This window comes from Paenibacillus sp. FSL R7-277 (assembly GCF_000517965.1).
Classification (GTDB): domain Bacteria; phylum Bacillota; class Bacilli; order Paenibacillales; family Paenibacillaceae; genus Paenibacillus_AQ; species Paenibacillus_AQ silagei.
The window spans coordinates 1-50,710 of the sequence record NZ_ASPX01000019.1 but is presented as its reverse complement, the minus strand read 5'-3'; the positions used below and the strand labels follow the sequence as shown (position 1 = coordinate 50,710).

Genomic DNA, 50,710 nt, shown 5'->3' with positions numbered 1-50,710 from the left:
TAATTGTATCGAAAAAAAGAGACATTCTTTGTGTCGAATGTCTCTTTCAGTTCTTTATGGACTTTTTCAGTGGCCTCGAAGAGCGCAGGTGTATGTTTACTTGTTATGGCTGCTCCGCATATCTCCACCAGGCGAAGGTTCCGGCGATTCCGACAATCCCGGTATAGGCAATGATGATGATACTGCGTAGCTGCAGCGAACCGGTGCTTTGGAATACCGACGGGATCGTCCATGGGAAATAAGGCGCGAATCCGAAGGAGCTGAGCACATTGGACAGAATGACGATGATCAGGATGAGTCCCAGGGGAGCCAGGTAGCCCTTGGTCACATTAGCCAACAGAATACTTGGCGCAGACACCAAAATGTACAGCAGCGAGGTAATCAGGAACTTAAGGAACAAGCTCCAAATGAAAGTGGCGGACCCGCCTGCAACACCCAGGATAGCTCCTACGGCAAGGCCTACGGCAAACATATAGATGGACAGTAACAAACACCATGCTAAAATGACCAGAAATTTGGCCAATACAATTTTCGCCCGGGAAATGGGCTTGGCCAGTAAATCTTTGATGGTCCGGTCTGAGAATTCCCGTCCGAATACCCATGCCGCCACAAAGGTGTAGCCGATCAGTCCCAGCGGGGCAAGCGTCTCCAGCAATCCGTTTAAATACGCTTCCCAGGTAACACCGCCGGCTTCACTGGATAATACATTTCCGACGCCCATCATGATGGGCCCGAAGCCTAGAACCAGGAACATGATCCAGAACACATTCGAGCGGATAATCTTGCGAAGCTCACAATGTAGCACCGATAGAATATTCATTATTTAATCCCCCTGTTAACCCCGATGGTGCGGAGAAAATAGCCTTCCAGATCCTCTGTAACCACCCGGAGTGACGTTGGCGGCTGATTGCTTTGCACGAGCAGTTCAGCCAGCCGTTCCGGATGATCTGCCGCATGTTCATTGGTGAGTTTAATGGAGCCGTCCGCGGTGTCCACAAAATCATAGCCATGCGCCTCCAGCACCTTCTTTAAGGCAGGCTTGTTCCGGCCGTTCACGACCAGGCTTTTCTCCAAAGACTGCTCCAGCTTATCCATTGCCACTTCCTTCACCAACTGGCCGCCATGAATAATCCCAATCCGTGTGGACACCTTCGAGAGCTCCTCTAACAGATGGCTGGATATAAACACCGTGATGCCGAAATTGTGCGCCAGATTATATAACATATTCCGTATCTCTGCCACGCCAGCGGGATCAAGCCCGTTGATCGGCTCGTCCAGGATCAGAATCTCCGGGTTGTGAATCATCGCTTTGGCCAGTCCCAGACGCTGCTTGTTCCCGAGGGAGAGATGCTTTGCTTTTTTCTTTTTGTGCGGCTCCAGCCCCAGCTTATAGATCACCTGAGATACTGCATCCTTGTCCGGGACTCCTTGCATACGTCTTGCGATCTCCAGATTCTCCGTTACAGTCAGATCCGGATAAAAGGTCGCCTCCTCCAAATACCCGACTTTGCTCCATAATTTAGAGTTTCCGGCGTCGACCTTCTCACCTAACATATAGAGCGAGCCCGAGTTAGGCTTGATCATCGCCAGCAGCATCTTGATCGTCGTTGTCTTCCCGGCGCCGTTCAGTCCCAGGAATCCGAAGATCTCACCCCGGGTGACCTCCAGCGAAAGATTGTTTAATATGGTATAGTCGCCAAACCTTTTGTGCACTCCGTCAATTTGTATCGCGGGCGTGCTGCCGATTCTTTTCTTGGATAGAATACTCATTCTTCCTCCGACCTCCTGCTTGGTTCCAGTGATTGTTGTATCCTGCTACAACGTATTGTCACATCCAAACATGAAGCATCATTAAAGGAAAAATAAACAGATCTGAAGAGAATATAAAAAACTATAAAGGCAGACTGAATCGGATCCCCAGACCGCCATACTCCGAGGAGAAGGCCGTAATCTCGCCTCCATGATGCTCAATAATTGATTTACAGCTGGCCAGCCCCAGCCCGAGTCCGCCCTTCCGGATCTGTCGCGACGGGTCCACCGTGAAGAATTTGAGGAACAGTGAAGACATGTCCTTATCCGGCACACCGATACCATTATCCTCAATCTGAAAATAGGCATGATGCTCCCGCAGATATCCGGTCATATACACCTTAAGCTCAGTCTTACCGCCATATCTCACAGCATTACTGAAGAGATTGCCGAACACCCGGCGAATCATCGGTTCATTAACCGTCAGCCATATGCTGTCCGTGAAGGAATGGCGGCAAGCCAGTTCAATATCAAGTCCCGCCAGCTCATACTCATATTCAAAAGCAATGTCGGCGAACAGCTCTGTCGCTTTTACAGGCTTAGCGGTCATGGATTCAAGCTCCGATTTTTCTTTGGTGAAGCTGGAGAAATCATTGAGGAGCTCCACCATATAGGCGGACTTCCGCTGAATTAATTCATAATACTCCTGCTTCTCAGCTTCGGGTAAGTTCTGGTGTGTAGCCAGCAGTTCAGTGAAGCCGTTAATCGAGGTCAGGGGTGTCTTCAAATCGTGGGCGATGGCGGCAAGCATATCGGTCTGTTCTCTGTGGGCGAGCTGAAGCCGATGCTCCATCTTATTGAAGTGATTATATAGCTCTCCGATCTCGTCCTTACGCTTCAAAGCCAGCGGAGGCAGGGGACGGACCACATTGACTTCCTCCAGCCGGGCATTCAGACGCCGGATGGGCTTCTCAATATAATAATGAATATAGATGATCAGAATGGAAAATATGCAGCCGGCGATGACGAAGATGGGCAGCAGTAATACTACATATGGTGAGTCCAGCAAAGTGGTACGTATTGGGGAATATACGGCAAAGATAAACTTTAAATACAAACCAATCGAGAACATCAGAATCAGCAGCATTAGCAGGAATAGCAGGGGAAGCTTAATTTTCAGTTTCATCCTATTGCTCTCTTTCTATGTATTTATAGCCTATGCCCCAGATGGTTTTAATGAAGTTATGCTCAGGACCCAGTTTCTTGCGGATATTCTTGATATGGACCGTTACGGTATTGATCTCTCCGTATTCGTCTCCCCAGACGTTTTCATAGATCTGCTCACGGCTGAGTACCTGATTGGGGTGACGCATCAGGACAGACAGAATTTGAAATTCCTTCGCGGATAAGTCGAGCTTCCGGCTGTAGAGGAAGGCTTCATACGTTTTGTCATTCAAAATAAGCGGAGCATCGGCTTTGTCTTTGGCAGGACTAAGCTCGCCCCACTCTTTGTGCAGCCTGTCCACTTTGCGGAAATGAGCCTTGATCCTGGAGGCCAGCTCCTGAATACTGAACGGCTTGGTCATGTAATCATCTGCGCCGATTTCCAGACCGACAATTTTATCAATGTCCTGATCCCGTGCGCTTAACAACATAATCGGAACATTATAAGACGACCGAATCGTCCGGCAGACATCCAGTCCGCTCATATCTGGCATGACGACATCGAGAACAATGAAATCAATAGGGTGATCATCCACCGCAGATAGGGCTTCTCTCCCGGAGCTTGCCGTAATTACAGCGAATTGCTCATACCTTAGCGTCTTACTGATGAGCTTCACGATTTCTTCATCATCGTCTACCACTAGTATTGTTTTGGACATATTACTACCTCCCGGGGCACTAACCATTCTGAGGTTAATCATAATTGCTTACCCTTGTTGTTGCAATCCTTGCCAAAATGGTACCATTAGCTGGCGGGCGTATTGCTTTGTCTGCTAAGTATACTGACAGAAAGGGCTGCGAATCATGAATAGGAACATCTTTATTATTGAGGATGACGCTCTGCTTCTGGAAGCGCTTCGAGAAAGCTTAAGCCAGTGGTCCTATGAAGTAAGCAGCCCCAGTGATTTTGCTGGGGTGATGGAAGCCTTTGCTGAGCATCGGCCGCATCTGGTGATTATAGATATCCAGCTTCCCAAATTCGATGGCTTTCATTGGTGCAGGGAGATCCGGGCCGTCTCCAAGGTTCCGATTATTTTTCTGTCCTCCAGAGATCATCCAACGGATATGATCATGGCGATGAACCTAGGGGCGGACGATTACGTCCAGAAGCCTTTTCATATGGATGTCCTGCTTGCCAAGGTTCAGGCGGTACTGCGCCGCACGTATACGTATGAAGAGGTATCCCCGGATATGATGGAGTGGAATCAGGCACTGATTGATGTACACAGCGGCGAAATTTATAAGGATGGGAAGACCATTAGCCTGACGAGAAATGAATTGCTGATTCTGGCGGCGTTAGTCCGGTCTAATCATAAGATCGTCTCCCGTCATGAACTGATGAAGAAGCTGTGGGACGATGATCAATATGTGAATGACAATACGCTCACTGCCAACATCACCAGGTTACGGCAACAGCTTGCTGCTCTCCAATTAGCTGAAGGGATTGTCACCAAAAAAGGTCTTGGCTATATGGCCGTCACGCTGTAGGAGGGAGGAATCCGTTGTTCATCGCTTATCTTATTTATAAAAAAAGCTGGATTGGCTTAATGGGTCTGCTGCTGCTGCTTACCAACGCTCTGATCCAATTCGACGATGGTATCGGTGTGGAGCCTCAATCTCTGCTCTATTTGAATGTTCTGTTCCTGACGGTCTGTGCTGGTTTCCTGATCTGGAGGTACAAGAAGGAAACTGCTTATTATAAGTCTCTGCTTAGCTTGTCTAACGGGGTGGAAGAGGACTGGTTTGTGAATATCCCGGAACCGCGCAGCCGTTATCCAGAGGGGATGATCTATACTCTTCTGCAGAACATTCATAAGCATGATCAGCACAAGCGCCGTGAGTATCAATCTGCCAAGCGGATGGAGCATGATGATCTGTCCTCCTGGGTGCATGAAGTGAAAACGCCGCTTACAGCGATGAAGATCATCATGGATGCCCAGCGTTCGAATGAACTGGCGCAAAGGCTGGACGCGCCATGGCTCCGGATGCACCTGTTAATTGACCGGCAGCTGTATATTTCGCGGTTGGCTAACATAGACTCCGACTTACTCCCGGAGAAGCAGCGGGTGCAGGACCTGATCAGGGAAGAGGTTCGCGAGCTGGCCACCTGGTGTATGGAAAAAAATATATCCATCGATCTGACGGGGGACACAGAGTGTACCGTGTACACGGACAAAAAGTGGTGCGGGTTCGTGATAAGACAGCTGCTAACGAATGCGATTAAATACAGCCGGGCGGATGGAAAGGTAACTATTCATATTGCCCCCGATGAGCTTGATTTCGTCACTGTAACGATTACAGATGAAGGGCCCGGCATTCAGGCGCATGACCTGCCGCGAATATTTGATAGAGGTTTTACCGGAGAGAACGGGAGAGTCCAGCACTCCGCCACGGGCATGGGACTGTATCTTGCCAAGGAAATAAGCAAGAAGCTGCACATCCGGCTGGAAGTTGACTCGGCTATTGGCGAAGGTACATCGGTTCGGATGATATTCTCCAGTGATAATCCATTTGAACGCATTAGACGGTCCTTAGTGTAAAATGGGCATAAATGAAGTAGTCAGGATATATACAACCTGGCTGCTTTTTATTTTAAGCAAGGTGACAAAAATATCACATTAGGCCTCTTTTTATCACCTAAAGCTTGCGACCCGGTGCCGTAGAACCTTTACACTGTGTATAGAACAACTGGATGGGAGGGGCTCAGATGAAGAATCAGACCACACCGAAGACTGTTTTATTGGCTGAAGGCTTGCGTAAATCTTATGGTGCCAAAGGAAATGCCCAGCAGGTGTTACAGGGGATCGACCTGCGGGTGTTGGAGGGGGAGTTCGTGGGAATCATGGGGCCTTCAGGTTCCGGCAAGACCACTCTGCTTAATACCTTAGCTACGATTGACCGTGCCACAGCGGGGCAGATTTTTATACAAGAATACGAGATTTCCAAAATGAAGGATAGCCAGCTTTCCGACATCCGCCGTAAGCACCTGGGTTTTATCTTTCAGGATTACAATCTGCTCGATACCTTAACGGTCAAAGAGAATATCCTGCTGCCGGTGTCGTTAACCCGTATAAGCAATAGTCAGGCCGAGGCGGAGTTTAATGCCATTGCCGGGATTCTGGATATTATGGATTTGGCGGGCAAGTACCCTGCTGAAATCTCAGGCGGCCAAAAACAGCGTACCTCTGCGGCACGGGCGTTAATTCACTCGCCTTCGCTTGTTTTTGCGGATGAGCCTACCGGGGCTCTTGATTCCAAAGCTGCTTCTAACTTGCTGGGGAATCTGCATGAGATTAACCAGACCCGGCAGGTCACCATTGTGATGGTTACGCATGACCCGCTCGCCTCCAGCTATTGCAGCCGTGTCATTTTCCTCAAGGATGGTAAAGTGTTCGCGGAATTGTACAAGGGTGACAAGACGAGGGAAGCCTTCTTCAAGGACATTCTCGATATGCAGGCCGTACTCGGAGGAGGCAGCCAGCAATGACTCTACGGAAATTAGTCATTCGCAGTATGCGCAAGAACCTCAAGATGTACTACCTCTACTTTTTTGCGATGATTTTCAGCATCAGCTTGTATTTTATCTTTTCGACTCTGCAGAATGATCAGACGATTGTAACGATGGTGAAATCCAGTATGGACTTCTCCACAACCTTACAAGTCGCCGGAATATTGCTCATTGTAATCACCATTGTGTTTACCATGTACGCTACGGGCATCTTCATCCGAAGACGCAGTCAAGAGATCGGATTGTATCAGTTAATCGGCTTATCCAAAGCCTGGGTTGCCCGGGTGTTGATCCTGGAGCACGCTATGCTGGGTCTGGGTGCACTGCTGATTGGCATGGGGGTCGGGGCGCTGCTCTCACGGCTCTTCCAGCTGCTATTCATGAACCTGTTAGGGCTTGAAGCGGTGATTGGCTTAACGTTCTCAGGCACGGCTGCCCTCCAGACCCTTGCTGTGTTTACCTGCTTAATTGTGGTTACCTCGGTACAGATCATATGGACGGTATACCGCAGTACGCTGCTGCAATTGTTCCAGGCTAATCATAGGCAGGATTCCCCGGTCAAACGTCCAAGCATCATCTCAGGCATGTTGGGAATAGCCGGATTAGGGTTGATCGGGTGTGGCTATTATCTGTCTACATTAATTGTTACCAACACCGATATACTGATGTTCCTGATGTTGCTCGTGCTCGCAAGTACGATACTGGGAACCTATCTGATTTTCCATACGACCATAAGCTGGATTCTCAATGTATACCGGAACAGGAGGAACGGAAATCTGGGCTTGTACAACAGCCTGTCAGTCGCCCCGTTAATGCACAGAATCAAGGGTCACGCCAATTCCCTAACCTTAATTACCGTGTTGTCTGCGATGACAATTACGATGGTGTCCCTGTCCTATTCCTTATATTATTCCACGCGGAGCGATGTGAGATTGTCGATGCCCTTTGACTTTGCCGTGGAGAATATGCCTGAGGAAGCCGCTAAGATCTCCAGCCGGTTAGAAGAGGAGCAGATTGCATTCGACCGCCATCAAGTCGAGGCCATCCGGTTTCATGGCGTATGGGTGGATCAGGGTTCAACAGCAGATGAGATGGACAGCACGTTTTTGCTATTCTCCGCAGAGCAGATGGCGCAGGCTGGGTTAGATCTGGAGCATCCCCAGGATGGTGAAGGCATCTATTATAGTTCACGGGCGGTGATAGAAGGAAGGGAGATCGTCTCTCCCCAAGAGGTGCTGTATGAATCAAGCGATCAAGCAGACCGCCTGTCCGTCTCCAGGTATAAGCTTGCGAACGTGATGAATTACATTTTCTATGGGGATCAATTGCTGGTCTCGGGTGATACGTTCGAGCGAATGAGAGATAGTATTCAGAAGGAGGAGTACAAAGAATTCCTGACCTACGAGGTCTTTAATGTGCTGGACCCTGAGCAAGCAGGGGCTGCTTCTGACATCTTCCTGTCGAATGTGGACAGTGACCGGTATCTCACGGACTTCCAATCCGCCTATGAGGGATCGCGCCAGACCTTCGGGCTGCTCATTTTTATTGCCGGCTTCCTGGGATTTGTGTTTATATTGTCCACGGGAAGTATCCTGTACTTCAAGCAAATGACCGAGGCTGAACAAGAGAAAGCCCATTACCGCACCCTGCGGCAGCTTGGATTTCAAGTCGGCGACATCATGAAAGGCATCATCCGCAAACAGCTTTTTGTCTATTTAATTCCTCTGGTGATCGGGTTAATTCATGCTGCGTTTGCGCTTAACGTCGGCTCGGTCCTCATCGCCGCAAGTATGCTCACCCCCATCCTCATCAGCATGGCTGCATATATCGTCATCTATCTGATGTTTACCGTGGTGACCATCAGGTATTACAGAAGTATTGTTACTGATGCTATATAGAAAGGAAGAACAGTATCTATTCTACTCAAGCAGCAGCCGAACGGTCACCATTCCCGCTGGCGGCTACACTCTCATGACGGCGGCGTATAATTCCGCGCGTAACCGCCTTTTCAAGCTCAATAATTACGAACAGCGCGGCTCCCATGAGGAGCGGGAAGGACCAGTAGGGCAGGCCGATCGGCACTGTGCCGAACACCCGGTTCATGAACGGCAGATAGGTGATGGACAGCTGGAGTACGACCAGCAGGCCGGATACGACGAAGACCGCCCTATTGTCGAAAAATCCCTTGCGGATTGCCGGTCCCAGCTCGGTGCGGCAGTTGAAGAGATGGAACATTTGCGCCAGGACGATGGTCTGCATGGTCACTGTATTGACGACAGCCTGTTCATATCCATTGCTGAGCATGGACATGTTCATGGACAGGGTTCCCCCTCCGAGCAATACGGATACGAACAGAATGCGGAAGATATAATAGCCGCTGAGCAGGGGGGCCGCCGGATTGCGCGGGGGCCGCTTCATCGCTCCGGGCTCAATCCGCTCAAACGCCAGTGCCAGGGAGACGGTGACCGAGCTGACCATATTGACCCACAGAATCTGGATCGGCGTCAGCGGAATCATCGTGCCCAGCAGGATGCTCGCCATGATCAGGAAGCTTTCTGCACCGTTGGTCGGCAGAATGAACAGGATGGTTTTCTTCAAATTGTCGTACACACGCCGGCCTTCCTTGACGGCCTTGACGATGGTGCTGAAATTATCGTCGGCCAGAACCATTTCCGAGGCGTCCTTGGATACTTCGGTGCCTTTGATGCCCATGGCTACGCCTACATCTGCCCGCTTGAGTGCCGGGGCATCATTCACTCCGTCACCGGTCATGGCACAGATATTGCCGCTGCTCTGAAGCGCTTCGACCAGCTGGAGCTTGTTCTGCGGACTGGTGCGGGCGAAGATGGCATACTTCTGTGCAGCTTCCTTCAACTCTTCCGCAGACAGGTTGTCCAGCTCCCGGCCTTCAATCGAATGCTTCCCATCGCCGATGCCCAGCTGTTCACCGATGGCCATCGCTGTCTCTTTATGGTCGCCTGTAATCATCTTGACCTCGATCCCGGCGTTCTGGCACTCGCGGATCGCATCCACGACTTCATCACGCGGCGGATCGACGATCCCTGCCAGCCCCAGCAGCACCAGTCCTTCCTTCAGATCTTCATGGTCTATCTGATCAGGGGAGGAGTCCTCCGGCAGCTCCTTCATCGCCAGTCCGATGACCCGTTGTCCCTTGCGGGCATGGGCCTGCATCTGGCCGTTCCAGAAATCAGCATCGAACGGAGCCTCGGCTTCGTCGTCCGCCTGCCGGTCCGCCATTTCAAACAGACGGTCCGGCGCACCTTTGACATAAATGACTGAACGTCCCTCGTATTCGCTCAGGACCGCCATGTATTTGTATTCGGAGTCGAACGGGAGCTTGGAGCGCGTCTTCAGTTCAGTAACTTCAGATTGGGCCTTGCCCGCAAGCGTCAGCAGGCAGCCTTCTGTAGGATCGCCTTGAAGCTTCCACTCCCCTTGTTCTTCCGTCAGCACAGAATCGTTGCAGGTCACCCCGCATATCAGCAGATGCTTCAGCGTCCGGTCCTGCTCTGGATCGGCCTCCTTGTCTTCATCCCGTATAATTTCACCTTCAGGCGCGTATCCGGTTCCCGTAACCCCGTATTCATGCATGGACGTTACTACAGAGGTGACGGTCATTTCGTTTTTGGTCAGCGTTCCCGTTTTATCGGAGCAGATGACGGAGACCGCGCCCAGCGTCTCTACGGAAGGCAGATTGCGGACGATGGCTTTTCTCCGTGCCATATTCTGCACACCGATCGCTAATATAATGGACAGAATGGCCGGTAAGCCTTCGGGGATGGCCGCTACAGCCAGTCCGATGACCGACAGCAGCAGCTCTCCGGTCTCATAGTCGCGCAGCCCGTAGCCGAAGCCGAACATCAAGGCGGCGACGGCTACGATAACAACCGACACCATTTTGCCGAAACGGGCGGTCTGTTGCAAAAGCGGGGTGCGGATCTCCTCCACGGAGGCGATGGACTGGTTAATTTTCCCGAGCTCCGTCTTGCCGCCGGTTGCCACCGCTACTCCAATTCCTGTCCCGGAAGCAACGGTTGTGCCCGAGAAAACCATGTTGGTCCGGTCACCAAGCGGACAGTCCTCCTCCAGCGCTTCCGTCTGCTTCTCCACCGAGGTAGATTCGCCGGTCAGCGCCGATTCCTCGACCTTCAGATTACTGCTGCTGAGCAGCCTGAGATCTGCCGGGATTCGGTCGCCTGGATTCAGCAGCACGATATCGCCCGGCACCAGCTCTGCCGCTTCGATGGCCGCCGGGCTGCTGTCCCGCAGTACCTGAGCTTCCGGGGATAGCATATTCTTAATGCCCTCCAGCGCTTGCTCGGCCCGGTGTTCCTGCACGAAACCGATGGCCGCGTTGACGATGGCTACGATAATGATGACAATGGTATCGGTCCAATGGCCGAGCAGGGCCATGATGACGGCTGCGACCAGCAAAATGTAGATCAGCACATCATTGAAATGTTTCACAAATTTAAGGGCCGCCGGCGATTTCTTACCTTCCGGCAGCTCATTCCTTCCATGGCGGTCCAGCCGCGCGGTTGCCTCGCTGCCGCTCAATCCCTGTTCCCTGCTTGTCTCCAATGCTTCCAGCGTACGCTGGCTGTCCATGGCATGCCGCAGCTTGTCCTGCTTCTTCGCCAAGTCAGTCGCCTCCTCTGGTTCAAATCTTCCCATTCATTAAACGGGAACCCGTCCGGGCAAACGCTTTAGAGAGAAGTCGTTGCCAAATGTTCACTAATAGAAATTCAAGTTGATGGATTTTTATAGAAATTTTGAATCAAAGTGATAAAAATCTTTAATATATTTACATTTATTAGGATAGAAGTGTATGATGCAAATGTATTTATTTTACTTTTTATAGAAAAATCTATGAGAATATTCTTTGGGAGGTGATAGGTTTGATCTACGACAATGTGCTGCAATTAATTGGGAACACGCCTATTGTTAAACTGAATTATCTTCCGGACCCGTATGGGGCGCAGGTATTCATCAAGCTGGAGGGGCTTAATCCCGGCGGCAGCATGAAGGACCGCACGGCGCTCTACATTATCAGCCAAGCGGAGGCAGCGGGACAACTGAAGCCCGGCGGCACGATTGTTGAATCCTCCTCCGGGAATCTGGCCATCGGACTGGCGCTTGTGGCACGGCAAAAGGGGTACAAGCTGATCTGTGTGGTCGATCCCAAGATCAGTCTGGTCAATCTCAGTATTATCCAGGCCTATGGTGCGGAGACGGTAATGGTTGATCAGGCTGATGAGTATGGCAACTATCTTAAAGCCCGCCTGGACAAGGTACAGGAGCTCGTCAAGCAACTGGGAGCATTCTGGCCTAATCAGTATAATAACCCGAGTAATCCTGAGGCACACAGACAAACGACCGCGCTTGAAATCTATGAGGCGTTCGGTAATGAGCTTCAGTGGGCAGTGATACCGGCAGGCACCTGCGGTCTCATTACCGGGTGCAGCCTGGGGTTGAAAGAACATATCCCGCACATAAAGATTATGGCTGTTGATGCTACCGGCTCGGTTACCTTCGGGAAGCCGCCGGGTGTCAGACATCAGATTGGCATTGGTTCAGCTATAGTACCGGGCAATGTGCGAAGAGAGCTGTATGACGAGATTACGCATGTCTCGGATGCAGAGGCCTTCTCCACCACCCGCAGGCTGGTTAAGGAAGAAGGGCTGCTGGTCGGCGGCTCCGCAGGTGCAGCGGTGTTCGCGGCCCTGAAGCTTGCCCGCCGCCTGCCTGGCGGGGACAAAGTGCTTGCGATTCTTCCAGATCGCGGAGACCGGTACTACAATACTATTTTTTCGGATGAATGGCTGGAGCAGATTGGAATTGAACTGGGTAAAAGCGCTGTGAAAATATGATCGGGGGTGCTGGAGATTACCGTTTCCTTACGTAATGAGGTGATTGACCGTGCCGTCAGACAGACCCGCAGGCAGCTTGAGAAGCTTGCTGCTATGGCATCTTCCGGTGAGATTAGGCTTCCTTATGTTACGAACAACGGAAGCTATATGCTGGAGGATAAGTGGTCCTCCGGATTCTTCATTGGACTCCTCTACCAGCTCTATCAGTTGACCGGCGATACTCTTTATATTGAGGAAGCTGACCGCTGGATGGGCGGGATTGAGTCTTATAAGAATCAGGGGGATTATCAGGATATTGGCTTCCTGTTCTATTATTCTTATGCGTTCGGGTACGATCTGACCGGTAAGGAAGCATACAGAACGATTGCGCTTGAAGCTGCTGACAGCCTCTTTGATTCGCGTCTCCCGGGCGGTTATCTGGAATGCAATTGGCTGCCCGAGGGGAAGCGCTATGCAGGCGTCGACAGTATGATGAACATCCGGTTGTGGCTATGGGCCTATCGGATAACCGGTGAGGAGCGCTATCGCGCCGCTGCCATCGAATCAGCACAGATTACAAGTGCTGCGCTGATGAGGGAAGACGGCTTCACTTACGAATATATGAGAATGGACTCACTTACGGGAGCCCCGGAGCAGCCCTACAACAAGAACGCCAAATTCAGCTCAGCATCGGTGTGGGCCAGAGGCCACACATGGGCACTCTATGGAGCAGTTCAAATGTATGTGCTGGGTCATGAAGAGGAGTGGAGAACAAAGGTTGAGCGGCTCTCTGCATTCTACTTAGCCCATGTCTGTTCGGATGGTGTTCCGGCCTGGGATCTGATGCTGTCCCATCAGGGGACGGCTATGAGGGATGCTTCGGCTGCTGCGATCGCTTGCTCTGCATTCTACCAGTTTGCCGCAGCCTTAAGCCCTAATGATCCCTTACGCCAGCAGTTCCGGCAAGAAGCAGAGAGGGTGCTCGATGTTCTGATTTCTGTGGAGTATGCGCCCCCGGGTCCGGAGCATGAGGGACTGCTGGTGCATGCCAGCACGCCGCTGCATGTCGTTCAAGCCGCAGGAGAGTCCCAGATCTGGGGCGATTATTTTCTGCTGGAGGCTCTATATTACTCATTGGAGGTCGGTTCTTAATGAATATCAGTGCCGGATCGATAGAATCTAGCGATATTAAAATTGTCATCGAAGAAGGCCACGCTGCAATGCAATGCATGAATATGGTGCCGGAGCTTACGGACCGCCAAGTCTATGAATATGTTGTTCCCATTCTGAAGCAGTATGGCTTGGCGGATCTGTCCCCCCAGATCTGGTTCAATGGAGCCAATGAGTGGGTCATCCGCAGCCGCTGCGAAGCCTTGGCCTACTCTCTGAATCCGGTTAATCAGCGGGAAGGTGTAACAGGATGAGTGTAGCTGCCGAATCCTTAGTCTATTTCTATGTTCCGGGATACAAACCGAATTACATAGAGTACGCTATGACCTTCTATCCTATGAATATTATTCTCTGTCTGGAAGACGGTACGCCGGAGGATAAGAAGCTTGAAGCAAGATACGTGGTCAAGAATGCCCTTCAGGAATTCAGCAGCGACTCGGAGCATACGCTCATTGTCCGCGTGAATAGTGTTCATACCCCTCACTGGGAGCAGGATCTGGAAGAGCTTGTGCCAGAGCGCCCTGCCCGAATCCGGCTGCCCATGGTCCGGACGGCGGAGGATTTACGGCAAGTGGAACGCAAGGTGCAGGAGATTATACACAAGCGCAGCTTGAACTATTCTCCCAGCTATGAAGTCATGATTGAATGCTGTGAGGCTATATTCAATCTCGGAGAGATTCATCAGGCCAGCCGGAATATTTATGCGTTTACCTTTGGAGGAACGGATTATTTCGATGACTGTGTGGCTAAGGGACTTGTGGACCCGGCCCTGGAAGTTCGGAAGGCCAAGCAGAAGCTGGGGGAATACTGCCGCAGTGTGGGCCTTCAATGCTTTGACACCACTTACATGGCTTATCGTGATCTGGAGGGATTCCGCGAGGATTGTCTGCTCTCCAGGGAATACGGCTTCACGGGGCGTTCTGTAATCCATCCGGACCAGGTGGCCGTCGTCCAAGACATATACGGAATTTCAATAGCGTAGGAGGCTGTTATGTTCACAACATACCGATTGGAATTGCCTGAGCCTGTGACTCTGAATAAGCTGCAAATCCCTGTGTTCACCCATATGTTCCTGCAAAATGTATCTGCCCATAAGGTGCAGGTCGACCCGATTCAAGGGAGGCGCATCAGCGTCACCTATCTATCGTCTTATCCCAGGGAGCAGATTGAGCGGGAGGTTGCTATTTTCCTGGAGCGGTTCACCCCGGAGCATGATGAGGCATCCGCATCATCCGCTGAAATACTGGAGCCTGAGCTGAATATGGTGGAGCTGCATGAGCCGCCGCTGGAGAAGCTGTGCTCCTGCTGCACGCCGGGCAATCAGCGGAATATCTCGGATGATCTGCTGGAGCAGAGATGGCTGACTTTATTGAAGAATCAGGAGCTGGCGTACCATCGTCCGATCATCACTCTGCTGGAGTATTTTGACCAGAGTTATGTGGATTATGTCGGCCGGAGAATTGGGGATTGTCAGCAGCGGCAGTATTCGGTCTTGTTGCCTGCTTCGTTCGCCGAGAAGATGAATTACTTCCATAGCGCACCAATGCATTTGCTGCTGGCCACCCATTTAAGCCATGATCAGGAGACAATGAAATCCTTCGCTGCAGATGTATCCGCGAATAACGGGAAGCTGCCGCAGGACTGCGGCCCTTATCTGGAGACGCCTCCCTATATTCTGCAATCTGCCCCCTGCTATAAAGTCTATATGGAAATGGAGGATCAGGTGTTTGAGGACAATACCGCTTTTGTACTCAAAGGCCAGTCCTTCCGCAATGAGGGCAAACGTGTATATCTGCTGGAACGGTTGTTGAATTTCACCATGCGGGAATTCGTATTTCTGGGTACTCCCGAATACGTCACCCGGATGCGTGACTTGACATTAGAGTGGACCGTGGAGTGGATGGAAGCGGTAGGGCTGAAAGGCGAGTGTGCCTTAGCCAATGATCCATTCTTCCTGCCGGGTAAGGTGAAACAGAATTTCAAAGTGCCCAAACATGTCAAATACGAGGTTCGCGCGGATATCCCGTATAAGAACGACACGATTTCGATTGCTTCCTATGACACGCACGGCGATTTTTTTGCAAAGACCTTTAACTTTAGACTGAGGGATAACGCCGAGACATGGTCGGGCTGCATCGGGCTTGGCCTGGAACGGGTAGTATGGAGCTTTCTGCAGCAGTACGGTCTACAGAGTGAAAACTGGCCTGCGGCTATCCCGGAGAGCGTAAAGTGACTGCTTCCGGCCAAGCTGCAGCAGCCTGGATTGCCGAAACGATGGTCTATAGTGTTCTGGCCGAGGCTGTGAGCTGGCCTTCCCCCGGATTGGTATCGGCGGTGAGCAACGGATGTCATGCGGATATGGATATTTACACTTTTCTGAGAAGCGCACTCCGCATTCAACCTTATTACCAGGAAGCTGCGCGCCTGGGCATAGAACAATCCGGGGGCCGAACCGGCAGGGAGGATTTGTTCAGGATGCTCCAGAAGACCGGGCGGCGGGCCGAGGCTGACATGCTAGGAGCTACCGGGGGAGTGAATACCCATAAGGGAACGATCTTCCTGGGACTGATTCTATGCGCGGCTGCCGGAATGACGAGTCAAAGTCCATCCAGTGCAGTAGAACCGCAGGAGATATGCCGCTTGGCTGGAAGGCTGGCTGAGTATCCGCTGCGGGCACAATTGGCGGACATTCTGGAGGAGACGCACAGTGCAAGCACGGGCGGACGCGCCTACAGGGAGTGGGGGATTAGAGGGATACGGGGCGAGGTTATAGACGGATTTCCGTCCATTCTTCAGCAGGGCTTGCCTGCCTTGCGGGAGGCGCTTCAACAAGGAGCAGATTTGCGGACGGCGCTGATCCACTGCTTGCTATCATTGATGGCTGTGGTACAGGATACCACGCTGCTGAACCGCAATTTCGACAGGGCAAGGATTGACTATACTCAGGCGAGTGCATTAGCGGCGTTGGACCGGGGGAGTCTGTTCACCTCTGAAGGCAGAGCCTACATCCGCAACATGGAGGAGGACTTCCGTCTCCGTTCCCTATCTCCCGGCGGATCAGCCGATCTGCTGGCCATGACGCTTGCTTTGCATTTGTGGACTGAGAATCAGGGGGAGGAAAGAGTGTGGCGAACGATTCCGCTGTATCAGCCATCCTTCGTGACCGGGAGCGCCTCCATGAGCTAAGAGAGGCCCGGTATCCGGCAGCAGGCTCACTGATCCAGATTATGATGAATATTCCTGGGCCGGATAAGAGGCTGGCTGTTGCTTATGAACTATTCGAGCTCTGTATGGAGGCTTTACAGGAAGCTCTGGCGGTTGCAGTTTATAAGATTCTTGCGCTGGAGCGGATCGGGCTGGCGCTTGGTCCGGTTGCTTATCTTCAGGTATCTGCGGATGCGGCGGCATTGAAGCTATTCTGTCTGTCCTTTGAAGGGGAGCATCCGCTTAGCGCTTATTGGGATATGGATATTTATGATTCATCGGGAAAAGCAATGGGCAGGCATGAGCTGGGGGCTCCTTCACGCCGCTGTTATCTGTGCGGCCAGCCTGCTAAAGTGTGCGGATTCCTGCAGCGTCATTCGCCGGAGGAATTAATCGGACGTATGGCTGCTGATCTGGCGGCAAGGAAGGCAGTCACATGAATCTTTTCCGAAACTTAAAGGTGCCCCGGCCGGTGTTTGCCATTTGTCTGAACACACTGGTTACCCATCTTGGCTTCTACGCTATGACGGCGATATTAACGGTCTATCTGTCTCAGGTCAAAGGACTGCCGCTGTCGGTTACCGCTGTAGTTACCATGATCTTCACGGTGTCTTACCGCAGTGCGAGATTCCTTACCGGACCTCTGCTGGACAACATGGACCCGTTCAAATGCATGTGGTTCGGCTGCCTGCTAACAGGGGTCTCCATCGCATTGGTAGATTTCTGGCAGTCTCCGGTGTTGATTACTATACAGCTTATCATTGCCGGGATCGGCTACTCTGTCCGAGGCTTATCCTCCAAGGCTTCTTTATCCTTCGTGGGGAGTAAGGATGGCAATGCCCTGTTTTATTTTGCGAATTCCAATATGTATACGAACGGTGCAGCCATTGCCGGGCCCTTAATCGGCTCCTTTCTGCTGACTAGCTCCTTGAAAAGCTTCACGTTGACCTTCGTTGGAGGGTTTTATGTGTTAGGTGCCATCCTGCTCAATATCTTCCCGCCCGGGTGTAGTCTGCAGGGCCGGGAACGGAAGCCGGTAAGCTTCTGGAAAGGATATCAGACCGTTCTGCTCGATAAAAGCTTCCGTAAAGTGCTGCTGTTCAATATGATCGGCTGCTTCTTCTTCACCCAATTGTTCAATTCCTTTCCTTATTTAATCGGCACTTATTATAACGCTCCGGAAAGGCTGGGAAGTCTGCTGATGCTGAACGGAATCCTGGTGGTGGCGCTGCAGATTCCGGTCGGGCGCTGGATGAATACCGCGTTGTCAGGCCAGCGTGAGGGATACCGGCTGATGCTGGCGTTTCTGCTATTTAGTGTTTCTTTCTCAATGAATGCGATCATCGGCTCGATCTGGGGCTACTACGTATTCGTCGCGTTGTTCACCCTTGCAGAAATATTATTCATCCCCACGATAGATGCGTATGTCTCTAACGCTGCCCACCCGGATCTGCGTATCACATATTTCAGTGTCATCGGATTGTCCACAGCCCTTGGAGAAGGAATCGGTGTATATACCGGGCTGCAATTCATACATATGTGGAGCATCTACGGAAAGCTGTCCTATTTCTGGTTGTCCCTGGCTCTTCTGTCTGGACTGTCTCTTGTACTATACGTAATGCTAAACCGGTCACCTGTTCATCACAAGGAGGAGGAGAAACTATGGCGGTATTAATTCTGAATCAAAGGAGGCGGGCCTTCGCTCCTTATCTGACCTGGCTGGAGGATCTGGATGAAGAAGTATACCTGTATACTTCGCCGGCATATGGTGAGATAACGGAACCCTTTGCCCTTGTGCAGGTGTTCGACAACTGGGTGAGCAATGACCGGGTAGAGATCGATGCGTTACGATTGTATGAGGAACATCCTTACCGTCTGATCATCGCTCTCGATGAGAGTGATCTGATTCGTGCGGCCCGGCTGCGTGAACGGCTGCACCTGCCTGGTCAACAGCTGGAGAGTGCAGTGGCTTACAGGGATAAGGCGGTGATGAAAAGCTTAGTCAGCCCGCAGGTATCCTGCCCGGCATTTCGCAGACTGGCTTCACCGCTTCACTTGTATGATTTTGTGCTGGAGCACGGCTTGCCGGTTGTGGTTAAACCGGTGGACGGCATGGGCTCCATGAATACGGACATTATACGGACCCGGGAGCAATTGAACGATGTATGGGAACGCGGCCTCGGCAGCGGCTTAATGGTTGAAGCCTACGTAGAGGGAGAAATGTATGAGATCGATGGGCTGATGATGGGCCAGGAGATCCGTTTCGCTTCTGTGGGCAAATATTCCTGCAAGCCGCTGGAGATACTCCAGCAGGATTGCTTCGTGGAATTGCTCAGCCCCGGCTGCGCGGTGTATGAGCGGCTGGTTCATGAAGTTCAGCAGGTCATTGAAGCCTTGCCCTCACCGGGAGTTTCGACCTTTCATTGTGAAATGTTCCATACCCCGGAGGATGAATGGGTATTCTGTGAAATTGCCAGCCGGACCGCAGGCGGGCGGATCAGTGAGTCGATCAGCGCCATGTATGACGTTGATCTGAACCGGGAGTGGGTCCGGGGGCAATGCGGACTGCCGCTGAAGCTGCCGGTGCCAAGGCCGTCACAGGTAGCGGGGGTATATCTAATGCCGAAACGCCCGGGAACGGTAAAGACCATTCCGCAGACGCTGCCCTTTGAATGGGTGAAGGAATACGTGCCCCGCGTCAAAGAAGGCGAACAACTGGACGCGGCTCATTCCAGCGTGGATGCCGTGATGACCGTAATCATCGTAGGCGAGAATTCGGCATCGCTGCAAGTCAGGCTGTCACAGCTGCTGCGGTATCTGGAGCAAGAAGTGCAAATTCTGCCCGCCTATAAGGAGGATACAACCAATGAAGCACCTGTTACTAGTTGAAAGCAATGAGTCTATCGCAGGTATCCAGGCCTGCAAGGAGATGGGGTACACCGTAACGTTGCTGACCCAGAATATTCAGCATTACCTGAAGGGCCAGCCGCTGGAGTCCCACCCGCTCCGGTTGGTAGATTACATTCATGAAGTGGACACCTTTAATGAAGAAGCTGTGGTTGACTTTGTCAAAGCGTACCATCAAGCGAACCCTTTGACCGGAGTGATGTCTTTTGCGGAATTCTACGTGGTTCAGGCAACGGCAGCTGCGCATGCGATTGGTGTGCCGACCATGCAGCCGCTGGCGGCCAAGAATGCCCGGAATAAATATAAATCCAGAGAAATCTGCGTTCAGAGCGGCGTTCCGGTTCCCCGTTCACTGCTCGCAGGCAGTATAGAGGAAGCTTGCCGGCACGCCCATTCCATGGGTTATCCCTGTATCGTTAAGCCGTGTGACGGGGCTATGAGTATCGGGGTGGTCTTTGTCAACAATGAGCTAGAGCTGCGGCAGGCTTACGACAGCTATGTGAACAACCGGAATTTTGGGCGTAATCTCTATGGAAGTACGGATGTGCTCATTGAGGAATATGCAGCCGGACCTCTGGTCAGTGTGGAGATGGTCACTTATCAAGGGCAGGATCACCTGATCGGGATTACGGACCGCCGTCTGGTTGGATTTCCGTATTTTGTAGAGACAGGAGCCAGCTTTCCGGTTCGGTTAAGCCATGAGGCGGAGATCGTGGAGGTGGTCCGCCGGGGACTGCATGCGCTTGGGGTTGACTTTGGCCCCACACATACAGAGGTTGCTCTCACTCCTGAAGGTCCCAAGATTATTGAATTTAATCCGCGGATGGTAGGCGGGCCTGTTCCGGAGATGATTAAATACGCAACCGGCATTGACCTGCCGCGTGAAGTGCTTCGTATGCATATGGGGGAGGCCCCGGAGTTGACGCCGAGCGTCTCACGCGGTGCTGCTTCACGGGAATTCTGTTCGCCGGTTGACGGCAGGCTGATCGAGGTTACGGGGCTTAAGGAATTAGAGGGGCGTGCGGACATTCTGCGATCGCATTTCATTGCTGCCGGGCGCGAGGTGTCCTTTCCGAGATCTAATTTTGACTGGATTGGCCGAGTGATGGTTGGAGGGGACGATGCAGAGCAGGCTGAGCAGAAGTGCAGTGAAATCCAGAATACGATCGGCTTGCACATTGCAGCCAGACCTATAAGCTGAGGAGGCCTTGAGCATGTTATATCTGAATACCACAAACCTGGAGCAGATGAATCTTCCCTGGGCACTGTGCATGGATACGATACGGAGTGCTGTCCAAGTGATGGCAGCGCACGAATTCTCCCAGCCGATTAAACCCTATCTGCTCTTTGATAAAGATCCAAGCAGCCGGATTATTGCCATGCCCGCTTATGTGGGCGGAGAGATCGGGATGGCAGGCATCAAGTGGATCGCCAGTTTTCCCGGTAACCATGGCAGGCAGCTTCCCCGTGCCCACTCGGTGACGATACTGAATGATTCCGGCAGCGGGAAGCCGGTGGCTATCATCAACAGTCCGCTTATCTCCGGGATTCGTACAGCTTCAGTCAGTGGGCTGATGATCCAGGAATACGAGAAGGTACACCCTTTTGCCGGTAAAATGATTGCCGGTATTGTCGGGTTCGGACCGATCGGTCAGCTCCATCTGTCGATGCTGAATCAGCTGCTCGGGGACCGGCTGGAGGAGGTTCGGATCTTTGATCAGAATCCGGATGCTCTGGATCATATCCCGGAAGAGCTTGGGACAAGGGTGCGGCCTGTGGATTCCTGGAAGGAAGCCTACGAAGGGGCTGATCTGTTCATCACCTGTACAATTTCCAGCTCCGGCTATATTGACCGCAAGCCCAAAGAGCAGAGTCTGCTGCTGAACGTGTCTCTGCGCGATTTCACCCCGGCGATCTTAAGCTACACCTCAGCCATTATTGTCGATGACTGGGATGAAGTGTGCCGTGCGAATACGGATATTGAACATATGCATCATCAAAGAGGGCTGCGGAAGGAAGACACGGCGTCCATCGTCGAGGTGGTCTGCGGCAACGCGCTGGCGAAATTCCCGAAGGAGGAAGCGGTCATGTTCAATCCGATGGGAATGGCTGCCTTTGATATTGCCATTGGATCACTATATTATCGTGAAGCGCTGAATCGCGGGTATGGTAAGGAGTTGGAGGAGTAGGAGCAGGGGGCAAAATCAGCATACAAAATAAACGGGCCGGATAAGAGATATCCTCTTGTCCGGCCCGGCTGTGTACTGCCTCATCACAAGGCTATGGATTCTTGCGGTGCTTCTTCTCTTCCGGATCTGGTGCAAGGCCAGGAGCTGACACCTCTGGGTCATTCCCCAGCACGGCGCCTACGACCTCATCCAGCTTATCTGTTTCCGATTGACCGTCCGCCGGACTGGGTTCGCCCTCCGGAATCGGGTGGACGCCTGCGGTGCGTCCGTCGAGCGGTGCTTTTTTATCATCCTTCATCTGTCAGTCTCCCTTCTAAGTGCAGGTTCTGTCTTAGGATGTGTCTGCGGTAACCGTTCTATGTATCGATAACCGCAGCGGAGGCTGATGAACCATACGGCTGGTTAGGATTGGTGGACCACTTCCATACTCTTTTCCAGGGCAGTCTTATAATAGTGGCATTTATGGTCTATAACTTCCATCGTTTTTCTTAATTCCTCCATCTGCGCTTCTACGGAAGCCTTCCGCTCCAGGAACATGTCGTATCGGCGCTGCAGTGTGGAATCTCCTTCGGAGCACCATTCAATGAAATGCTTAATCTCTTTGATGGGCATCCCGGAGGCCTTCAGGCATTCAATAATCCGCAGGGCCTCCATATCGGAGGGCTTGAATACGCGTTTGCCGCTGGGAGTTCTCTCTATAGAAGGGAGCAGGCCCTCTTTGTCATAATAACGCAGGGTATGCGGGGTCATGTTGAAATGCGCTGCCGCTTCGCTTATGGAATAGGTCTTCATCATCGTTCTCCTGTCCTGGATATTTCGGGCTTGACTTAGAGTTAACTTTAAGGAATATCATAGGCTTTGTAAAGCTTAAAGAATGATACTATTCTATTGAAAAGAGGTCTCACTATGATACAAGTTAACGCACGCGCTGCATTCAGCCAGGAAGGCCCGTTCAAGCTGACAACGATCGAACGCCGGGAGCTGCTGCCGCAGGATGTTCTGATCGAGATTAAATACGCCGGTATTTGCCATTCCGATATTCATACCGTCCGCGGGGAGTGGGGACCGGTGAAATATCCGCTGGTTCCGGGGCATGAAATTGCAGGTATTGTCAGCCAGATCGGTTCTGGAGTGACGAAATATGCAGTTGGCGACCGTGTCGGGGTAGGCTGTATGGTCGATTCCTGCGGAGAGTGCAGCAGCTGCCGGCAAGGCGAGGAGCAATATTGCCTGGAGGGGAACACGGGAACCTATGGAGCGACTGACCGCCACGGGCACTATACGCAAGGCGGATATTCCACGCATATCGTTGTCACTGAAGACTTCGTGGTGCGGATTCCCGACAGCCTTCCGCTTGACGCTGCTGCACCGCTGTTGTGTGCCGGAATCACTACTTACTCACCACTGCGCCACTGGGGAGCTGCTCCCGGCAAAAAGGTGGCTGTAGTGGGTCTCGGCGGGCTGGGGCATATGGCAGTAAAAATTGCTCATGCCATGGGGGCTGAGGTTACGGTGTTATCCCAATCCCTGAAGAAGAAGGAAGACGGCCTGCAATTGGGCGCAGATCATTATTATGCCACCACTGATCCGGAGACATTTAAGCAGCTGGCCGGTTCCTTCGACCTGATCATTAATACGGTCAGTGCGCAGGTGAATATCAATGCTTTCCTGTCACTCCTGGCGCTGGACGGGACGTTGGTGAATGTCGGTGCGCCTGCTGATCCTTTGGCTGTTAATGCCTTCTCGCTGATCGGACACCGCCGTTCCTTTGCCGGTTCGATGATCGGGGGAATCCGCGAGACACAGGAGATGCTTGACTTCTGCGCTGAACATCAGATTGCTTCCGAGATTGAAGTGATTTCGGCTGACCAGATTGACGAAGCCTGGGAGCGTGTGCTGGCCTCGGATGTGCGTTACCGGTTTGTGATTGATATCAGCACGATGGGGAAGGCCTAAGTCTTTAGAGGAGCAAGATTCTTAATCTATATTGTTTGAAAAACAGCCTGCAGGAATGGAACTACTCCATTCCCGCAGGCTGTTGGTATTTCTGCCTAGCTTCTCCTACGAGAAGCTATATAATCGCACCCCGTGCGGAGGCACGGTGGTCTGCAGCACGCCGCCGCTAAGCCCAGCAGGCGTCTGGCTCCACAGCTCCGTACCTGCGGCCACGCCGCCGAGGCCGATCTCTTCGAGGCTTAGCTCAACCGGCAGCGGGCTGTTGCTGGTGTTGAAAACGGCAGCATACCGGGTGCCGTCGTCATGAGCTGCGGTCCAAACGATCAGCTCATCGTGGTGAAGGGCTTCCCTGGCGCCATGGCTCTCGCGCTGCATGCGCAGCACCTCGCGGTTGGTGAGCAGCGACAGGGTCCAGTCGTCATTGTCCCGCAGCTCGCCGCCGAAGATCAGCGGCGAACGGAAAATACTCCAGAGCGACATCATCGTCAGCTGCTCGTCCCGGGTGAAGCGGGTCCAGCGGTCATCCCCGCCGCCGTCAACGGAGCGGACGCCGATGTGGCCGAGCGGCAGCATGTCGCAATCCGGCCAGGAGCCGGCCTGCGGGACGCCCTGCCAGCTGCGGCAGCGGCTGAACATGTCCAGCAGCAGCTCCCAGCGGTCCCAGAAGTCATCCGTGATGCGCCACATGTTGGCATGCTCGGTGAAATGCTGTGCGTATTCTACCGGAGCAGGGCCGGGGGAGAGACTTAGCACCATGGGGCGACCGCAGTTCTCGATTGCCCGGGAGATCAGGTCAATCTCCGGCTGATGGGTATCGTACAGTCTGGAGGCGGCGATGTCATCCACCTTGACCAGATCGACGCCCCACTGGGCGTACAGTTCAAAGAGTGAATTATAGTAGGCCTGAGCGCCTTCCTTGGAAGCATCGACACCGTACATATCTGTATTCCATGGACAGATGGAGTTCGTGTGCGCGATCTCGCGGGCAGTTGCCTCCGTCCCCAGAATCGCGGTGCCTGCATGGGCGGCCTGACGCGGAATGCCGCGCATAATATGAATACCGAACTTCAGTCCCAGGCTGTGGACATAGTCAGCCAGCGGCTTGAAGCCCTGACCGCCCGCTGCCGAAGGGAAGCGGTTCTCGGCTGGCATCAGCCGGGAGTATTCATCCATGATTAGAGGGACGAAGGGGCGGTACAGAGAGGACACGGCACCAGGCTCATACCACTGGATATCAACGGTGATATAGCTCCAGCCGTAGTCTTTGAGATGCTCGGCCATATATTCCGCATTGCCGCGGATTTCCGCTTCGGTTACGGCTGCGCCGTAGCAGTCCCAGCTATTCCAGCCCAGCGGGGGGACAGGTGCTGCAAGCTTATGATTCATTGTGTAATCTCCTTATCAGATGGATTATTGCTCCTCATAAATCCATCATAATCAAGGAGAAACCCAATATCTATAGTAATGTTGCAAGTGGAATAGCACTATATTGCGCTTAATCGAAAAAGAGCTGGCGGTAGATCAGGCTCTCGCCCCCGCTGCGGAAATCGCCTGGTGTCAGTCCGGTCAGGCTACGGAAGGCCTTGATAAAGTAGCTTCCGCTGGAATAGCCGATCTGCTGTGCAATAGCTTCAATGCTTAAGCTCGTCCCCCGGAGCAGCTCCATCGCCTTCTCCGTTCGGACCCGGGTCAGATAAGCGCCGGGTGTCAGGCCGGTGCTGGCCGAGAAACGGCGGATGAGATGATATTTGGACAGGGAGACATGCTCCGACAATTGGTCGATGCTGATCATCTGCGGGTAATGCTGCTCGATGAATGCAGCGGCGCGCTTAATATTCTCTGACCATTTGTCCCTGTCGCTCAGCGTAGCTGTCTGCATCCGGGTCAATTCGGTCATGAATTGATAGACACTGGATGAGGCGATCAGCGGATCGGAGATTCTGCCCGCTCCGGCATCCATTACAATCATCCGCGCGAGCCGGACAGGGGCACAATCTGCGGGCAGCCGGGGCACCTCGCCCGCTTCGCGCAGGAATCTGCGCCAGTGGGGCAGGATCAGGCTTGGGCGCAGCAGGAGGAACAGGAACTCCCACGGCTCTGCCGCATCCGCCGGATAGTAATAACGGTGAGGTCCCGGGATTTCCGCCAGCAGAGCCTGTCCGGCCCGGACCCGGTAAGTCCGGTTCTCTGACTCGAACACGCCCTCACCGGAGAGCGTGTACTGGAACAGCAACAGCGGGCCGTCGCTGCGCTCCATCCCGTCCCAGCGGTATGTGGGATCGGAGACGGAATCATAACCGGCTGCGAACAATACGCACAGCTGCAGCTCCTTATCTTCGGCAAAGCGAAAGCCATAGGTCCCTCCGGGGATGTCCATTGAGATCCTCCTTTTCTCAACAAGTACTTAATATCTTAACATATCATTGAAAATATAAAGCGCCTTTGCTACTGTTACGAATAGAAACGAGAGAAGGAAGGTTATGGAATGTCCCAGATGCAAACGTACCAACCGGCAGCTAATCATGTCAGACTCATCGGACGTACCCACTGGATGGGGGAGGTGCTGTGGCTGGCTCTTTCAGGGAGCGGGGTGGAATTCTCATTCTACGGCCGGGCGGCCCGGATCACTCTGCAAGGCGATGATATCGCTGCAACCGGCAACAATCTGGCCCGGATTGGAATCAGTGTTAACGGCCAGCAGGTGATAGACGATCAGGTGGATCAGCTACGCAAAACGTATACAGTGTTCGAAAGCGACACCGAGCAAGAGGTTACTGTAAGAATTACGAAGCTGTCTGAAGCAGCCATGTCAACGGTTGGCATTGCGGAGATTGCGGTGCAGGCTGAGGAAGCGATTAAGCCAACTCCATCTCCGCAGCATACGATCGAATTCATCGGTGATTCCATTACCTGCGGGTATGGTGTGGATGATGAAGAAGCGCTGCATACCTTTTCTACGGCTACAGAAAATGTAACTAAGGCTTATGCCTACCTGAGCGCAGAGCAGCTTGGTGCGGATTACAGTATGGTGTGTTACAGCGGATACGGCATTATTACCGGCTATACAGAAAATGATCAGAAGCTCACCACGCATCTTCTGCCCGATTACTACGAGAAGGTAGGCAAGTCTGAAGGGAGGTTCGGCGGCAGTCTGCTGCCTCAGGAGATAGCTTGGGATTTCAGCAGATTCACGCCGGAGCTGATCGTTATTAATCTGGGGACCAACGACGATTCGTACACGAAGGATGACCCTGCCAAGCAGGCGGATTATGCAGAGAACTATGTCGCTTTTCTACAAATGGTCAGACGGAATAATCCCGATTCGACCATTCTGTGTACGCTCGGGATCATGGGAGACAGGCTGTATCCTATCCTGGAGCAGGCGGTGGACCGCTATGCCCGGGAAACCGGCGACAGCAGAATCTCGGTGATGAAATTCGAGGTGCAGCTAGAGGCGGACGGCCACGCTGTCGATTATCATCCTTCGCAGGTGACGCATCGCAAAGCGGCGGATAGACTGGCGTCAGAGATCAGGAAGCTGATGAAGTGGTGATCTGAGCGGATTAAGGCTGGCGAGTTGGGGAAGCGGGCTGGCTGGCACGGAAAGCAGGCTGGATAGCAGGCTGACTGGCTGGGAGCTGAAATGAAAAGGGAAAATCCCTTTGGATCGGCTGGAAGCGGGCTGGCTGGTGAAGAAATCGAGCGGGTAGTCCAGTAGTCCAGTGGTGATTGCACTATGTGCAATAGAAATTCATAAAACACCTCTAAAAATAGTCCCTATTGTATTTAGTACAGTAGAATACTGGAGAGAGGCCCAATATGGGCAAAATCTCTAAATTCTGCTGTACATAATACAGTAGAAAGGCTAGAAGGGTAGTTTTATAGCTCGATCTAATGTACAAAGTGCAATAGGCACATACGTCTCAGCACTCCAACCTGCCATTCCGTCCCTCATCACCGATGAATTCCCTTCTCACGCACAAACCTCTCCAGCACCCCGAACTCCTCCGTCACCTTGGTGAATGGCAGGGCTGCAAGGACCTGCTCCCGGTACGGGTTACGGGCTCCAGCCGCCAGGCGGGAATCCAGGATGCTGAGTACACCGAGGTCTGTCTCGCTGCGGATCAGGCGCCCGGTACCTTGTCTTAAGCGCAGCAGCATGTCCGGCACGTAGACCTCCATGAGCGGATTCTTCGCCTGCGCAGCCTTGTATTCGTAGACAGGATCAGCCGGAACCGGGAACGGCAGCCGGAAGACGATCAGATGCGACAGATCTGCACCCTCGATATTCACGCCTTCCCAGAACACGCCGGTACTCAGCAGCACGCCTTTGCTCGCCCGGAACTCAGCGATCACCCCGTCCTGCGACGAGCCTTCCCGCTGCATATGCAGCGCCCAGTTCAGCTTCTCCGCACTCAGCTTCTTGTGAATGTACTTCATATCCTCTTTGGCCGAAAAAAGCACCAGCGTCCGCCCGTCCGTTACATTGCACAGCCGCAGCAGCTCCTTATACGCCGCTTCCAGATAAGCTTCCCGGTTATGGTGGTTATAGTAAGGAACGTCTTTGGCAATATACATCATCGTATGGTTGTCGTAATCGAACGGTGAAGCCTGACGCTCCATATACTCCCCTCTGTAGCCCAGCGAACGGGAGAGATAAGCGTATTGTTCCTCCAGCGTACCGCCGGACTGGCTGAGGGTTGCGGAGGTGAGGATGACAGAGGTCTTGCCGCTAAATAGACTGTATTTCAGGAATTGGCTGATCCCCTTGGGGCAGATGCTGACGGTAGCTTCTCCCCGGGGCTGGCTGGCCCAGAGCAGATAGTTGTCCTCCGTCCCGGCCAGCACCTGGAAGAGGACAATCATTCCGTTAACCGCTTCGAAGGTATTATCAATCTCCCGCTCATGCCGGGAGGTCAGCACCGAGAGACTGAGGCGGAACTCCTGCAAAATCTTCACGGCCTGCTGCAGCGGGACTCCCGTAATGGCTGATACTTTAATCCGGTCAGTGTCCTGCTTGGCCGAGTGCAGCAGGTCCGCTTCGATCTGTCTGAACAGCTCTTTGGCACATCGCCGAACGAACTGGCAGGACTTCATCAGGCTGCGGTCCGCCGACTGCTTGAACAGAAGCTGCATGGCATCCTCCAGCACCCGGGAGATCTGCCGGAAGGTGAATTCGAGCGTCTGGGCATCCCTGACCTTGGCTTCCAGATTATGCGCTTCATCTATAATGATCAGAGCAGGCCGCTCGGTGATCAGGCCTTTGGTCCCTTCCTTTTTCTTGATCAGGTCTCGGATCAGCAGGTCCTGGTTCACGATGATGATATCCATCTCGCCTGGGCCGGCGTTGATCTTGGCCCGCATGTCGTAGAAGGCGCAGGTATGCTTGTAGTGGCAGTGCTCGAACTTACAATCTGTCACACACACGTTAGACCATAAGGCATCACTGACTCCGCCCTTCAGATCTGCCCGCTCGTTGATTTCTGCATTCAGGATACGTTCTGCCATTACAGTGAGCGGGGAGCCGGACTCCCCGGACGGGAACAGGTCCGCTGCCCGGTACCGGCAGGCATATTGCCCCATGCCCTTGCCGACTACAGAGCGGACCATGGAGAAGCCGAGCCGGCTGCCGATGAACCGCAGATCCTTATGGATCTGTTCGGAGAGCTGGATGGACGAGGTGGCGATAATGACCGGCTGCCGGGAGAGCTGGTTGATGAGCAAGCCGGGAATCAGGTAGGCGAAGGATTTGCCGATACCGACTCCGGCTTCAATCATGGCATTTCGGCCATGGACATAAGCGTCGGCAATATCCAGCGACATATCCTGCTGGCCGAGCCGTTCGGTGAGACCGAGCCGTTTGAACCGGTCATACATACGGAAGATGGCATTGACCAGGGCAGGCTCGGCGTTTTTGGCCGGCTCCTGCTTCTGTAATTTGTAGAGATCATTTAACCAGCTGATGACGACCGCCCCTTTTCCTTGTCAATGATAGTCTTGTCCTTCATGGATTACGGCAGAGGTTGTTATTATCTTAGATAGCGGGCGAACAGTCAAGGGTAAAGGCGGAATCCGTCTGCTGGCATCCCGGAAGTCCGCTATCTTATAATGTTAATAAAATCATAGTCTGCGTACTGATCATGAAGGGAGAGAGAACATATGAGCGAACGTCTGCCTTGTCAGACCCCGGGCTGCACGGGAAGCATTCTTCCTGCAACCGCACTGAAGACCGGGGGGATCTGTATGCCCTGCCAGCAGCGGAAGCTTGCAGAGGAGAGACAAGCTTATATTGAGCAGAACCGTAAAGAGGTGAACAGGTACGCCGGTATCCATGATCCGGTTGAAATTCTCACCATGATGCACAGCCCGCGTAAGCCTGATCCGCTGATCAAGGAAGTCCCTTACCCCCGGACCGCACAAGAGCTGTATCACGGACTGACGGAGGAAGAGAGAGGGCGGATGGAGAGCTACGCCGTTCATTTATTAGAAGAAGAGGATATAGACCAGGCGGAGACGGTGCTGGTGTCACTCCTCTGCTTCACGGATACACGGCTTGGGCCGGGTCTGGAAATGCTCCTCCACACAGGGAATTATTCGCCCGCGATCCTCTTCAAGGATGCTGACGCGCAGGTCAGGGACAGGCTCATTGCTCAGGTGGAGTCCGATCCGGTTAACCGTAATCTGCTGCTGCTGGCGCTGGCCTGGATTGGCGATGAAGAGGTGGTCAGGCTGTTCGCGGCATGGCGTCAGTCCCCGCCGGAGTGGGCGTCAGCGTTATATATAGCTCCCGAGATGTATGCCCGTGAAGCGGGCTGGGAGCTGGATGCCGGAGGCGGCAAAAAGCAGCTGTATCATCCTGAATGTTACCCCTTCCTGGTAAGCAGGGAAGACACTCTGGAAGCGCCCGGTGCTCCGGCGGCTGTTCAAATGCTCCAGGCAGGAACGCACGCCTGTCCTTGGTGCGGAGGTGCGCTAACCGTTTTATTTGATTACGATTTGAAGCATCCGCAGGTTAGGTTCATGGAGCTTCCCGGCAAGCGACTAAGAATTGCAGCCTGTATGCACTGCAACTGTTATGGCACTGTATATATGAAGGCTGATCTGGAGGGCGGGTATGCATGGAGTGAATATAATGTTGTTCCTGGATATCTGCCTGACAATACTGGAGGAGCATTGGCGTTCAACACGTGGCATGTAATGCAGCTGTCGGAACAGCCGGCAGGTACTTATGAGAGTGCATACTGGGTTCTGGAGGCACCGGCCTCGCAGATCGGAGGTCATCCGGCCTGGATTCAGGATGCGGACTATCCGGCCTGTCCCTGCTGCGCACAGACGATGACTTTTGCGGCGCAGGCGGATATGGGCCAGGTGGCGGAGGACGAGGGAATTTATTATGCTTTTCTATGCCGGGAGTGCCTGATTACAGCGGTGAATTACCAGCAGACCTGAGCCTGCTTTTGTCACAGATAAGTTACGGGTAAAGTGCTACCATGGAATGAAAAATAAACTGGCTGCGGGAGCTGATATATGAGTCGTTTCTCAGTTCATCAGATGATGCATTATTCACTGTATTCTTTTGCCGAGCACAGCCCGGACCCGATTTACATTCTGGGTATGGACAAAAAAGTGAGTTACGCCAATTCCAAATTCGTGGAGCTGTACGGCTGGTCAACAGAGGAATTGAACCTCCATGATTTCCCCCATGTTCCCCCGGAGCTCAGGGACGAGCTTAACCAGATGTATAATTTCATCGATCGGGGGATGCCTCTGTTTGCCCTCGATACCTTCCGGATTAAGCGGAACGGAGAGCTGATCAGTGTCAAGATAACTATTTCCCCTGTAAAAGATCCGGAAGGACGCATTACAGCATATGTATGTGTACTACGGGATGTAACGGAGATCAAGTTCTCAGAGCTGAAATATTACAAGCTGTTTAATGAAGCGAACGATCCCATTTTCATTTATGAGCAGGATGAGGAGGGCAAGCCTTCGAAGTTCCTGGATGTGAACGAAGCGGGCTGCCGGATGCTGGGCTACACACGCCATGAGCTGCTGGACAAGACCCCGCGCTCTATTGCCGCAGAAGCTATGGTGCCGGAGGTGAATAAGATGTTCGGGTCCATTCTTAGCGGAGAAGGAATGTTCGTAGAATGGGTTGAGGTTACGAAGGATGGAAGGGAAATTCCGGTGGAGATCAGTGCGAAGCCGTTCAGGCTGAATGGCCGCCAACTGGTAATCTCGATTACCCGCGATATGACCGAACGAAAAAAAACGGAAGAGTTCCTGAGGTATAGCGAAAGCCTGTCCATGATCGGTGAGCTGTCCGCAGGCATTGCCCATGAAATCCGCAATCCATTGACCAGCATCCGCGGGTTCGTCCAGCTGCTGTATTCCCGCTCCAAGATGAACAGGGAGCTGCACGAGATCATCCTGTCAGAGGTGGACCGGATCAATTCAATCATCAGCGAGCTGCTGCTGCTGGGCAAGGAAATGCCGTCCGAGCTGGCAGACTGTAACCTGGTCCGGCTGCTCGGACAGGTGATTGTCCTGCTGAATGCGCAGGCGCATATGACAGATAACGAAATTGTCATGCACACGGATCTCGACAGCCTGCCTGTCCGGTGCGCGGTTAACAAGCTGAAGCAGGTGTTCATCAATGTGCTGAAAAATGCGATAGAAGCAAGCCCGCACGGAGCAGAAATTACGCTGGAGCTGAAACATGAGGAGCATACAGCCATTATTCGCATCATCGACACCGGGCCGGGCATACCGGCAGAGCTTCTGCAGCAGATCGGTGCTCCGTTCTTCACGACCAAATCCGGAGGGAATGGATTAGGTGTTATGATCAGTAAGAAAATTATCCATAATCATAAGGGGACTCTACAGTTCAAAACCAACCAGCCGACGGGAACAATAGTTGAGATTACGATGCCATTGCTTCATGAATTACAACATACATAAGCGGTATCCAAACGGAGCAGTGAGGTCAGACCAGACCCCGCTGCTCTTTTGATTATCTGCGCTCAGGGAAAGTTCACAATAAGAATAATGGGGTTTCGTTATTTGAAATTTTGGGTATATAAGCTATATTTTCGAAATATAAACGCAAGGCATGCTACAAGCTGGAAAGTGAGGGTTCTCATGGATTTTCCGGTCAACATCCTGCTCGTAGACGATCATCCCGAGAATCTGCTTGCCCTTGAGGCCGTTCTCAGCGGAGAGCCTTACCGGTTGTTTCGGGCCTATTCCGGGATTGAAGCTTTACGTTGTCTGCTGGAGGAGGAATTCGCCGTCATTGTGATGGATGTGCAAATGCCGGATATGGACGGGCTGGAGACGGCGCGCCTTATCCGTACCCGGGAGAAGAATCATGTGGTGCCGATTATTTTCATGTCCGCTAACAGTACAACGATGGAGGATATCTTCGCAGGTTACTCTGTGGGTGCGATGGATTACATGACGAAGCCCTTCGTCCCGCAGCTGTTCAAGTCCAAGATTGAGGGCTATGTCAGCATGTATGAAGCGAATAAGACGCTGCAGCTCCAGAGCGAAATGCTGAAGCAGCAGGCGCGGCAGCTGGAGAAGACGAATCAGGAGCTTCGGGAAGCGAAGGAAGCGGCAGAAGTTGCCTCCAAGGTGAAATCTGAATTCCTGGCGATGATGAGTCATGAGATCCGCACGCCGCTGAACGGGATCATCGGGATGTCTGATCTGCTGCTCGCCTCTGATCTGCCGGAGGAATATTGTGAGATGGCGGGGATTATCCATACAAGCAGTAATGCCCTTCTGTCGGTGATCAATCCCATTCTCGATTATTCCAAGCTGGAAGCCGGGAAGCTGGTGGTGGAAGATGCGCCGTTCTCTCTGCAGGACTGCCTGAGTGAGACTATTGCTCTGTTCACTGCTAAGATCCGTGAGCGGAAGCTTGACATGGTAGTGGAGATTGATCCTGCTGTGCCGCCTGATCTGGTGGGAGATGTGAACCGCCTCCGTCAGGTGCTGAATAATCTCGTAGGCAATGCCGTGAAGTTCACCCATGCAGGCAGTGTATACATAATGGTTAACAAGCTGGAGGGACTGGCAGAGAAGCTTACACTTGAATTCACAATCAGAGACACAGGAATCGGGATTCCCCCGGATAAAATCGGCGAGCTGTTCCAGCCCTTCTCCCAGCTCGATGCCTCTACCACACGCAGGTTCGAAGGCACGGGGCTTGGCTTATCGATCAGCAAAGCTCTGGTGGAGCTGATGGGCGGAAGCATCCGGGTCGAGCCATCGGAGGAGCCCGGGGCTACGTTTGTTTTTACAATTGTCGTTCGTGAGCATCTTGGATTGGAGCAAAAATACGTGCTGAATAAGGGGCAGGGTTGATACTATGAGCGATGACAACCAAATCAAAGAAAACCAGGGCGATGGAATAGACGCCGGTGAACTGCTGAGCGCCTTGATGGCGATGAAGAAGGGCAATTTCTCCCACCGGATGCCGTATGACCGGACGGGAATCGCCGGTAAGGTAGCGGATACGTTCAACGAGATTATGGAGATTCAGGAGAGCCTGGTGAACGAGGTTCAGACGGTGGCCAGAGTGGTCGGCAAAGAAGGGAACCTGTCCAGACGGTTCGTGCAAAAGAATCTGGGCGGGTCCTGGGAGACGGTGACCGATTCCTTGAACGGACTGGTCATTGACCTGATTCAGCCGACCAGCGAGATGGTCCGGGTCATTAATGCCGTAGCCAAGGGCGATCTGTCTCAGCAGGTGGAGCTGGCGATTGAAGGACGGCCGCTTACCGGCGAGTTTCAGCGGACGGCAAGCAATATCAATAGGATGGTGAATCAGCTCAGCACGTTCGCCTCTGAGGTTACACGCGTGGCGCGTGAGGTGGGTACCGAAGGGATTTTGGGCGGACAGGCTGATGTGAAGGGGGTCTCCGGCACCTGGAAGGATCTGACCGACAGCGTCAATTACATGGCGACGAATCTTACGGATCAGGTGCGCAACATCGCAGCGGTGACAACGGCGGTAGCAAACGGCGATCTGTCGAAGCAGATTACGGTCAATGCGCGCGGCGAAATCATGGAGCTGAAGAATACGATCAACACAATGGTGGACCAGCTCTCCATGTTCGCCTCTGAGGTGACCCGGGTGGCGCGCGAGGTCGGGACCGAAGGCAAGCTCGGCGGACAGGCCGATGTGAAGGATGTCTCCGGCACCTGGCGGGATTTGACCGAGAGCGTCAACTATATGGCGTCCAACCTGACGAACCAGGTGCGGAACATCGCGGTCGTGACCACGGCGGTGGCCAACGGCGATCTGTCGAAGAAGATTACCGCTGATGTGCAGGGCGAAATTCTAGAACTGAAGAACACGATCAACATCATGGTGGATCAGTTATCGACCTTTGCTTCCGAGGTGACCCGGATGGCGCGTGAGGTGGGTACGGAAGGGATTCTCGGCGGGCAGGCTGATGTGAAGGGCGTGTCCGGCACCTGGCGGGATTTGACCGAAAGCGTCAACTATATGGCGTCCAACTTAACGAATCAGGTGCGCAATATCGCGGAAGTGACCACGGCGGTAGCCAAGGGCGACTTGTCGAAGACGATTACCGTCGATGCGAAGGGCGAGATTCTGGAGCTGAAAAGCACCATTAACATCATGGTGGACCAGCTCAGCAATTTCGCCTCCGAGGTCACGCGTGTGGCGCGCGAGGTATCTACGGAAGGAATTCTCGGCGGACAGGCCGATGTGAAGGGAGTCTCCGGGACCTGGAAGGATCTGACCGACAGCGTGAACTTCATGGCGGGGACGCTGACGGATCAGGTGCGCAATATCGCTGAAGTGACGACTGCCGTGGCGAAGGGGGATCTGTCGAAGCAGATTACGGTGAATGCGACCGGCGAGATTCTGGAGCTGAAGAACACCATTAACACTATGGTGGAGCAGCTGTCGATCTTCGCCTCCGAGGTGACGCGCGTGGCGCGTGAGGTCGGCACTGAAGGGATGCTGGGCGGACAGGCGCAGGTGAAGGGCGTAGCCGGGACCTGGCGCGATTTGACCGAGAGCGTGAACTATATGGCGTCCAACCTGACGAATCAGGTGCGCAACATCGCGGTCGTAACGACAGCGGTGGCGAACGGGGACCTGTCCAAGAAAATCACTGCGGATGTGCAAGGCGAAATTCTGGAGCTGAAGAACACGATCAATACGATGGTCGACCAGCTCTCCATGTTCTCCTCCGAGGTGACGCGTGTAGCGCGCGAGGTCGGTACAGACGGCAAGCTCGGCGGCCAGGCGCAGGTGAAGGGAGTCGGCGGCACCTGGAAGGACTTGACCGAAGGCGTAAATAACATGGCCCGCAATCTGACGGACCAGGTGCGTAATATTGCAGATGTGACCACGGCGGTAGCCAAGGGCGACCTGTCCAAGAAGATCACCGTAGACGTCAAGGGCGAGATTCTGGAACTGAAAAATACGATCAACACGATGGTGGATCAGCTCTCCATCTTCGCCTCCGAGGTGACGCGTGTAGCGCGCGAGGTGGGTACGGACGGCAAGCTGGGCGCGCAGGCCGAGGTGAAGGATGTGTCCGGCACCTGGAAGGATCTGACCGATACGGTCAACTTCATGGCGAGCAACCTGACGATTCAGATGCGCAACATTGCCGGTGTAACCACGGCGGTAGCGAACGGGGATCTGTCCAAGAAGATTACGGTGGATGTCAAAGGCGAATTGCTTGAGCTGAAGAACACGATCAATACGATGGTGGATCAGCTGAATTCGTTCGCCTCTGAGGTAACGCGTGTAGCGAGCGAGGTCGGCACGGACGGGAAGCTGGGCGGACAAGCCCAGGTGCGCGGTGTCGGGGGGATCTGGAAGGATCTGACCGACAACGTGAATATTATGGCCACCAATCTGACCGATCAGGTGCGCGGCATCGCCAAGGTCGTGACGGCGGTAGCGAACGGGAACCTGAAGCAGAAGCTGACGGTGGAGGCCAAGGGCGAGATTGCCGAGCTGACGGATACGATCAATAACATGATCGAGACGCTGGCCACCTTCGCTGATCAGGTGACTACCGTGGCCCGCGAGGTTGGAGCCGAAGGGAAGCTGGGCGGTCAAGCCAGTGTGCCGGGAGCCGCGGGTACCTGGCGTGATCTGACGGACAACGTCAATTACATGGCGAGTACGCTGACCACACAGGTGCGGGCCATCACCAATGTGGCTACCGCAGTGACTAACGGCGATCTGTCACGGGCAATTGATGTGTCCGCCTCCGGGGAGGTTGCCACGCTCAAGGATAACATTAACGAGATGATCCGTAATCTGAAGGAGACGACCCGGATCAACACCGAGCAGGACTGGCTGAAGACCAATCTGGCCAAGTTCTCGCGGATGCTCCAGGGGCAACGCGATCTGTATGCGGTCAGCCGGATGATCCTGTCCGAGCTGGCTCCGCTGGTATCGATGCAGCATGGCGTCTTCTACATTAATGAACCCTCCGGCGGGGAAGCGGTCTTGAAGCTGTTCGCCAGCTATGCCTATCAGAACCGCAAGCATCTGGCGAATGAATTCCGGGCGGGGCAGGGGCTGGTCGGCCAGTGCCTGATTGAGAAGCAACGGATTCTGCTGACCAATGTTCCGGGCGACTATGTGATGATCTCGTCCGCGCTGGGCGAAGCAACGCCGCTTAATATCATTCTGCTGCCGATCATCTTCGAGGATCAGGTGCTGGCGATTCTGGAACTGGCGACCTTCCGGCCTTATAGCGATATCGACATCGCCTTCCTGGATCAGCTTACGGAATCCATCGGCAGTGTGATCAACACGATGCAGGCGAACCAGCGTACGGAGGAGCTGCTTATCCAGTCCCAGTCGCTCACCGAGGAGCTGCAGAAGCAGCAGCTGGAGCTGCGGAGCACGAATGACGAGCTGGAGGATAAGGCGAAGCTGCTCGTACTCCAGAAGGCGGAGGTGGAGAGCAAGAACCATGAGGTGGAGGTGGCCAAGCGTTACCTGGAGGAGAAGGCGGAGCAGCTTGCCCTTACCTCCAAGTACAAATCCGAATTCCTGGCTAACATGTCCCATGAGCTGCGCACGCCGCTCAATTCCTTGCTGCTTCTGGCAGAACAGCTGGCCGAGAATCCGGATGAGAATCTGCATGAGCTGCAGGTGAAGTTCGCCAAGACGATACAGGATTCCGGGCTGGAACTGCTGAACCTGATTAATGATATCCTCGATCTGTCCAAAATCGAATCCGGCACGATCACGCCGGATTTCAGCGAAGTCTCGCTGGCGGAGCTGACGGACGGGCTGGACCGTTCTTTCCGCCATATGGTGAATGCCAAGAAGCTCGACTACCGGATCAAGATTGATCCCGGTGTACCGGCCAGTATCGCCACGGATTCCAAGCGTCTGCTGCAAATCCTGAAGAACCTGCTGTCGAACGCCTTCAAATTCACCGAGCAGGGGCAGATTATGCTGCAGATCCGCAAAGCGGCTGACGGGTGGCACCCGGATAAGGAGTCGCTTGAGCGGGCCACCACCGTAATCTGCTTCTCGGTAAGTGATACGGGAATCGGCATTCCGGCGGAGAAGCAGCAGATTATCTTCGAAGCGTTCCAGCAGGCGGACGGCAGTACGAACCGGGAATACGGCGGAACGGGTCTCGGGCTTGCCATCTCCCGCGAGATCGCCGAGATGCTCGGCGGAGAGATTAGCCTGTACAGCGAAGTGGGCAAGGGAAGCGTATTTAACCTGTACCTGCCGACAGATGCGGAATTCACTGAACTGGAGCCTCCGAAGGTTCATGTTCCGGAGGTCATTGACATTACCCCGGCCAAACGCAGAAGCAGCCTTGTCAAGCCGGAAGAGGAGCCCTTCGCGGATGACCGCGATGGGATTGAACCGGGAGACCGGGTGTTCCTGATCATTGAGGATGACCAGAAGTTCAACGAGATCATTCTGGGGATGCTCCACAAAAAAGGAATCAAAGCGGTTATCGCCACCAGCGGCTGGGATGTCCTGGAGCTGGTTCAGAAATACCAGCCGTCGGCCATCACGCTGGATCTGCATCTTGGCGGAGATACGGACGGCTGGCTGGTGCTTCAGCAGCTCAAAAACGATATCGGGGTGCGGCATATTCCGGTCTGCGTAATGACCGTGGATGAAGACGAGGTGCAGCTGCTGCAGAAGGGGGCTTACGACTACTTCCGCAAGCCCGTGACCAATGAGGAGCTGGAGAATGCGCTGGACCGGCTGAACCGGTTCGCGGATCACACCACGGCTAATCTGCTGGTCGCCGTCCAGGATGAACAGGAGCGCAAGCATATAGCCGAGCTGCTGGACAATCCTGATCTAACACTCACCGCCGTAGAGACCGGGCGCAAAGCCTTGAACCAGTTGAACAGCAAGTCGTTCGATGCGATCGTGCTGGACAGCAGCCTGGCAGACATGAATCTGATCCGCTTCCTCCGGGAGATGTACAAGAACGCCAGGAACAAAAGAATTCCCGTGCTGGTGCAGATGAACCGGAAGCTGACGCCGGAGGAAGAAACCGAATGGGACGAGCTGGCGAAGATGGCAGTGCTCAAAGAGGTGAAGTCGGATGCCCAGCTGATTGATGAAACGACCCTCGCCCTGCACCGCAAGGCAGAGGATCTGCCGCCGCTCTCCAGAGACAAGCTGGTGAAGCTGTATCAATCGGATGAGATGATCGAGTATAAAAAGGTGCTTGTCGTGGATGATGATATCCGCAACATCTTTGCGCTTACCTCTATTCTAGAGCGTCATCAGATGAAGGTGATCCCTGCGGAGAACGGCCAGGATGCGATCACGCTGCTGGAGCAGACACCGGATATCGGAATTGTCCTGATGGACATCATGATGCCGGGAATGGACGGCTACGAGACAACCCGGGCGATCCGGGAGAAGCCGGAGTGGAGGGACCTCCCGATTCTTGCGCTTACTGCCAAGGCGATGAAAGGTGACCGGGAGCTGTGCCTGGAAGCAGGCTGCTCGGATTATATTACCAAGCCGGTGAACAGCGGACAGCTGTTATCGATGATGCGTACCTGGCTGGACGAATAGAGCAAGAAGATTAGGACCCATGCTATACAGACAGGAACAGGAGCCAACCCCTTAGCCGCGATGATGCGGTTAGGGCTGGCTCCTTTTTTTTGCAAATAGGCTGTGAATGTAGCTTATTAATCCGCAGAGGGTTCGAGCCGCCGGCAGGAAGCTCTCTCGATCAAGAGGGTGTCGACTTTGACCTTGGTGCTGACTGCGGGCTGCCGGTGAAGAGAAGCGGTGAACAGATCGACTGCCCATGCGGCCATCCGTTCTTTCTCTACATGAACCGTGGTCAGCTCCGGGGCTACAATCTGCGATTCATTGATATTATCGAAGCCGATGACGGATACATCCTCCGGGACGGAGAAGCCCAGCTCGCTGAGCGCCTTGATCGCGCTGATGGCGATGTAGTCACATTCACAGAAGAAGGCGGTGGGAAAAGGCTGGCCGCTGTCCCTGAGGTGCTGCAGCTTGTCCCTTAACGGCCCCTGGGAGGAAAACAAAGTAGGCGGCACCGCCAGCAGGCTGCTCCGGGGAATCTCCACCCGCGCCTCCGCCATGGCGTCCATGAACCCGCGCTGCCGTTCCCCGAAGTTATGAATCCGCTCCTCGGATGCGATATAACCGATTCTCCGGTGCCCGTGGCCGGTCAGATAGGTGCCTGCCTGATAAGCCCCCATATAATTGTTGATCTCGACAAAATGGACTGGCAGCGCATCGAAGCAGGTGTCCAGCACGATTAAGCCGGGCAGCTTGTCCGAGATATCGGCTATTCTGGCCGCATCCAGGCTGGTCCCGAGCAGAATCACGCCGCTGGTAGGCTCCTCCATCACTGATTGAATGCCCTGCTCATAGTTCTTCTCTTCAAGCGCGGAGAACATCAGACTGTAGCCCCCCATCCGGCAGCGTTCCTCGATATGATGAATCAGCTCCCGGAAGAAGGGCTGCTGATAATACTCCTCATGAACCAGTCCGGCATTGGTGAACACCAGGAACCGCAGGGTGGTGGCGTTCGCTTCGGCGGCCGCTGCTCTTCCCCTGCCGGTGTATCCGTAGGTCTCCGCCAGGCGCAGGATTCGCCCGCGTGTCTCCGGCCCGACCCCCGGCTTTCCGTTCAGCGCCAGCGAGACGGCCCCTTTGGAGACCCCGGCCAGCCGGGCAAGCTCCTCCATATTCAATGACAAGACCTCCATTCAGCATCGTAGCTTAAGTATGTTTAGTGTAAGGGAAGGCGCTAATTTTAGCAATGAAGCGTAATTTGTATTTTTGTTTAGTTATGTTTAGTGAATTTGGCATATAATCGAGGTTAATATAATAGTTGAAAAAGCTGTTTTTTAGCTTGAATAAGAACGTTGACGATGGCATGAAGGTGTTGTAGGATTGCTTTATAATAAATTTATAGTTAGTGATATTAGTTTTGTTTAGTTTTTGTTTAGTTTGATGTTGCTATTTGTATATCTTAGGATTCATACAGAAGGGAGCAGGACTTATGGCTAATCCGAAGGAAGCAGGGCAGGCTGAAGCATTCCAGGGGAGGGTCTCCGTATCGGTGCCTGACCAGACTTCACAGTGGGGCGTATGTGAAATTGTACTGCAAGGAGGTCCTGCCGGGGGCAATCCGTTTACGGAGGTAGCGCTGCAGGCGGAATTTTCGATGGGAGAACGTTCGGTTCTTGTTCTGGGCTTCTATGATGGAGACGGGGTATATCGCATCCGCTTCATGCCAGAGCATCAGGGGAAGTGGACGTTCCGGACCAGCAGCAATGAGCCTGCGCTGCATGAGCTTGAAGGGGGACTGGAATGCACGGCTGCGGCAGGCGGGAATCACGGTCCGGTCCGGGTGCGGAATACTTTTCATTTTGCCTATGCGGACGGAACGCCCTATCTTCCTGTCGGCACGACCTGCTACGCCTGGACCCATCAGGGGGATGAGATGGAGCGCCAGACGCTGGACACGCTGAAAGCGTCTTCTTTTAACAAAATAAGAATGTGCGTGTTCCCGAAGTCCTACTCCTATAACGAGAATGAACCGGAGTACTATCCCTATGAAGGCTCGGCCCGAGCAGGCTGGGATTACAGCCGGTTCAACCCGGCGTTCTTCCGGCATCTGGAGGAGCGGATTGCAGATCTTGGGGAGCTGGGCATCGAGGCCGACCTGATCCTGTTCCATCCGTATGACCGCTGGGGCTTCGCGGATATGGGCAAGGAGGCGGATGACCGCTATCTCCGGTACCTTGTAGCCAGGCTCTCGGCGTACCGTCATGTCTGGTGGTCGCTGGCCAATGAATATGACTTCATGAGCAACAAGGTGCTGGCTGATTGGGAGCGGTATGCCCACATTGTAACGTCGTATGATCCTTACGGGCACCTGATCTCTAATCACAATGGCATTGCCTTCTATGATTTCAACCAGCCCTGGGTTACGCATTGTAGCATTCAGCGTGTGGATGCTTACAAGACCTCTGAGCATACGGATGAATGGAGACGGCGCTGGAATAAGCCTGTCGTGATCGATGAATGTGCCTACGAGGGCAATGTCGAGCATGGCTGGGGGAATATTACCGGGGAAGAGATGGTCCGCCGTTTCTGGGAAGGTGCGGTCCGTGGAGGGTATGTCGGACATGGGGAAACCTATCTGCACCCGGAGGATAAGCTCTGGTGGGCCAAGGGCGGCCGGCTGTATGGTACGAGCCCTGAGCGGATTGCTTTTCTGCGCCGCGTGCTGGAAGAAGGGCCTTCTGAGGGTCTGAACCCGCTGCCTTCGGAGTGGGATCTGCCCAGAGCCGGGGTGGAGGATGAATATGTTCTCTATTATTTCGGATTCAACCGGCCGAAGTTCCGCCAGTTCACGATGAACCCGGAGTTCCGCTATAAGGTGGAGCTGCTGGATACCTGGAACATGACGGTGGAGGAGCTTGCGGGCAGCTATCAGGGAACCTTCAGGGTCGATCTGCCGGGACGGACATATATGGCGGTGAGAATGACGCGTCTGCTCGATGAGCATGACCTGGAGGCGAAATAAGATGTGGAAGGTTGGTGTTGTGGGCGCCGGGTATTGGTCGGACAAGCATTTGCAGGCATGGCAGCGTATCCCTGGCGTTCAGATTCAAGGCCTGTGCGACCTGGATTCGGTTAAGCTGCACAGTAAGGGGGAGGCATACGGGATTCCCGGGGACATGCTGTACTCTACGCTGGAAGACATGCTGTCTTCTGCGGAGCTGGATATAGTAGATATTATTACTGCGCCGGATACTCACCCTGAGCTGGTCGGACTGGCCGCACGGGCCGGGAAGCACATCCTGTGCCAAAAGCCTTTTGCCCGCTCCATGGAGGAAGCCTGTGAGATGGTGGAAACGGCCCGTGCTGCGGGCGTCCGGCTGATGGTTACAGAGAACTGGCGCTGGCTGCAGCCGATTCAGGCCATCCGCAAGCTGCTGGATCGCGGAGCTGCAGGACGGCTCCAGATGATCCGCTATATCCACACGGATTATTATTCACCGCGGTTTGCCCCGGAGAATGAGCTTCCGCAGCCGTTCTTCCGGGAGATGCCGAAGCTGCTGTTCTATGAGATGGGGGTTCACTGGTATGATACATGGCGGTTTCTGTTCGGGGAGCCTAAGCGGCTGTATGCAGAGACCCGGAAGGTCAGTCCGTATATTGCCGGAGAGGACGCCGGGCTGATTACCCTCGGCTATGAGGACTATATGGGACTGATGGATATGAGCTGGGCCACCCGGCAGAATCTGCCCGGCCCGCTAACTCTTCCGGTGCTGCCGGACCATAAGGAGCAGCTGATTATTGAAGGCGATCAGGCTACAATTAAGCTGTACAGCAGCGGCACACTCAGCCTGATTGATAACTATGGGCTGGAGACGGCGATTTCGGAGGATAACGGCCTTGATTTTGAAGAGAGCCATTACCGGCTGCAGTCGCATTTCATTGAATGCCTGGACACTGGCAGGGAATTCCAGACGAGCGGCGAAGATAATCTGAAGACGCTGGAGCTTGTATTCGGGACCTACCGAAGTGCGGAGGAGCATGAGGTCATTCATTTAGCTTAACTCCAAGGTGGCGGCGTGGATAATGGGCGAGTGTACAGGTACGTTCATATATACGAAGAGCCGGAGAGCTGTTGTCCGGTTCTTCGCCATGCTTACCGGCAAGATTGGCTGATCGCCGGGGAATAGCGTACACTGGGTGGATAGAGTCATTACTGAACTTAAGCTGCGGGGTGAGAAGGATGGACAAGCTGCTGGAGCAGATCACGGGCGAGCTGCTGGGTCAGGTTAATATAGAGAGCGTGAATCCGCTGGAGCCGGTGAAGGTCAGCGGTGTACCAAAGCCTTGGAGTGTGCTCGGAACCGGAAATTATGCGGCTGTCTTCTGCCGGCAGGGAGCCGAGGAATTCGCAGTGAAGATCTACGCGCCAGGCAGGCCGGGCATTGAGGAAGAAGCAGAAGTGTACTGCCGCCTTGGACAGCATCCGGCCTTCTCGGAGTGCTATTATGCCGGAGCGGATTTCCTGGTCCTCAAAAGGCTGGGAGGAGTCACCTTCTACGATTCCATGCAACGCGGCATTCTCATTACCGGACAGGCTATTGAAGACATCGACAACGCGCTTCAGTATGCGAGATCCCGGGGACTGCGCCCGCATGATATCCATGCCAAGAATGTGATGCTCCGGGACGGGCGGGGACTGATTGTAGATGTCTCGGATTTCCTGAAGGATGACGACTGCAGCATGTGGGAGGATTATAAGCGGCTGTATTACCGGTTGTACCAGCCGGTGGCTTCCCGCCGGGTATTTCCGGTTCCGCGCCTGATTCTGGAGACGGTCCGCAGAGGGTACCGGTTCTGGCGGCGGCGGAAGCAGAGGCGGAGCGGCTTCAATGATTTGAAAAGGTAACTATATAACATCTGCACGGAACTAAGCGCGGCCATGTCTGGATTTTGCTATTCCCGTGACTTGAAAGTGAAGGTTTGGCAGAGCGATTCCAGATATAATTGATATAGAACCTAGAATTCAATTGAAAATGGACAGGAGCGCGGCTTCATGCACTATACCAATCCCATCATATCCGGTTTCCATCCCGATCCCAGCATCTGCAGGGTAGGGGATGATTATTATCTGGTAACCAGCACATTCGAATATTATCCGGGAGTACCAGTCTTTCACAGCAGGGATCTTGTCCACTGGCGTCAGATCGGCCATTGCCTTACAACGGTAGAACAGCTGCCGCTGGAGAATTCGTGGAGCTCAGGCGGAATATTCGCGCCGACCCTCCGTTACCATAACGGCTGGTTCTATATGGTGACCACGAATGTAAGCGGGATGGGCAATTTCTTCGTCAAAACACAGCATCCGGAAGGCCCCTGGTCGGAGCCCTATCTGGTTGCGCAGAGCGGAATTGATCCTTCCCTGTACTTCGATGAGGACGGGCGCGTATATTTCCAGTCCGCCATGGACGGCGGACAGGGGAACGGGATCTACCAGTGCGAGATTGATATCGGGACCGGGGAAATGCTGACCGGGAGCGTGCTGATCTGGACAGGAACGGGCGGCGCTCATCCCGAGGCTCCGCATCTGTACCGGAAGAACGGCTGGTATTATCTGATGATCGCCGAAGGCGGAACGGAGTATGGACATATGGAGACCATCGCCAGAAGCCGTCAGCCTTATGGCCCGTATGCTGCTTGTCCCCATAATCCGATTCTGTCCAACCGCAGTACGGCAATCAGCATACAAGCCACAGGCCATGCCGATCTGGTTGAGGCGCAGGACGGGAGCTGGTGGGCGGTGTGCTTAGGCATCCGTCCGGTCTCCTATCCGATGGGCCATCATCTGGGCAGAGAGAGCTTCCTGGCTCCCGTAACCTGGACATCCGAGGGCTGGCCGGTTATCGGGAACGGCGGCCACATCGAGCCGGTTATGGACTCGCCGCTGCTGCCGGAAGTCCGCTGGCCGGCGAAGCCCGTAAGAGACCATTTCGATGATACCCGGCTGGGGCTGGACTGGACTTTTCTGCGTAATCCGGCAGAAGGAAGCTGGTCGCTTGAAGAACGGCCGGGCCATCTCGTTCTGCATGGCCACGAGGCTACGCTGAATGAAGCCGCCGCACCTGCCTTTGCGGGCCGCCGCCTCAGCCACTTCACGGCCAATATAGCAGCAGAGCTGGATTATGAGCCGCAGCATGAAGGGGAAGAAGCCGGAATTGCAGTGTACAAGAACGAGAAGCATCATTATGAGCTGGTGATCCGCTCTGTCAGCGGGCGGAGAGCCGCCGTGTTCCGGCGGACGGTCGGTTCACTCCGGGTGGAGCATGTGGAGGAGTGTCCTGACGGGCCGGTCATCCTGAGAATCAAGGCGCTGCCCGGCAGCATAGAAGCCTCGGTTGAGGCACCGGATTCCGGGGTGATCGAGCTGGGGGCTGGAGAGACACATTATCTCAGCACCGAAATCTCAGGAGGGTTCACCGGGGTATTCGTTGCCATGTATGCAACGTCCGTGACGGGACAGGGCGCTCCGGCAGCGTATGACTGGTTCGACTATGAGCCGCTGGATGAGCCGGCGGTATAAGGTGTGAGCAGCAGTTCCTTGGGACATGCTGCTCTTTTTTGCGTTAAACGACGTATGGACCTGGCTGCTGTACAACTACTGCTGATTGCGGTAGGCCTTCGGGGACTTGCCGTACGTTTTTTTGAAGAGACGGGCGAAGTAGTTACTGTCATTAAACCCGCACCTATAGGAGATGTCTGTAATAGGGTGTCTGGTTTGCTTGAGCAGTGAGCATGCATGTTCCAGCCGGAGACGCTGAATATAAGCAATCGGTGTAGTCAGATAATACGCCTGGAATATCCTGTTCAAATGACGGACGGAAATATCCGATTTGGCGGCAATGGCATCAAGAGTAACCGGTTCATGATAGTGATCCTCAATATAGGAGATCGCACTGGCGAGGTGCATCAGGCTGTTGTCCACGCCCTTCTCCTGAATGTCATAATGTCTGGACAGATACACGACCAGCTCCATGAATTTGGAGGCGAGCATGGTCTGATAGCCGTGCTGCTTCTGTTCATATTCGGTAATCATGCCGGCCACAAGCGATGAGACTGCCTCCAGGCTGACGATGGGGAGGTTCATTTTGCTTTTATAGGCGTTAATGCTGCGGTAAAAGGGTTCTAAGACAAACAGCGCCTGATAGCCGTTCAGCGTTCTTAAGTCCGGTCCGGCCAGCTTAAGCATGCCTGATTTGTACATAATGTTGCAAATTCTGAAATCATAAGGGTCCTTATAGGCATGGGGAGTGCCGCCGTTAATCACGAATACATTGCCTTTCTTGATAAAAGCCTCTTCGTCGTTGACGATATGCGCAGCATGTCCGTTCAGCACAATGACAAGCTCGGAGAAGTCTGCATGCTGATGGAGGGAGGTGTCTTCTTCGTGCCCGCCATATTGGATAAAAAAAGGAAAATGCTCGTCAGCCGTGAACCAGTTCAAATATACATTGCTCACAAAGCTCCCACCTCAGAAATACGTATTTGTCTATATAATGCTAGTCTGCGACTTGAAAATCAAGGTTATCCGCCAAAGGTGACGCTAAAATATAACTGTAAACGCATTCAACCAAAGGGGATGAGACGGATGAAAAAACAAATGCCAAGAAGATTAGGGATGGGTCTGCTGGCAAGTATGCTGCTCATTTCGGCAGGCTGCAGCAACAGCAGCAGTGCCGGAAATAACACAAAGAATACAACGAACGGAAATAACAGCGCAAATGATACAGCTCTCGTAACGTTTACCTTCTTTGGCGCCGATGCCAGTCCGAATTGGAACAGGATGGAGGATGATATCGGCAAGGAGATTGTTGCCAAAACAGGTGTTACCCTGAACGCGGAATATGATGTGGGCAGCGGAGGGGGACAGGACAAAATCTCAATGATGGCAGCCAGCGGAGAGTATCCTGATATGATCTATGCCAAGGGAGAGCTGGGCAAGCTGGTGGATGCCGAAGCCATTATCGACCTGACCGAGCTGATTGATAAATATGCTCCGAATATAAAGAAAGTCATGGATGGGAACATGAACCGGATGAAATACAGCAAGGATAATCAGGCGATCTATTCGATCCCGACGAATGTCGGCATTGATCAACAGAGCTTCGATGCGACGAACGGATTTCAGATTCAGCACCGCGTATTGAAAGAGCTTGGATATCCCGAAGTCCGGACGGTGAAGGATTTCGAGAATGTCCTCAAGGCGTATGTGGCTAAGCATCCAACGACGGACGGGCAGCCGACCATACCGCTGACCGTCAATGCTGACGGCTGGAAGATCATGATTACGGTGACAAACCAGGGCGATATCACTACCGGAGGAACCAATGACGGCGAATATTATGTGAACCCTGAGACGTACGAGACGATGCTGCATTATAAGAAGCCTGAAGAGAAGGAGTACTTCCGCTGGCTGAACCGTATGTACAATGAAGGGCTGCTCGACAAGGAATCCTTTGTTCAAAAGGATGACCAGTACAAATCCAAAATCTCCAGCGGCCGGGTGCTGGGGCTCACCTCAGTGGAATGGGAGTATCAGGATGCGGAGAACGCCCTGAAGGCTGCGGGCAAAGACGAATATACGTACGCCCACTTCCCGGTTACGCTGAGTGAGGAGTACAAGGATCACGCAATGCAGTCTGTCGGAGTAGACGGCTACGGGATCAGTATCACCACGGCTTGTAAAGATCCGGTCCGCGCGATTAAATTCCTGGACTGGCTCTCCTCGGAAGAAGGCCAGGTGCTGAGAAACTGGGGGATCGAAGGCAAGCATTATAATGTGGAGAACGGGAAGCGCGTCATCCCTGCCGGCATTCTCGATCAGAAGGTCAACGATGCAGCAAGTTTCACCAAGGCGACAGGGGTGGGATTGTATTCCACGCTGGGAGTCCGTTACGGGGACGGTGTGAAGGATTCTACAGGTAATTACTATACAACGAACTTCCCGGAACAGATTCTGGCCGAATATTCGGGTGCGGAGAAGGAGAGTCTGGCTGCGTATAACGCAACAACCTGGAAAGACCTGTTCCCGGCGGAGGATGAATTCCCGGTCAAGGAATGGGGCGCGCTGTACAATATGCCGGTGCCGACAGATGGGGATTATCAGGTAATCTATCAAAAGACGCAGGATATCGTCCATAAAAGGATTCCCGAAGCCATCCTCTCCCGCACAGCCGATTTCGATAAAATCTACGACGATTTCATTGCGGAGCTGAATAAAGCGGGTGCAGAGAAAATGGAGAAGGAATATACGGAGCTGGTTAAAGCGAGAGTCTCGCTGTTTACCGGGAAGGAGATTGAATAGCAGAGCCGCTTAGCTTACGCGGCAGAGATATTCAGAGATATTCAAAAAGGGCATTTCTGCGGCTAAGAAATTAGCCTTGAAAGCCCTTTTCGTTCGAGTACAGATTCAGCCCTTCGGGATCTTCCGGTAGCTTGAAGGAGAGAACCCCGAAATCTTCTTGAACAGCCTGGAGAAGTAATAAGGGTCGTTGATCCCTATAGCGGAGCCGATCTCCTTAATGCTGAGCTCGGTAAGATCGAGCAGATGGCCTGCCCGCTGGATTTTGAGCCGCAGGAAATACCCGATCGGGGAGACCCCGGTCTCGGCGTTGAAGATATAGATCAGATGCTGCTTTGACACGCCGACCTGCTTAGCCAGCTCAGGCAGGGTGAGGTTGCTGTGTAGCCGTTCGTTCATATACTGGATCGCCTGTTCCAGATACGTCCCGCGTTTCTTCTCCTGCGCGGATGGGCCTGCCGTAATGCCGATGCCGGAGAGCAGCTGTCTGGCCGTCTGGGCGATGTGCACATGGGTAGCCAGGGCGTAGGTCCGCTCAGCCAGCAGCTCATAGGCAGGAACGAACCATTCGATGAGCCGGGCCTTGCCGCTCGGGGCCAGGGCGAGGGGAGCGCCCGACAATCCGAACAGCTTCACCAGCCGGTCCGCATGATTTCCTTTGAAATGGAACCAGTAAATGCTCCATGGCTCTTCCTGCATGGCCCCGTACCGGTGCGGGGTGTGTGGAGGAATAATGACCATGTCCCCCGGCTGCATGGTCATCTGCTCCCCATGATTCAGCTCCACCCAGCCCTCCCCCGCTTCACACAAGATCAAGATATGCGACGGGCTGCCCTCCAGGCGTTCCCTGAAATGATAACGGGCATTCGGGAAATAACCAATGTCCGTAATGAACAAGGAGGCGGTCAGCTCCTCCTGCTCCAATTCCTTCATCCAGTACTCCGGCAGCACATACAGCTTCTCCTCCACAAACCCTTCCGGCTTGCGGATATGGTCTTGATTCATGCCGCTTCCCCCTCCTGAATAGATCGTATATAAACCAAACGTTAGACACCCTGGCCCAACAACTAACTTTCCAATCTCTTCTCGTAGGCATCAGCGTATTCCTTCGAAGGCTTAGAACGGGATATCCCCTTCCAAAAGAAGTGCAATTGAGTTTTTTGGGAGCCGTAGAGACTGAATATAGGGAATGCGAGATGCTTGGGTGCTGGAATGCTAAGATGCTTCGGTGCTCGGTGCTCGGTGCTCGGTGCTCGGTGCTCAGTGCTGGGATGCTGAGATGATGAAAATGTTGCACATTTTGCAATTTTGATTCTCTGGTACAGTGGTGGCAGGGCGGATTGTTGCACAAAATGCAGGAATTTCCCCGTTTGGCCTCAGGAAGGAGGGCAGATGTTGATTTTTGTGCAACAATTCCGGTTTAAGGCTGAATTCAGGAGCGGAATGTTGCATTATGGGCAGGATTTATCCCAACCCCAACCCCAACCCCAACCCCAACCCCAACCCCAACCC

At 53.5% G+C, this 50,710-nt stretch carries 39 protein-coding genes; 26 read left to right on the top strand and 13 right to left on the bottom strand.

Annotated features, from left to right (window positions below; genetic code table 11):
• Positions 1 to 103: 103 nt before the first annotated feature.
• The 4 genes from C173_RS08020 to C173_RS08005 form a co-directional block, all read right to left on the bottom strand.
• Entirely contained in the window at positions 104 to 820 is a 717-nt protein-coding gene (locus tag C173_RS08020) for an ABC transporter permease (RefSeq protein WP_036723896.1), read from the bottom strand.
• On the bottom strand, positions 820 to 1,770 hold the full coding sequence (locus C173_RS08015; protein ID WP_036723895.1) for an ABC transporter ATP-binding protein: 951 nt from the start codon (positions 1,768 to 1,770) through the stop codon (positions 820 to 822). The genes C173_RS08020 and C173_RS08015 overlap by 1 nt, the downstream gene beginning before the upstream one ends.
• 121 nt (positions 1,771 to 1,891) lie before the next feature.
• Positions 1,892 to 2,935 (bottom strand): HAMP domain-containing sensor histidine kinase, encoded by a 1,044-nt coding sequence (locus C173_RS08010; protein WP_036723894.1) that lies wholly within the window; start codon positions 2,933 to 2,935, stop codon positions 1,892 to 1,894.
• Position 2,936: 1 nt separating this feature from the next.
• On the bottom strand, positions 2,937 to 3,632 hold the full coding sequence (locus C173_RS08005; RefSeq protein WP_036723892.1) for a response regulator transcription factor: 696 nt from the start codon (positions 3,630 to 3,632) through the stop codon (positions 2,937 to 2,939).
• Between the two features lie 145 nt (positions 3,633 to 3,777).
• Here C173_RS08005 and C173_RS08000 point away from each other — a divergent pair, with 145 nt between their 5' ends.
• The 4 genes from C173_RS08000 to C173_RS07985 all read left to right on the top strand — a co-directional run bounded on the left by C173_RS08000 (position 3,778) and on the right by C173_RS07985 (position 8,379).
• Positions 3,778 to 4,461 (top strand): response regulator transcription factor, encoded by a 684-nt coding sequence (locus C173_RS08000; RefSeq protein ID WP_036723891.1) that lies wholly within the window; start codon positions 3,778 to 3,780, stop codon positions 4,459 to 4,461.
• A gap of 14 nt (positions 4,462 to 4,475) precedes the next feature.
• Positions 4,476 to 5,513 (top strand): sensor histidine kinase, encoded by a 1,038-nt coding sequence (locus C173_RS07995; protein ID WP_036723890.1) that lies wholly within the window; start codon positions 4,476 to 4,478, stop codon positions 5,511 to 5,513.
• A 167-nt stretch (positions 5,514 to 5,680) separates the two neighbouring features.
• The gene (locus C173_RS07990) at positions 5,681 to 6,460 is read left to right on the top strand and encodes an ABC transporter ATP-binding protein (protein ID WP_036723889.1); all 780 of its coding nucleotides are present in this window, start codon (positions 5,681 to 5,683) and stop codon (positions 6,458 to 6,460) included.
• On the top strand, positions 6,457 to 8,379 hold the full coding sequence (locus tag C173_RS07985; protein ID WP_036723887.1) for an ABC transporter permease: 1,923 nt from the start codon (positions 6,457 to 6,459) through the stop codon (positions 8,377 to 8,379). The genes C173_RS07990 and C173_RS07985 overlap by 4 nt, the downstream gene beginning before the upstream one ends.
• Before the next feature lie 25 nt (positions 8,380 to 8,404).
• Here C173_RS07985 and C173_RS07980 read toward each other — a convergent pair whose 3' ends face one another.
• On the bottom strand, positions 8,405 to 11,143 hold the full coding sequence (locus C173_RS07980; RefSeq protein WP_442792621.1) for a cation-transporting P-type ATPase: 2,739 nt from the start codon (positions 11,141 to 11,143) through the stop codon (positions 8,405 to 8,407).
• Positions 11,144 to 11,400: 257 nt separating this feature from the next.
• Between C173_RS07980 and sbnA the strand changes: the two genes are divergently transcribed.
• The 11 genes from sbnA to C173_RS07925 are packed head-to-tail and all read left to right on the top strand — an operon-like array spanning position 11,401 to position 21,821.
• Positions 11,401 to 12,372, top strand: coding sequence for a 2,3-diaminopropionate biosynthesis protein SbnA (gene sbnA, locus C173_RS07975; RefSeq protein ID WP_036723885.1), 972 nt, complete (start codon positions 11,401 to 11,403; stop codon positions 12,370 to 12,372).
• A 39-nt stretch (positions 12,373 to 12,411) separates the two neighbouring features.
• Positions 12,412 to 13,503, top strand: coding sequence for a glycoside hydrolase family 88 protein (locus C173_RS07970; protein ID WP_235191819.1), 1,092 nt, complete (start codon positions 12,412 to 12,414; stop codon positions 13,501 to 13,503).
• The gene (locus C173_RS07965) at positions 13,503 to 13,775 is read left to right on the top strand and encodes a hypothetical protein (protein ID WP_036723883.1); all 273 of its coding nucleotides are present in this window, start codon (positions 13,503 to 13,505) and stop codon (positions 13,773 to 13,775) included. The genes C173_RS07970 and C173_RS07965 overlap by 1 nt, the downstream gene beginning before the upstream one ends.
• Positions 13,772 to 14,503: an HpcH/HpaI aldolase/citrate lyase family protein gene (locus C173_RS07960; RefSeq protein ID WP_036723882.1), complete on the top strand. Its 732-nt coding sequence runs from the start codon at positions 13,772 to 13,774 to the stop codon at positions 14,501 to 14,503. Before C173_RS07965 ends, C173_RS07960 begins: the two co-directional genes overlap by 4 nt.
• 9 nt (positions 14,504 to 14,512) lie before the next feature.
• Complete coding sequence (locus C173_RS07955) at positions 14,513 to 15,754, top strand: hypothetical protein (protein WP_036723881.1); 1,242 nt, start codon at positions 14,513 to 14,515, stop codon at positions 15,752 to 15,754.
• Positions 15,751 to 16,707 (top strand): triphosphoribosyl-dephospho-CoA synthase, encoded by a 957-nt coding sequence (locus tag C173_RS07950; RefSeq protein WP_036723879.1) that lies wholly within the window; start codon positions 15,751 to 15,753, stop codon positions 16,705 to 16,707. The genes C173_RS07955 and C173_RS07950 overlap by 4 nt, the downstream gene beginning before the upstream one ends.
• Positions 16,647 to 17,165 carry a citrate lyase holo-[acyl-carrier protein] synthase gene (citX, locus tag C173_RS07945; protein ID WP_036723877.1) on the top strand — a complete coding sequence of 173 codons (519 nt, stop codon included), beginning with the start codon at positions 16,647 to 16,649 and terminating at the stop codon, positions 17,163 to 17,165. Before C173_RS07950 ends, citX begins: the two co-directional genes overlap by 61 nt.
• The gene (locus C173_RS07940; RefSeq protein WP_036723876.1) at positions 17,162 to 18,400 is read left to right on the top strand and encodes an MFS transporter; all 1,239 of its coding nucleotides are present in this window, start codon (positions 17,162 to 17,164) and stop codon (positions 18,398 to 18,400) included. The genes citX and C173_RS07940 overlap by 4 nt, the downstream gene beginning before the upstream one ends.
• The gene (locus tag C173_RS07935; RefSeq protein WP_051477907.1) at positions 18,388 to 19,614 is read left to right on the top strand and encodes an ATP-grasp domain-containing protein; all 1,227 of its coding nucleotides are present in this window, start codon (positions 18,388 to 18,390) and stop codon (positions 19,612 to 19,614) included. The genes C173_RS07940 and C173_RS07935 overlap by 13 nt, the downstream gene beginning before the upstream one ends.
• The gene (locus C173_RS07930) at positions 19,592 to 20,833 is read left to right on the top strand and encodes an ATP-grasp domain-containing protein (RefSeq protein WP_036723875.1); all 1,242 of its coding nucleotides are present in this window, start codon (positions 19,592 to 19,594) and stop codon (positions 20,831 to 20,833) included. The genes C173_RS07935 and C173_RS07930 overlap by 23 nt, the downstream gene beginning before the upstream one ends.
• A 13-nt stretch (positions 20,834 to 20,846) precedes the next feature.
• On the top strand, positions 20,847 to 21,821 hold the full coding sequence (locus C173_RS07925) for an ornithine cyclodeaminase (protein WP_036723874.1): 975 nt from the start codon (positions 20,847 to 20,849) through the stop codon (positions 21,819 to 21,821).
• A 91-nt stretch (positions 21,822 to 21,912) separates the two neighbouring features.
• Here C173_RS07925 and C173_RS07920 read toward each other — a convergent pair whose 3' ends face one another.
• The gene (locus C173_RS07920) at positions 21,913 to 22,119 is read right to left on the bottom strand and encodes a hypothetical protein (RefSeq protein WP_036723873.1); all 207 of its coding nucleotides are present in this window, start codon (positions 22,117 to 22,119) and stop codon (positions 21,913 to 21,915) included.
• A 104-nt stretch (positions 22,120 to 22,223) separates the two neighbouring features.
• Positions 22,224 to 22,613 carry a MerR family transcriptional regulator gene (locus tag C173_RS07915; protein ID WP_036723871.1) on the bottom strand — a complete coding sequence of 130 codons (390 nt, stop codon included), beginning with the start codon at positions 22,611 to 22,613 and terminating at the stop codon, positions 22,224 to 22,226.
• A 114-nt stretch (positions 22,614 to 22,727) separates the two neighbouring features.
• Here C173_RS07915 and C173_RS07910 point away from each other — a divergent pair, with 114 nt between their 5' ends.
• On the top strand, positions 22,728 to 23,777 hold the full coding sequence (locus C173_RS07910; RefSeq protein ID WP_036723869.1) for an NAD(P)-dependent alcohol dehydrogenase: 1,050 nt from the start codon (positions 22,728 to 22,730) through the stop codon (positions 23,775 to 23,777).
• 105 nt (positions 23,778 to 23,882) lie between these two features.
• Here the strand turns inward: C173_RS07910 and C173_RS07905 are convergent, their stop codons facing one another.
• Both C173_RS07905 and C173_RS07900 read right to left on the bottom strand, forming a co-directional pair.
• Complete coding sequence (locus C173_RS07905; RefSeq protein WP_036723868.1) at positions 23,883 to 25,163, bottom strand: glycoside hydrolase family 27 protein; 1,281 nt, start codon at positions 25,161 to 25,163, stop codon at positions 23,883 to 23,885.
• A 109-nt stretch (positions 25,164 to 25,272) separates the two neighbouring features.
• Complete coding sequence (locus C173_RS07900) at positions 25,273 to 26,154, bottom strand: helix-turn-helix domain-containing protein (RefSeq protein WP_036723867.1); 882 nt, start codon at positions 26,152 to 26,154, stop codon at positions 25,273 to 25,275.
• 108 nt (positions 26,155 to 26,262) lie between these two features.
• Here C173_RS07900 and C173_RS07895 point away from each other — a divergent pair, with 108 nt between their 5' ends.
• A complete protein-coding gene (locus C173_RS07895; RefSeq protein ID WP_051477906.1) occupies positions 26,263 to 27,330 on the top strand; it encodes an SGNH/GDSL hydrolase family protein in 1,068 nt (355 codons plus the stop codon).
• Between the two features lie 401 nt (positions 27,331 to 27,731).
• Here C173_RS07895 and C173_RS07890 read toward each other — a convergent pair whose 3' ends face one another.
• Entirely contained in the window at positions 27,732 to 29,654 is a 1,923-nt protein-coding gene (locus C173_RS07890) for an ATP-dependent DNA helicase (RefSeq protein ID WP_235191818.1), read from the bottom strand.
• A gap of 282 nt (positions 29,655 to 29,936) precedes the next feature.
• Here C173_RS07890 and C173_RS07885 point away from each other — a divergent pair, with 282 nt between their 5' ends.
• From C173_RS07885 to C173_RS07870, 4 genes are all read left to right on the top strand, one after another.
• A complete protein-coding gene (locus tag C173_RS07885) occupies positions 29,937 to 31,226 on the top strand; it encodes a hypothetical protein (protein ID WP_036723864.1) in 1,290 nt (429 codons plus the stop codon).
• Positions 31,227 to 31,304: 78 nt separating this feature from the next.
• Positions 31,305 to 32,738 (top strand): PAS domain-containing sensor histidine kinase, encoded by a 1,434-nt coding sequence (locus C173_RS07880; protein ID WP_036723863.1) that lies wholly within the window; start codon positions 31,305 to 31,307, stop codon positions 32,736 to 32,738.
• Positions 32,739 to 32,918: 180 nt separating this feature from the next.
• Positions 32,919 to 34,148: an ATP-binding protein gene (locus C173_RS07875; protein ID WP_036723861.1), complete on the top strand. Its 1,230-nt coding sequence runs from the start codon at positions 32,919 to 32,921 to the stop codon at positions 34,146 to 34,148.
• A 4-nt stretch (positions 34,149 to 34,152) separates the two neighbouring features.
• Positions 34,153 to 39,861, top strand: a complete 5,709-nt coding sequence (locus tag C173_RS07870) for a HAMP domain-containing protein (RefSeq protein WP_036723860.1) — start codon at positions 34,153 to 34,155, stop codon at positions 39,859 to 39,861.
• A 116-nt stretch (positions 39,862 to 39,977) separates the two neighbouring features.
• Here C173_RS07870 and C173_RS07865 read toward each other — a convergent pair whose 3' ends face one another.
• On the bottom strand, positions 39,978 to 41,015 hold the full coding sequence (locus C173_RS07865) for a LacI family DNA-binding transcriptional regulator (protein WP_327196441.1): 1,038 nt from the start codon (positions 41,013 to 41,015) through the stop codon (positions 39,978 to 39,980).
• A 317-nt stretch (positions 41,016 to 41,332) separates the two neighbouring features.
• Between C173_RS07865 and C173_RS07860 the strand changes: the two genes are divergently transcribed.
• The 4 genes from C173_RS07860 to C173_RS07845 all read left to right on the top strand — a co-directional run bounded on the left by C173_RS07860 (position 41,333) and on the right by C173_RS07845 (position 46,420).
• Positions 41,333 to 42,865: a DUF5605 domain-containing protein gene (locus C173_RS07860; protein WP_051477905.1), complete on the top strand. Its 1,533-nt coding sequence runs from the start codon at positions 41,333 to 41,335 to the stop codon at positions 42,863 to 42,865.
• 1 nt (position 42,866) lies between these two features.
• Complete coding sequence (locus tag C173_RS07855; RefSeq protein WP_036723856.1) at positions 42,867 to 43,904, top strand: Gfo/Idh/MocA family protein; 1,038 nt, start codon at positions 42,867 to 42,869, stop codon at positions 43,902 to 43,904.
• 179 nt (positions 43,905 to 44,083) lie between these two features.
• The gene (locus C173_RS07850; RefSeq protein WP_036723855.1) at positions 44,084 to 44,749 is read left to right on the top strand and encodes a serine/threonine protein kinase; all 666 of its coding nucleotides are present in this window, start codon (positions 44,084 to 44,086) and stop codon (positions 44,747 to 44,749) included.
• 147 nt (positions 44,750 to 44,896) lie between these two features.
• A complete protein-coding gene (locus C173_RS07845; RefSeq protein ID WP_036723853.1) occupies positions 44,897 to 46,420 on the top strand; it encodes a glycoside hydrolase family 43 protein in 1,524 nt (507 codons plus the stop codon).
• 75 nt (positions 46,421 to 46,495) lie between these two features.
• Here C173_RS07845 and C173_RS07840 read toward each other — a convergent pair whose 3' ends face one another.
• Complete coding sequence (locus C173_RS07840) at positions 46,496 to 47,356, bottom strand: helix-turn-helix domain-containing protein (RefSeq protein ID WP_036723852.1); 861 nt, start codon at positions 47,354 to 47,356, stop codon at positions 46,496 to 46,498.
• A 129-nt stretch (positions 47,357 to 47,485) separates the two neighbouring features.
• Between C173_RS07840 and C173_RS07835 the strand changes: the two genes are divergently transcribed.
• On the top strand, positions 47,486 to 49,201 hold the full coding sequence (locus C173_RS07835; protein WP_036723850.1) for an ABC transporter substrate-binding protein: 1,716 nt from the start codon (positions 47,486 to 47,488) through the stop codon (positions 49,199 to 49,201).
• A 105-nt stretch (positions 49,202 to 49,306) separates the two neighbouring features.
• On the opposite strand, the gene C173_RS07830 is transcribed toward C173_RS07835, so the two are convergent.
• The gene (locus C173_RS07830) at positions 49,307 to 50,203 is read right to left on the bottom strand and encodes an AraC family transcriptional regulator (protein WP_036723849.1); all 897 of its coding nucleotides are present in this window, start codon (positions 50,201 to 50,203) and stop codon (positions 49,307 to 49,309) included.
• Between the last annotated feature and the right edge of the window lie 507 nt (positions 50,204 to 50,710).

Excerpts from the sequence above, each read along its gene's own strand:
- C173_RS07880 (WP_036723863.1), top strand. The coding sequence starts at position 31,305 with ATGAGTCGTTTCTCAGTTCATCAGATGATGCATTATTCACTGTATTCT.
- C173_RS07955 (WP_036723881.1), top strand. The coding sequence starts at position 14,513 with ATGTTCACAACATACCGATTGGAATTGCCTGAGCCTGTGACTCTGAAT.
- C173_RS07855 (WP_036723856.1), top strand. The coding sequence starts at position 42,867 with ATGTGGAAGGTTGGTGTTGTGGGCGCCGGGTATTGGTCGGACAAGCAT.
- C173_RS07930 (WP_036723875.1), top strand. The coding sequence starts at position 19,592 with ATGAAGCACCTGTTACTAGTTGAAAGCAATGAGTCTATCGCAGGTATC.
- C173_RS08010 (WP_036723894.1), bottom strand. The coding sequence starts at position 2,935 with ATGAAACTGAAAATTAAGCTTCCCCTGCTATTCCTGCTAATGCTGCTG.
- C173_RS07865 (WP_327196441.1), bottom strand. The coding sequence starts at position 41,015 with ATGGAGGAGCTTGCCCGGCTGGCCGGGGTCTCCAAAGGGGCCGTCTCG.
- C173_RS07925 (WP_036723874.1), top strand. The coding sequence starts at position 20,847 with ATGTTATATCTGAATACCACAAACCTGGAGCAGATGAATCTTCCCTGG.
- C173_RS08020 (WP_036723896.1), bottom strand. The coding sequence starts at position 820 with ATGAATATTCTATCGGTGCTACATTGTGAGCTTCGCAAGATTATCCGC.
- C173_RS08000 (WP_036723891.1), top strand. The coding sequence starts at position 3,778 with ATGAATAGGAACATCTTTATTATTGAGGATGACGCTCTGCTTCTGGAA.
- C173_RS07990 (WP_036723889.1), top strand. The coding sequence starts at position 5,681 with ATGAAGAATCAGACCACACCGAAGACTGTTTTATTGGCTGAAGGCTTG.
- C173_RS07985 (WP_036723887.1), top strand. The coding sequence starts at position 6,457 with ATGACTCTACGGAAATTAGTCATTCGCAGTATGCGCAAGAACCTCAAG.
- C173_RS08015 (WP_036723895.1), bottom strand. The coding sequence starts at position 1,770 with ATGAGTATTCTATCCAAGAAAAGAATCGGCAGCACGCCCGCGATACAA.
- C173_RS07835 (WP_036723850.1), top strand. The coding sequence starts at position 47,486 with ATGAAAAAACAAATGCCAAGAAGATTAGGGATGGGTCTGCTGGCAAGT.
- C173_RS07940 (WP_036723876.1), top strand. The coding sequence starts at position 17,162 with ATGAATCTTTTCCGAAACTTAAAGGTGCCCCGGCCGGTGTTTGCCATT.
- C173_RS07910 (WP_036723869.1), top strand. The coding sequence starts at position 22,728 with ATGATACAAGTTAACGCACGCGCTGCATTCAGCCAGGAAGGCCCGTTC.
- C173_RS07845 (WP_036723853.1), top strand. The coding sequence starts at position 44,897 with ATGCACTATACCAATCCCATCATATCCGGTTTCCATCCCGATCCCAGC.
- C173_RS07885 (WP_036723864.1), top strand. The coding sequence starts at position 29,937 with ATGAGCGAACGTCTGCCTTGTCAGACCCCGGGCTGCACGGGAAGCATT.
- C173_RS07895 (WP_051477906.1), top strand. The coding sequence starts at position 26,263 with ATGTCCCAGATGCAAACGTACCAACCGGCAGCTAATCATGTCAGACTC.
- C173_RS07850 (WP_036723855.1), top strand. The coding sequence starts at position 44,084 with ATGGACAAGCTGCTGGAGCAGATCACGGGCGAGCTGCTGGGTCAGGTT.
- C173_RS08005 (WP_036723892.1), bottom strand. The coding sequence starts at position 3,632 with ATGTCCAAAACAATACTAGTGGTAGACGATGATGAAGAAATCGTGAAG.
- C173_RS07915 (WP_036723871.1), bottom strand. The coding sequence starts at position 22,613 with ATGAAGACCTATTCCATAAGCGAAGCGGCAGCGCATTTCAACATGACC.
- C173_RS07890 (WP_235191818.1), bottom strand. The coding sequence starts at position 29,654 with ATGTATGACCGGTTCAAACGGCTCGGTCTCACCGAACGGCTCGGCCAG.
- C173_RS07860 (WP_051477905.1), top strand. The coding sequence starts at position 41,333 with ATGGCTAATCCGAAGGAAGCAGGGCAGGCTGAAGCATTCCAGGGGAGG.
- C173_RS07935 (WP_051477907.1), top strand. The coding sequence starts at position 18,388 with ATGGCGGTATTAATTCTGAATCAAAGGAGGCGGGCCTTCGCTCCTTAT.
- C173_RS07905 (WP_036723868.1), bottom strand. The coding sequence starts at position 25,163 with ATGAATCATAAGCTTGCAGCACCTGTCCCCCCGCTGGGCTGGAATAGC.
- C173_RS07960 (WP_036723882.1), top strand. The coding sequence starts at position 13,772 with ATGAGTGTAGCTGCCGAATCCTTAGTCTATTTCTATGTTCCGGGATAC.
- C173_RS07830 (WP_036723849.1), bottom strand. The coding sequence starts at position 50,203 with ATGAATCAAGACCATATCCGCAAGCCGGAAGGGTTTGTGGAGGAGAAG.
- C173_RS07920 (WP_036723873.1), bottom strand. The coding sequence starts at position 22,119 with ATGAAGGATGATAAAAAAGCACCGCTCGACGGACGCACCGCAGGCGTC.
- C173_RS07965 (WP_036723883.1), top strand. The coding sequence starts at position 13,503 with ATGAATATCAGTGCCGGATCGATAGAATCTAGCGATATTAAAATTGTC.
- C173_RS07875 (WP_036723861.1), top strand. The coding sequence starts at position 32,919 with ATGGATTTTCCGGTCAACATCCTGCTCGTAGACGATCATCCCGAGAAT.
- C173_RS07900 (WP_036723867.1), bottom strand. The coding sequence starts at position 26,154 with ATGGACATCCCCGGAGGGACCTATGGCTTTCGCTTTGCCGAAGATAAG.
- C173_RS07870 (WP_036723860.1), top strand. The coding sequence starts at position 34,153 with ATGAGCGATGACAACCAAATCAAAGAAAACCAGGGCGATGGAATAGAC.